This window comes from Ferrovibrio sp., assembly GCF_046297595.1.
Taxonomy (GTDB): Bacteria; Pseudomonadota; Alphaproteobacteria; order Ferrovibrionales; family Ferrovibrionaceae; genus Ferrovibrio.
Window position 1 is genome coordinate 1 of the sequence record NZ_JBKBHT010000001.1, and the last position, 52893, is coordinate 52893.

Annotated in this window: 62 protein-coding genes and 3 tRNA genes (1 of these 65 only partly in view); 15 read left to right on the forward strand and 50 right to left on the reverse strand. The window is 64.2% G+C overall.

What is annotated here, in order from left to right:
• Positions 1 to 180 precede the first annotated feature (180 nt).
• From rlmB to ACK4FJ_RS00015, 3 genes are read left to right on the forward strand one after another with little or no spacing between them, the layout of a single operon-like run.
• Complete coding sequence (gene rlmB, locus ACK4FJ_RS00005; RefSeq protein ID WP_409762104.1) at positions 181 to 1308, forward strand: 23S rRNA (guanosine(2251)-2'-O)-methyltransferase RlmB; 1128 nt, start codon at positions 181 to 183, stop codon at positions 1306 to 1308.
• Between the two features lie 56 nt (positions 1309 to 1364).
• Positions 1365 to 2129: an FkbM family methyltransferase gene (locus tag ACK4FJ_RS00010; RefSeq protein ID WP_409762107.1), complete on the forward strand. Its 765-nt coding sequence runs from the start codon at positions 1365 to 1367 to the stop codon at positions 2127 to 2129.
• 25 nt (positions 2130 to 2154) lie between these two features.
• Entirely contained in the window at positions 2155 to 2868 is a 714-nt protein-coding gene (locus ACK4FJ_RS00015; RefSeq protein ID WP_409762110.1) for a hypothetical protein, read from the forward strand.
• 75 nt (positions 2869 to 2943) lie between these two features.
• On the opposite strand, the gene bfr is transcribed toward ACK4FJ_RS00015, so the two are convergent.
• The 4 genes from bfr to ACK4FJ_RS00035 all read right to left on the reverse strand — a co-directional run bounded on the left by bfr (position 2944) and on the right by ACK4FJ_RS00035 (position 4433).
• Positions 2944 to 3426 carry a bacterioferritin gene (gene bfr, locus ACK4FJ_RS00020; protein WP_409762113.1) on the reverse strand — a complete coding sequence of 161 codons (483 nt, stop codon included), beginning with the start codon at positions 3424 to 3426 and terminating at the stop codon, positions 2944 to 2946.
• Positions 3427 to 3552: 126 nt separating this feature from the next.
• Positions 3553 to 3681: a hypothetical protein gene (locus tag ACK4FJ_RS00025; protein WP_409762115.1), complete on the reverse strand. Its 129-nt coding sequence runs from the start codon at positions 3679 to 3681 to the stop codon at positions 3553 to 3555.
• The gene (locus ACK4FJ_RS00030) at positions 3678 to 3905 is read right to left on the reverse strand and encodes a bacterioferritin-associated ferredoxin (RefSeq protein ID WP_409762118.1); all 228 of its coding nucleotides are present in this window, start codon (positions 3903 to 3905) and stop codon (positions 3678 to 3680) included. Before ACK4FJ_RS00030 ends, ACK4FJ_RS00025 begins: the two co-directional genes overlap by 4 nt.
• 12 nt (positions 3906 to 3917) lie before the next feature.
• Positions 3918 to 4433 (reverse strand): hypothetical protein, encoded by a 516-nt coding sequence (locus tag ACK4FJ_RS00035; RefSeq protein ID WP_409762121.1) that lies wholly within the window; start codon positions 4431 to 4433, stop codon positions 3918 to 3920.
• 191 nt (positions 4434 to 4624) lie between these two features.
• Here ACK4FJ_RS00035 and ACK4FJ_RS00040 point away from each other — a divergent pair.
• A tRNA-Thr gene (locus tag ACK4FJ_RS00040) sits at positions 4625 to 4699 on the forward strand.
• A gap of 10 nt (positions 4700 to 4709) precedes the next feature.
• On the opposite strand, the gene ACK4FJ_RS00045 is transcribed toward ACK4FJ_RS00040, so the two are convergent.
• The 5 genes from ACK4FJ_RS00045 to ACK4FJ_RS00065 all read right to left on the reverse strand — a co-directional run bounded on the left by ACK4FJ_RS00045 (position 4710) and on the right by ACK4FJ_RS00065 (position 8169).
• Positions 4710 to 5273: a hypothetical protein gene (locus tag ACK4FJ_RS00045; protein WP_409762124.1), complete on the reverse strand. Its 564-nt coding sequence runs from the start codon at positions 5271 to 5273 to the stop codon at positions 4710 to 4712.
• A 136-nt stretch (positions 5274 to 5409) separates the two neighbouring features.
• Positions 5410 to 5787, reverse strand: a complete 378-nt coding sequence (locus tag ACK4FJ_RS00050) for a nuclear transport factor 2 family protein (protein ID WP_409762127.1) — start codon at positions 5785 to 5787, stop codon at positions 5410 to 5412.
• A gap of 94 nt (positions 5788 to 5881) precedes the next feature.
• A complete protein-coding gene (locus ACK4FJ_RS00055; protein ID WP_409762130.1) occupies positions 5882 to 6508 on the reverse strand; it encodes an HD-GYP domain-containing protein in 627 nt (208 codons plus the stop codon).
• A 151-nt stretch (positions 6509 to 6659) separates the two neighbouring features.
• Positions 6660 to 7439 carry a hypothetical protein gene (locus ACK4FJ_RS00060; protein ID WP_409762133.1) on the reverse strand — a complete coding sequence of 260 codons (780 nt, stop codon included), beginning with the start codon at positions 7437 to 7439 and terminating at the stop codon, positions 6660 to 6662.
• A gap of 4 nt (positions 7440 to 7443) precedes the next feature.
• Entirely contained in the window at positions 7444 to 8169 is a 726-nt protein-coding gene (locus tag ACK4FJ_RS00065) for a VWA domain-containing protein (RefSeq protein ID WP_409762136.1), read from the reverse strand.
• A 199-nt stretch (positions 8170 to 8368) separates the two neighbouring features.
• On the opposite strand from ACK4FJ_RS00065, the gene ACK4FJ_RS00070 reads away from it, so the two are divergent.
• Together ACK4FJ_RS00070 and ACK4FJ_RS00075 are read left to right on the forward strand one after the other, a co-directional pair.
• Positions 8369 to 9334, forward strand: coding sequence for a TAXI family TRAP transporter solute-binding subunit (locus ACK4FJ_RS00070; protein ID WP_409762139.1), 966 nt, complete (start codon positions 8369 to 8371; stop codon positions 9332 to 9334).
• Positions 9335 to 9464: 130 nt separating this feature from the next.
• A complete protein-coding gene (locus ACK4FJ_RS00075; protein WP_409762142.1) occupies positions 9465 to 11393 on the forward strand; it encodes a TRAP transporter permease in 1929 nt (642 codons plus the stop codon).
• A 66-nt stretch (positions 11394 to 11459) separates the two neighbouring features.
• On the opposite strand, the gene ACK4FJ_RS00080 is transcribed toward ACK4FJ_RS00075, so the two are convergent.
• From ACK4FJ_RS00080 to ACK4FJ_RS00105, 6 genes are read right to left on the reverse strand one after another with little or no spacing between them, the layout of a single operon-like run.
• Positions 11460 to 12287, reverse strand: a complete 828-nt coding sequence (locus ACK4FJ_RS00080) for a division plane positioning ATPase MipZ (RefSeq protein WP_409762145.1) — start codon at positions 12285 to 12287, stop codon at positions 11460 to 11462.
• A 30-nt stretch (positions 12288 to 12317) separates the two neighbouring features.
• On the reverse strand, positions 12318 to 12755 hold the full coding sequence (locus tag ACK4FJ_RS00085; RefSeq protein ID WP_409762148.1) for a DUF1489 family protein: 438 nt from the start codon (positions 12753 to 12755) through the stop codon (positions 12318 to 12320).
• Positions 12746 to 13651, reverse strand: a complete 906-nt coding sequence (locus tag ACK4FJ_RS00090; RefSeq protein WP_409762151.1) for a hydroxymethylglutaryl-CoA lyase — start codon at positions 13649 to 13651, stop codon at positions 12746 to 12748. The genes ACK4FJ_RS00085 and ACK4FJ_RS00090 overlap by 10 nt, the downstream gene beginning before the upstream one ends.
• Positions 13652 to 13655: 4 nt before the next feature.
• On the reverse strand, positions 13656 to 15674 hold the full coding sequence (locus ACK4FJ_RS00095) for an acetyl/propionyl/methylcrotonyl-CoA carboxylase subunit alpha (protein ID WP_409762154.1): 2019 nt from the start codon (positions 15672 to 15674) through the stop codon (positions 13656 to 13658).
• Between the two features lie 14 nt (positions 15675 to 15688).
• Positions 15689 to 16486 (reverse strand): enoyl-CoA hydratase-related protein, encoded by a 798-nt coding sequence (locus tag ACK4FJ_RS00100; protein ID WP_409762157.1) that lies wholly within the window; start codon positions 16484 to 16486, stop codon positions 15689 to 15691.
• A gap of 16 nt (positions 16487 to 16502) precedes the next feature.
• Positions 16503 to 18110 (reverse strand): carboxyl transferase domain-containing protein, encoded by a 1608-nt coding sequence (locus ACK4FJ_RS00105; RefSeq protein WP_409762159.1) that lies wholly within the window; start codon positions 18108 to 18110, stop codon positions 16503 to 16505.
• A 173-nt stretch (positions 18111 to 18283) separates the two neighbouring features.
• On the opposite strand from ACK4FJ_RS00105, the gene ACK4FJ_RS00110 reads away from it, so the two are divergent.
• Positions 18284 to 19069 carry an SDR family NAD(P)-dependent oxidoreductase gene (locus ACK4FJ_RS00110; protein ID WP_409762162.1) on the forward strand — a complete coding sequence of 262 codons (786 nt, stop codon included), beginning with the start codon at positions 18284 to 18286 and terminating at the stop codon, positions 19067 to 19069.
• Here the strand turns inward: ACK4FJ_RS00110 and ACK4FJ_RS00115 are convergent.
• The 9 genes from ACK4FJ_RS00115 to ACK4FJ_RS00155 are packed head-to-tail and all read right to left on the reverse strand — an operon-like array spanning position 19054 to position 27025.
• A complete protein-coding gene (locus ACK4FJ_RS00115) occupies positions 19054 to 20007 on the reverse strand; it encodes a DMT family transporter (protein WP_409762165.1) in 954 nt (317 codons plus the stop codon). The genes ACK4FJ_RS00110 and ACK4FJ_RS00115 overlap by 16 nt on opposite strands.
• A gap of 4 nt (positions 20008 to 20011) precedes the next feature.
• Positions 20012 to 20611, reverse strand: a complete 600-nt coding sequence (locus ACK4FJ_RS00120) for a 2-hydroxychromene-2-carboxylate isomerase (RefSeq protein WP_409762168.1) — start codon at positions 20609 to 20611, stop codon at positions 20012 to 20014.
• 31 nt (positions 20612 to 20642) lie between these two features.
• Positions 20643 to 21248: a 2-hydroxychromene-2-carboxylate isomerase gene (locus tag ACK4FJ_RS00125; RefSeq protein WP_409762171.1), complete on the reverse strand. Its 606-nt coding sequence runs from the start codon at positions 21246 to 21248 to the stop codon at positions 20643 to 20645.
• A 32-nt stretch (positions 21249 to 21280) separates the two neighbouring features.
• Positions 21281 to 23062, reverse strand: coding sequence for a potassium/proton antiporter (locus ACK4FJ_RS00130; RefSeq protein WP_409762174.1), 1782 nt, complete (start codon positions 23060 to 23062; stop codon positions 21281 to 21283).
• Between the two features lie 39 nt (positions 23063 to 23101).
• Positions 23102 to 24235, reverse strand: a complete 1134-nt coding sequence (locus tag ACK4FJ_RS00135; RefSeq protein ID WP_409762177.1) for an acyl-CoA dehydrogenase family protein — start codon at positions 24233 to 24235, stop codon at positions 23102 to 23104.
• 23 nt (positions 24236 to 24258) lie between these two features.
• Positions 24259 to 24870, reverse strand: coding sequence for a hypothetical protein (locus ACK4FJ_RS00140; RefSeq protein ID WP_409762180.1), 612 nt, complete (start codon positions 24868 to 24870; stop codon positions 24259 to 24261).
• Complete coding sequence (locus tag ACK4FJ_RS00145; protein WP_409762183.1) at positions 24867 to 26039, reverse strand: isovaleryl-CoA dehydrogenase; 1173 nt, start codon at positions 26037 to 26039, stop codon at positions 24867 to 24869. Before ACK4FJ_RS00145 ends, ACK4FJ_RS00140 begins: the two co-directional genes overlap by 4 nt.
• A 48-nt stretch (positions 26040 to 26087) precedes the next feature.
• On the reverse strand, positions 26088 to 26576 hold the full coding sequence (locus tag ACK4FJ_RS00150) for a PaaI family thioesterase (protein WP_409762186.1): 489 nt from the start codon (positions 26574 to 26576) through the stop codon (positions 26088 to 26090).
• Positions 26573 to 27025, reverse strand: a complete 453-nt coding sequence (locus ACK4FJ_RS00155) for an acyl-CoA thioesterase (RefSeq protein ID WP_409762189.1) — start codon at positions 27023 to 27025, stop codon at positions 26573 to 26575. The genes ACK4FJ_RS00150 and ACK4FJ_RS00155 overlap by 4 nt, the downstream gene beginning before the upstream one ends.
• A 104-nt stretch (positions 27026 to 27129) precedes the next feature.
• Between ACK4FJ_RS00155 and ACK4FJ_RS00160 the strand changes: the two genes are divergently transcribed.
• On the forward strand, positions 27130 to 28017 hold the full coding sequence (locus ACK4FJ_RS00160) for a LysR family transcriptional regulator (protein WP_409762192.1): 888 nt from the start codon (positions 27130 to 27132) through the stop codon (positions 28015 to 28017).
• On the opposite strand, the gene ACK4FJ_RS00165 is transcribed toward ACK4FJ_RS00160, so the two are convergent.
• The 3 genes from ACK4FJ_RS00165 to ACK4FJ_RS00175 form a co-directional block, all read right to left on the reverse strand.
• Positions 28014 to 30308: an NADP-dependent malic enzyme gene (locus ACK4FJ_RS00165; protein ID WP_409764856.1), complete on the reverse strand. Its 2295-nt coding sequence runs from the start codon at positions 30306 to 30308 to the stop codon at positions 28014 to 28016. The genes ACK4FJ_RS00160 and ACK4FJ_RS00165 overlap by 4 nt on opposite strands.
• A 143-nt stretch (positions 30309 to 30451) precedes the next feature.
• A tRNA-Leu gene (locus ACK4FJ_RS00170) sits at positions 30452 to 30538 on the reverse strand.
• A gap of 86 nt (positions 30539 to 30624) precedes the next feature.
• A complete protein-coding gene (locus ACK4FJ_RS00175; protein ID WP_341895870.1) occupies positions 30625 to 30864 on the reverse strand; it encodes a FliM/FliN family flagellar motor switch protein in 240 nt (79 codons plus the stop codon).
• A gap of 132 nt (positions 30865 to 30996) precedes the next feature.
• Here ACK4FJ_RS00175 and lipB point away from each other — a divergent pair, with 132 nt between their 5' ends.
• Positions 30997 to 31665, forward strand: coding sequence for a lipoyl(octanoyl) transferase LipB (gene lipB, locus ACK4FJ_RS00180; protein WP_409764857.1), 669 nt, complete (start codon positions 30997 to 30999; stop codon positions 31663 to 31665).
• A gap of 32 nt (positions 31666 to 31697) precedes the next feature.
• Here lipB and ACK4FJ_RS00185 read toward each other — a convergent pair whose 3' ends face one another.
• The 10 genes from ACK4FJ_RS00185 to ACK4FJ_RS00230 all read right to left on the reverse strand — a co-directional run bounded on the left by ACK4FJ_RS00185 (position 31698) and on the right by ACK4FJ_RS00230 (position 38653).
• Entirely contained in the window at positions 31698 to 31949 is a 252-nt protein-coding gene (locus ACK4FJ_RS00185; protein ID WP_409762195.1) for a hypothetical protein, read from the reverse strand.
• 53 nt (positions 31950 to 32002) lie between these two features.
• Positions 32003 to 32302, reverse strand: coding sequence for an acylphosphatase (locus ACK4FJ_RS00190; protein WP_409762198.1), 300 nt, complete (start codon positions 32300 to 32302; stop codon positions 32003 to 32005).
• A gap of 75 nt (positions 32303 to 32377) precedes the next feature.
• Complete coding sequence (locus tag ACK4FJ_RS00195; RefSeq protein WP_409762200.1) at positions 32378 to 32581, reverse strand: DUF2892 domain-containing protein; 204 nt, start codon at positions 32579 to 32581, stop codon at positions 32378 to 32380.
• A gap of 21 nt (positions 32582 to 32602) precedes the next feature.
• The gene (locus ACK4FJ_RS00200) at positions 32603 to 33217 is read right to left on the reverse strand and encodes a DUF6691 family protein (RefSeq protein ID WP_409762203.1); all 615 of its coding nucleotides are present in this window, start codon (positions 33215 to 33217) and stop codon (positions 32603 to 32605) included.
• A 15-nt stretch (positions 33218 to 33232) separates the two neighbouring features.
• Positions 33233 to 33748 (reverse strand): YeeE/YedE thiosulfate transporter family protein, encoded by a 516-nt coding sequence (locus tag ACK4FJ_RS00205; protein ID WP_409762206.1) that lies wholly within the window; start codon positions 33746 to 33748, stop codon positions 33233 to 33235.
• A 52-nt stretch (positions 33749 to 33800) separates the two neighbouring features.
• Complete coding sequence (locus tag ACK4FJ_RS00210) at positions 33801 to 34961, reverse strand: aromatic ring-hydroxylating oxygenase subunit alpha (protein WP_409762209.1); 1161 nt, start codon at positions 34959 to 34961, stop codon at positions 33801 to 33803.
• Between the two features lie 10 nt (positions 34962 to 34971).
• The gene (locus ACK4FJ_RS00215; protein ID WP_409762212.1) at positions 34972 to 35634 is read right to left on the reverse strand and encodes a TetR/AcrR family transcriptional regulator; all 663 of its coding nucleotides are present in this window, start codon (positions 35632 to 35634) and stop codon (positions 34972 to 34974) included.
• Between the two features lie 70 nt (positions 35635 to 35704).
• Positions 35705 to 37024, reverse strand: coding sequence for a cytochrome P450 (locus ACK4FJ_RS00220; RefSeq protein ID WP_409762215.1), 1320 nt, complete (start codon positions 37022 to 37024; stop codon positions 35705 to 35707).
• The gene (locus ACK4FJ_RS00225) at positions 36984 to 37769 is read right to left on the reverse strand and encodes a DUF502 domain-containing protein (protein ID WP_409762218.1); all 786 of its coding nucleotides are present in this window, start codon (positions 37767 to 37769) and stop codon (positions 36984 to 36986) included. The genes ACK4FJ_RS00220 and ACK4FJ_RS00225 overlap by 41 nt, the downstream gene beginning before the upstream one ends.
• A 5-nt stretch (positions 37770 to 37774) precedes the next feature.
• Positions 37775 to 38653 carry an alpha/beta fold hydrolase gene (locus ACK4FJ_RS00230; RefSeq protein WP_409762221.1) on the reverse strand — a complete coding sequence of 293 codons (879 nt, stop codon included), beginning with the start codon at positions 38651 to 38653 and terminating at the stop codon, positions 37775 to 37777.
• A gap of 260 nt (positions 38654 to 38913) precedes the next feature.
• Between ACK4FJ_RS00230 and ACK4FJ_RS00235 the strand changes: the two genes are divergently transcribed.
• Both ACK4FJ_RS00235 and ACK4FJ_RS00240 read left to right on the forward strand, forming a co-directional pair.
• Positions 38914 to 39672, forward strand: coding sequence for a glucose 1-dehydrogenase (locus tag ACK4FJ_RS00235; protein ID WP_409762224.1), 759 nt, complete (start codon positions 38914 to 38916; stop codon positions 39670 to 39672).
• A gap of 17 nt (positions 39673 to 39689) precedes the next feature.
• A complete protein-coding gene (locus ACK4FJ_RS00240; RefSeq protein WP_409762227.1) occupies positions 39690 to 40244 on the forward strand; it encodes a hypothetical protein in 555 nt (184 codons plus the stop codon).
• 1 nt (position 40245) lies between these two features.
• On the opposite strand, the gene ACK4FJ_RS00245 is transcribed toward ACK4FJ_RS00240, so the two are convergent.
• The 6 genes from ACK4FJ_RS00245 to ACK4FJ_RS00270 form a co-directional block, all read right to left on the reverse strand.
• Positions 40246 to 40659 (reverse strand): hypothetical protein, encoded by a 414-nt coding sequence (locus ACK4FJ_RS00245; protein WP_409762230.1) that lies wholly within the window; start codon positions 40657 to 40659, stop codon positions 40246 to 40248.
• A gap of 128 nt (positions 40660 to 40787) precedes the next feature.
• A complete protein-coding gene (locus ACK4FJ_RS00250; protein ID WP_409762232.1) occupies positions 40788 to 40991 on the reverse strand; it encodes a hypothetical protein in 204 nt (67 codons plus the stop codon).
• Between the two features lie 4 nt (positions 40992 to 40995).
• Positions 40996 to 41328 carry a hypothetical protein gene (locus ACK4FJ_RS00255; protein ID WP_409762235.1) on the reverse strand — a complete coding sequence of 111 codons (333 nt, stop codon included), beginning with the start codon at positions 41326 to 41328 and terminating at the stop codon, positions 40996 to 40998.
• 26 nt (positions 41329 to 41354) lie between these two features.
• Positions 41355 to 41999, reverse strand: coding sequence for a hypothetical protein (locus tag ACK4FJ_RS00260; protein WP_409762238.1), 645 nt, complete (start codon positions 41997 to 41999; stop codon positions 41355 to 41357).
• 119 nt (positions 42000 to 42118) lie between these two features.
• Positions 42119 to 42307, reverse strand: a complete 189-nt coding sequence (locus ACK4FJ_RS00265) for a hypothetical protein (protein WP_374304582.1) — start codon at positions 42305 to 42307, stop codon at positions 42119 to 42121.
• 98 nt (positions 42308 to 42405) lie between these two features.
• Entirely contained in the window at positions 42406 to 42936 is a 531-nt protein-coding gene (locus ACK4FJ_RS00270) for a hypothetical protein (protein WP_409762241.1), read from the reverse strand.
• A 107-nt stretch (positions 42937 to 43043) separates the two neighbouring features.
• Between ACK4FJ_RS00270 and ACK4FJ_RS00275 the strand changes: the two genes are divergently transcribed.
• The 4 genes from ACK4FJ_RS00275 (at position 43044) to ACK4FJ_RS00290 (ending at position 45272) form a co-directional block, all read left to right on the forward strand.
• Positions 43044 to 43919, forward strand: a complete 876-nt coding sequence (locus ACK4FJ_RS00275) for a tetratricopeptide repeat protein (protein WP_409762244.1) — start codon at positions 43044 to 43046, stop codon at positions 43917 to 43919.
• Between the two features lie 72 nt (positions 43920 to 43991).
• Positions 43992 to 44531, forward strand: coding sequence for a DUF3833 family protein (locus tag ACK4FJ_RS00280; protein WP_409762247.1), 540 nt, complete (start codon positions 43992 to 43994; stop codon positions 44529 to 44531).
• 91 nt (positions 44532 to 44622) lie between these two features.
• Positions 44623 to 44698, forward strand: a tRNA-Lys gene (locus tag ACK4FJ_RS00285).
• Between the two features lie 82 nt (positions 44699 to 44780).
• The gene (locus ACK4FJ_RS00290; protein WP_409762250.1) at positions 44781 to 45272 is read left to right on the forward strand and encodes a PAS domain-containing protein; all 492 of its coding nucleotides are present in this window, start codon (positions 44781 to 44783) and stop codon (positions 45270 to 45272) included.
• 103 nt (positions 45273 to 45375) lie between these two features.
• On the opposite strand, the gene tgt is transcribed toward ACK4FJ_RS00290, so the two are convergent.
• The 7 genes from tgt to ACK4FJ_RS00325 all read right to left on the reverse strand — a co-directional run.
• Positions 45376 to 46500 (reverse strand): tRNA guanosine(34) transglycosylase Tgt, encoded by a 1125-nt coding sequence (tgt, locus tag ACK4FJ_RS00295; protein WP_409762253.1) that lies wholly within the window; start codon positions 46498 to 46500, stop codon positions 45376 to 45378.
• Positions 46497 to 47552, reverse strand: coding sequence for a tRNA preQ1(34) S-adenosylmethionine ribosyltransferase-isomerase QueA (gene queA / locus ACK4FJ_RS00300; protein WP_409762256.1), 1056 nt, complete (start codon positions 47550 to 47552; stop codon positions 46497 to 46499). The genes tgt and queA overlap by 4 nt, the downstream gene beginning before the upstream one ends.
• A 31-nt stretch (positions 47553 to 47583) precedes the next feature.
• Entirely contained in the window at positions 47584 to 48066 is a 483-nt protein-coding gene (locus ACK4FJ_RS00305; protein ID WP_409762259.1) for a peptidylprolyl isomerase, read from the reverse strand.
• 15 nt (positions 48067 to 48081) lie between these two features.
• Complete coding sequence (locus ACK4FJ_RS00310; protein ID WP_409762262.1) at positions 48082 to 48642, reverse strand: peptidylprolyl isomerase; 561 nt, start codon at positions 48640 to 48642, stop codon at positions 48082 to 48084.
• Between the two features lies 1 nt (position 48643).
• Positions 48644 to 49165, reverse strand: coding sequence for a pantetheine-phosphate adenylyltransferase (coaD, locus tag ACK4FJ_RS00315; RefSeq protein ID WP_409762265.1), 522 nt, complete (start codon positions 49163 to 49165; stop codon positions 48644 to 48646).
• The gene (gyrA, locus tag ACK4FJ_RS00320; protein WP_409762268.1) at positions 49165 to 51900 is read right to left on the reverse strand and encodes a DNA gyrase subunit A; all 2736 of its coding nucleotides are present in this window, start codon (positions 51898 to 51900) and stop codon (positions 49165 to 49167) included. Before gyrA ends, coaD begins: the two co-directional genes overlap by 1 nt.
• 143 nt (positions 51901 to 52043) lie before the next feature.
• Positions 52044 to 52893 carry the 3' portion of an inositol monophosphatase family protein gene (locus tag ACK4FJ_RS00325; protein ID WP_409762271.1) on the reverse strand. It continues 5 nt past the right edge of the window, so only the last 850 of its 855 coding nucleotides appear in the window; its start codon lies off the right edge, out of view; it ends in the stop codon at positions 52044 to 52046.

Genomic DNA, 52893 nt, shown 5'->3' on the forward strand with positions numbered 1-52893 from the left:
CAGTCCGTCCCCTTTAGCCACTCGGGCACCCCTCCGACCGGCCCCCCGATTACCGAAGGGATATCCGTCCGTCAATGGATAAACGCGACAAAAGCACCATCATCGCCCCCCTGCCCTCAAAACTTTAGAGTTCGGGCGGCAATGTTGTTGCTTTTACCAACCGGCAGTATAAGACCCGCCATGTCCAGACGCAAGCCGGATGCCCGGAACCCCAAACGCCCCTCGTCCCACTCCAGCGCCTCCCATGGCGGCAAAGGGGGCGGCAAACCCAGCCGGGGCCCGCGCCGTGATGGCGGAGCGGAAGGGCATGGCCGCCCAGAGAAGCCCATCAAGGCCGGGAAACAGGGCAAATTCGCCCCTGGTCAGGCCTATGGTCAGTCTCGCGGTCAACGCGCCCATGACCGCAATGCCGGCGGCAAGGGCCCGAATCGTCCGGAACGGACCGGTCGGGATGATCACCGGCCGGACCCGCGCCATGAAAGGCACGATCGGGACCCGGACCGGAGCTTTGACCGCCCCCGGCATGGCCCCCGTTCCCAGAGCCAGGGCAATCGCGAGCTGCCGACCTGGCTGTACGGCAGCCATGCCTGCCTGGCCGCCCTGCACAATCCGGAACGCTATCATCGCCGCCTGCTGTTGACCCGCGAGGCGCGCGAGACCCTGGCCGGCGACCTGCCGGCCAATCCCCAGCCCGAAACGGTCGACCGCGCGCGGCTGGATGCCCTGCTGCCCCCCGGTGCCGTACACCAGGGCATCGCCCTGCTGACCGACCCCTTGGAAGACCCAGGCGTGGAATCCCTGAAAGAGCCTCTGGACGAGGCCGGGGACGACGCCCGGGAAACCGTGCTGCTGCTGGACCATGTGACGGACCCCCGCAATGTCGGCGCCATTCTTCGTTCAGCCGCCGCGTTCGGCGCGCGGGCAGTGATTGTCACCGACCGCCATGCCCCCGAAGCCACCGGGGCCCTGGCCAAGGCGGCCTCGGGCGGGCTGGAGGTCGTGCCGCTGATCCGGGTGACCAATCTGTCGCGGGCCCTGGATCTGCTGGCCGAATACGGCTTCTGGCGCGTGGGCCTGGAGATGGAAACCGAAAAATCCCTGGCCCAGGCCGTAAGCGGCATCCGCCGCCTGGCCCTGGTGCTGGGCGCGGAGGACGAAGGCTTGCGTCGGCTGACCCGCGAGAAATGCGACTTCCTCGCGAAGCTGCCGATGAGCGGCGCCGTGGAAAGCCTGAATGTTTCAGCCGCTGCGGCCGTCGCCCTGTACGAGGCCGCTCGGGGCAGCGCCGGCACCAAGGATTCCCTTTAAAGACTTGGTAAGTATTGTAGCCTGAGACTGCCCAGAATTTCAGGATAGGCGGTTTCATGTCCATCACATTGCAGGAATATGAAAAGCTGTTCCCCGCCGCCAAGGTGATGCGGGACGGGCGCAAGCTGACATACATGACGCCCAATTCGGGTTGCCTGTGGCGCGTGCAGTCGCTGCTTACCAAGGAACCGAGCACCATCGAATGGCTCGACAGTTTTCCGATGGGCAGCAGGATGCTGGATGTCGGCGCCAATGTGGGCATGTATTCGATCTACGCAGGCGTGATGCGCGACGCCGCCGTCTACGCCTTCGAGCCGGAATCCCAGAACTATGCCACGCTGTGCCGGAATATCGTCGCCAATAATCTGAGCGATCGGGTCATCGCCTGGAGCGCCGCACTGTCCGATGTCGAGGCCTTCGACCGGCTGCATCTGTCGCAATTCCAGGCTGGCTCATCCTGTCATTCCTTCGGGCAATCGCTTGATCCCTATCTGAAGGAAAAGAAGAACCCCTTCATCCAGGGCTGCTATTCCACCACGGTCGACAGGCTGATCGACACCGGCGCAATCCCTGTGCCGAACTTCATCAAGATCGATGTCGACGGAATCGAGCACAAGATCGTCAAAGGCGCGGAAAAAACGCTCCAGAACCCCGAAGTTGCCTCTCTTTTGATCGAGATCAATCCACATCTCGCCGAACACCGCTGGATTCTGGACCACCTGGCAACGCTGGGCTTCCGCTACGATCCCGAACAGGTGGCCAAAGCCTCCCGGACGGATGGCTATTTCGAGGGTGTGGGTGAATATGTCTTCCGTCGATAAATTTTCTGCCGCCAAACTCCATGCGATGTATCAGATCCTGAATGCTCCGCTCAGGACCTGGCCCTTCCCGCATATCTGCGTTCACAACATCCTGCCGGCGGATTTTTATGCCGAATTGATGCGCAACCGCCTGGACGACGACTGCTTCACTCGACTGGTGGATACTGGCCGGGTCGGCATGGGTTACAGCGGCGCGCGCGCATGCGTGTTCCCCAAGGAAGTAGATAGCCTGCCAACATCGGAAGAGAAGCGCAGCTTCTGGAAACAGCTGTTCGAAACCTTCCGCGATGCGGAATTCAGCAGCATCTGGCTTTCAGTCTTCAAGCAGGGCATGGCCGAGAAGCTGGCCGACAACAAGATGACGGTTGCCGACCTTAAGCTTTACAATGAAATGTTCCTGATGCGGGACACCACGACCTATTCCCTGGGGCCGCATACCGACACGCCGCGCAAGATGGTCTCGGTGCTGTTCTATATGCCACCAGACGACAGCAACAGCCATCTGGGCACATCTGCTTATATTCCGAAGGACCGCAAATTCACATGCATGGGGGGGCCGCACCATCCGTTCGAAAATTTCGAACTGGTGGCAAGCATGCCCTATGTGCCGAACACGTTGGTCGCCTTCCCGCAGACCAAGCGCAGCTTCCACGGCGTGGAGCCGGTTGCCCGCGAAGGCGATGTGCGCGACCTGATTCTGTTCGATCTCAAGACTAGGCTGCCCGGCGACGACGCCTGAATTATAGGCCCGGATACAGCTGCGGCGGCCCGGCTTTCACGCCGACAGGCCGCCGCAATTTTTTGACGTATCGGCTTACGAGGGCGAGCCGTCGCCCATCTGGCTCTGCAGGTAATTCTGCAGGCCCACCTTCTCTACCAGGTCGAGCTGGGTTTCCAGATGGTCGATATGTTCCTCGGTGTCGTCGAGGATCTCGGTGAGAATTTCGCGGCTGACGTAATCCTGCACGCTTTCGCAATGGGCGATCGCTGCGATCAGGTCGGCGCGGCCCTTGCGTTCAAGGTCGAGATTGGCCTGCAAGCCTTCGGGCACGGTTTCGCCGATCTTCAGCTTGCCGAGATCCTGCAGGTTGGGCACGCCTTCGAGCAGCAGCACGCGCTCGATGATCTTGTCGGCGTGCTTCATCTCCTCGATCGATTCTTTGTATTCGTGATGGCCGAGGCGCTCGAAGCCCCAGCTCTTCCACATGCGGGCATGCAGGAAATACTGGTTGATGGCGGTGAGTTCGTTCTTCAGCACACCGTTGAGATGCTGAATCACCTTCTTGTCGCCCTTCATCCCTGAACCTCCTCTGCTGCTGGCGCTGCGCCGGAATCGGTATCGACGCGCTGAGAGGAGGCTTACGCCGCGTTACACGCGGGCTCAAGAGAAATGCGTGTGATTACAAATCACTCGCAAAGAAAATCAGTCTTTTCGCCCTGATTTCCGCGAGTGAGTTTCATGATCGGTGAGGTTGCGCATCACTCGCAGCTTGCAGGCCAGAACCACCATGCCGCCGCAACAGGCGGCCACGATCAGGGCCGTGCCGATCACGCCGCGCTTTCGGCCTGCGCCATCGCCGCACAGGGCATGGCATGGCCGCCATTGGCATTGCCGGCGCGATGTTCGTTCACCATGCAGCGCACGTCGGGCACGCATTTGCCGCATTGCGGCCGGTCGGCGAGTTGGCGGTAGACCCCCGCCACCGAGCGGCAGCCGCCATCCAGCGCCTTGCGCACATCGCCGTCGGTGAAGCCGTGGCAGAGACAGACATACATCGCCGTCCCCCCTTAATGCACCAGCAGCGACAGCGGCTGCGCCGTCGTCGTGCGGGCCGGGTTGCGCTGCCGCGTGCGATACGGCAGGTCATGGCCGCTGCCGCTCAGGCATTCGGCCAGATCGTCCAGTGCGGCCACGAAATCCTGCACGCCCTCGCGACGCACCAGCCATTGCGCCATGGCGCTGGCGGCCTGATGCGCCCCGCTCTGCAGGGCGGCGACGATGGACAGGAAACAGACCTCGTCGGCGCCCAGGCAGGCGCAACAGGGCTGGTGGTAGACGATGGTGCGGCGGGCATGGCGGGTCAGCCCGCTCAGCGCGCTGTCCAGGGCCTGCAGCGCCAGCCGCGCCTCGGCGCGACGGAACTGGCGGTCGAATTCGCGCGCCAGCAAGGGCAGATGCTGCGGGCCGGATACCCAGCGGCGGAAGGCCCAGACGACCAGGCGCTCGCCCTCGCTCAGGTCCTGCACATGGGTCGGCCAGGAGCCGCCCGCTCCGTCGACCGACTGGGAAATCTGCGCTGTCACTGCGTCTGCCCCGTCTCGATAATCTGAACTGCAACTCATTCGCAGGATCAAAGCTAGAGAAGTTGCGAGTGATTATCAAGTGCCTATTTGTCGCAGGCCATGGGCTGGGCGACCGACTTACGGCCGGGACCGGGCGGCCGCCCTTGCCCCCGGCCGCCGGGTCACGTAAATAGCCGCGGAACGACGCGTTTGCCGGATTAGCTCAGCGGTAGAGCAGCGGTTTTGTAAACCGAAGGTCGGGGGTTCAATCCCCTCATCCGGCACCATTCCCCTAGATTATCTGAATTTCAGGGCTCCCATGATCGCGGCACTGTCCTGCGGCCCAAGGGGCCGGCCAGACGACGTGCTGCAGTAATAGCCGCGCACAGAGGTATCTCCGGAAGCCATGCCCTCGCCGTAGAGCAACTGCGACGACACACCGCCATTGGTCAGCCCGCCGAAAGCAAGGCAGGCACGACCCTCCGATTGGAATGGCCGGGTCTGCAGGCTGCCCAGACCATCCGTCTTCGCCAGCGCCGGAGAATCGGCCACGAACTCCGTCTTGCGAGTGGCGAATTCAGTCAAACCCTGTATGGCCTGCCATTGCGGCTGGGTGGAGAAGTAGATGTTGGAATCCCGAATTTGGGAGAGTGCGATCCAGGCGAAAGCGCCCTCGCCGGCAAACGGATTGCCCCAGCGATACTGGAAGCTGCGTACCTTATTGTTGTTCGAGGAATTGCCCTTCAGTTCCCAGCCGCGACTGGGCTTTCCACTCAGGCCCGGGGCAGAGAATTCCAGCCGGCTTTGACTGACCGGGAACTGCTCCCAGGATGTCTGGGCCGCTGCCGGCGACGACAGCATAAGAACCGCCCCGTAGATACAGAGATACGTCCCGCGCATGACTCCCCCTAAGTTCCCTGCTCACACACATTACGCTAGCTTACAGAAAAAATAACCACCATAGGTATGCTGCGCGCACTTGATAAAATATACCCATTCAGTCGGCCTGCTGCGGTTCTCCCAAGACCGGGCTGCCCATGATGAACCAGGCCCGGGCAATCCTTTTTCCGGCCAGTTCGTAGATCCCGATCACGTCGATCTGCCCTTTCCCCTCCGGGAAATTACGCGTCACCACTTCGCGGTCCACCACGCGGTTGCCGACCGACATGCGGTTGACCAGCCGGCCGAACAGGTCGGGCTCCTGGAACCGCACGAGGTGCCGTGTCCGGATTTCCGATGCGCCATCGGCCAGCAGACGGTTGGGGAATTCGTATATCCGCGCCTCTTCGGCCCAGCAGGCCATGAAGGCCTCGATGTCGCGGGCGTTATAGGCATCGAGCTGTTTCTGCACGACGGCTTCGGCACTGGAATCCATGACTGCGCTCTCCGTTGGGGACGCGCACTATAGCCAGCCGGCAGACAACACAGAATCGCGGAATTGTCCCGATGCAATCGGCAGACGCCGCCGCTCAGTTGCCCGCTACGGGTTCGTCGTAAAGCTGGCGGATCGCGGGTGCGCCATGCTCGAAGGCCGCCAGGACGGCAGGATCGAAATGCGACGGGCTGGTGCGGTCGTCGCCGCGCAGGATCAGGTTCACGGCCTTCTCATGGTTCAGGGCCGGCTTGTAGGGGCGTTCGGAGCGCAGCGCGTCATACACATCGGCCACCGCGATGACGCGTGCCGGCAGCGGAATGGCGAGGCCGGCGATGCCATGGGGATAGCCGCCGCCATCGAAACGTTCATGATGATGCAGGGCGGCATCGGCGGCGCAGTCGAGCCAGGGATGGCCGAAATCGCGCAACATGCCATGGCCGTTGGAGGTATGCTCCATCATCTGGCGGTATTCGTCGGGCGTGAGCCGGCCGGGCTTGAACAGCACGGTCTCGGGCAGCGTGCTTTTCCCGATATCGTGCAGCAGCGCGCAGACGCCGATCCGACCCACCTCCTCGCCACCCAGCCCCAGGCGGGTTGCCAGCAGATCGCAGACCGGGCGCATCCGGCAGCCATGCTCGAAAGTATCGCCGTCATTGGCATGGGCCTGGCGGGCAAGGCCGTTGGCTATGGAAAAAATATCGAGCGACCGCTCCACGGCCATGGAATGCCTCTTTATCGATCAGAGGACGTCCCGCAGCGTGACACTACCGGGACGGATCAGGACTACTGGTACGGATCAGGAGCGCCTGCTTTTAGAGTGAAACGCCCATCGGAAATTGATCAGGATCAACAGAGGTCGGAATACTGCGGGCCTATTCCCCCAGCAGGAAATCCTTGGCCCGGTTGATCTGCGCCGCCAGGAACGTCGATCCGCCCTGATCCGGATGGAATTTCTTCATCAGCCGGCGATGCGCGGCGCGGATATCATCGGGGCCGGCACCCGGCTGCAGTCCGAGGATATCCAGGGCCTGTTCGTGGGTCATCGTCGCGCCGGCACCGGCCGTGCCGGCCGCATCACCCGGATCACCGCGCGCCGCCTTTTCGCGCCAGTCCTCGCCGACCGTGCGGTCGAGATAGGCTTCCAGCAGAGCGGCGGCCTGGTTGTCGGCCGCCCGACAATCGCGCAGCAGCAGGATCAGGTCTTCGAAAGCCAGCGACGCCAGCGTGCGACCGGCGAACCGCCCCTGCAGCACTTCGCCATGCATGCGTCCGGTGGCGTGGTCGAGCTGCATGCGCAGCCAGGATGTCTCGACCTGCGACTGCTGGCCACCACCAGCGCCGCCTTCGGTTTGTTCATAGCCCGTGCGCGCCTTCTGCCAGCCTGACGCGGCGCCACGCCCGCCGAACAACCCGCCAAACGGCCGCAGGCCGCGCGGCAGATAACCTAGCGCGGCAGCACCCGCGGCGCCCAGCATCATCGCCACGTCGATGCGGCCACGAACCAGGAAGAACACCGCCAGCCCGCCGCAGAGGATCGCGCCGGCATATCGGATGCCTCGTGCCAGCAGGCGCGGATCGGCATTGACGAAGGCCTTGCCGCCCAGCCAGAGCAGAATGACGCCCACAACACCAAGCGCGAACCACGCCACCATCACATCACCGCATCTGGCCGATCAGCAACTGCGCGCTGCCGCCGGACCGTTTGGCATAATCCTCCAGCGCCCTGATGCCGCCCGCCGCATAAACGGCCACCGCCGAAAGCAGGTCGCGCAGCGTAGCCGCGCTGGAGCGGTCGAAGGCGCAATAGGCACCGCGGGTCAGGCGCGCCATGTCGCGGAAACAGGCCTGCGCCAGCGGTTCCTGCCCTTCCTGGAAGGCGAAGATCGGCACGCCCATCAGGCCCAGCTCGCCGGCGCGCCGGGCAACCTCGTCGGAATCTTCCTCCATGCAGTCGCCCACATAGACCAGCGCGTTTATCCTGCCTTCCCGCGCCTCGGCGATGGTGTGGCGCAGCACACGCTCGATCTGCGTGTAACCTCCCACGCATTCGACCTGCCGCATCAGGCGCAGCAGCGTGCCTGTGTCGGAGACCCAACCCGAAGCACGGCATTCGCCCTGGCCACGAAAAAAGACCAACTGGATATCGAGCCCGCCGATACCGGCCGTGGCGCGGAACATATCGGCCTGGATATCCTGCGCCTCATCCCAGGTTGGCCTGCGGCTGGCCGTGGCATCCATGGCGAAAACCAGCCGGCCGCGACCGCCGGACGGCACATCGACGCGGGGACTGAGCGCCACCTGCCGCAGGAAGGCGTCAACCTCCTGACTGGAGGATTTGGTCGGGACATGCCCCGAATCAGATGCCTTGCGATGACCGTTCACGCGTTGATCTCTCTGAGACTACACGTCAAAATATAGGCAGATCGCGGCCTAATGCCAGAAGGGCTCAATAAAGATCGCCAGCCCCGCATGGCGGGCCGACGATAACGCTGGTCTTGTTGGTCGCAATCGTTATCCTATCTTGGCAGAAGCGGCAGCAAACCGCCGTTGCGAGGAAACGTTAATAACCGGGAGGACACGCATGATCGCGTCAACATTCAAAGCCCTTGGTCTGGCAGCCGTGGCGGCCGTCGCTTTTGCGGGCGCGGCTCAGGCCCAGTCGAAATCGCTGACCCTGGGCACCGCCTCGGTGGGCGGCACGTATTTCATCTATGGCGGCGTGGTGGCCACCCTGGTGACAGAGAAAACCGGGATCAACGTCTCGACCCAGCAGACCCAGGGCCCGAACCAGAACCTGCTGCTGGTCGACAGCAAGGCGATCGAACTCGGCATGGTGACTATGGGCGTCGCCCTGCACGGCTGGAACGGCACCGGCTGGGCCAACGGCAAGAAATACCAGAATGCCCGTGCGCTCTTCCCGATGTACGACACGCCTTTCCATTTCATCACCACCGAGAAGTCCGGGATCAAGTCGGTGGCCGAGATGAACGGCAAGAATGTGGGCGTGGGTCCCCGCGCCGGCACGCCCGGCACCTACTTCCCGCTGATGTTCGAGGCATTGGGCATCAAGGCCACCATCCGTAACGGCGGCGCTTCCGACATGTCGAGCCAGCTCGGCGACGGCCTGCTCGATGTCTTCGCCTTCGCGGCGGGCGTGCCGATCTCGGCCTTCTCCGAACTGGAAGCCCAGCGTCCGGTGAAGTTCATCACCTTCACCGACGCCCAGCTCAAGACCCTGCAGGAGAAGATTCCGGAGCTGTCCCCGTCGGTGATTCCGAAGGGCACCTACCGGACCCTGACCGAGGACCACAAGACCCTCGGCCTGTACAACTTCGCGATTGCACACAAGGACCTGTCGGATGACGATGCCTACAAGATCGTCAAGGCGGTGATGGACAACAACGACGCCATGGTGAAGGGCCACTCGGCCGCCAAGGAAACCATTGCCAAGAATGCCGACAAGAACACCTTCCTGCCCTTCCATCCGGGTGCGGTGAAGTACTTCAAGGAAAAGGGCATCGCCCTCAACCCGAAGACCATGATGTAAGCGCCAGTCGCGCTATCGGCTGATATTTGCCGGCCATCCCCTGCCCGCCTATCGACGGGCAGGGGATTTTGTTATGAATGGCGTGTCGTACCGGACACAGAGCCGGATGCCGCGCCGGGGAGGCTAAGAAATGACCGTCAAGACCAACGCCCAGGATCCGGGCGCCAAGACTGCCGAGAAAATTCAGGAACAGGCCGAAATCGGCGGCAATGTTCGCATCCTGCGAGGCTGGGAAACCCAGCTTCTATTCTGGAGTTGCGTGGTCTTCACTGTTTTCCATCTGGCGGTCCTCAACCTTTACCCGATCGACCCCTGGCTGTTCCGCAGCGTCCACGTCTCCTTCGGGTCGGCCATCGGTTTTCTGATGTTCTCGGCGGCGTCGCGCCCGCGTCGTGCCGGCGTGCCCTGGTATGACTGGATCCTGATCGCGGTCAGCATCGCCTGCTTCGTCTATATCTACGACAATCTCGACGGCCTGCTGTTTCGCGCCGGTGCCGCGCCTACCCAGTGGGACATGGTGATCGGCATCGCCGGCACGCTGCTAATCCTCGAGATCACCCGCCGCAGCGCCGGTCTGGCCCTGCCGATCATCGCGGGCATCTTCCTGCTCTATTGCGTGGTCGGCCCCTGGATGCCCGGCGTGCTTTATCACAAGGGTATCCGGATCGATCACCTGTTCTCGTTCATCTATTCGATGGAAGGTGTGTTCGGCCCCACGACAGCGGTTTCCTCCACCTACATCATCCTGTTCATCGCTTTTGCCGGTTTCCTGCAGGTCTCAAAGATCGGCGACTATTTCGTCAACTTCTCCTTCTCGCTCGCCGGCCAGGCGCGCGGCGGCCCGGCCAAGGTGGCGGTACTGTCCAGCGCGCTGATGGGCACGATCAATGGCACCTCGGCCGGCAACGTGGCCGCCACGGGCACCTTCACCATCCCGATGATGAAGAAGGTCGGGTACCCGCCGCGCAGCGCGGGCGCCATCGAGGCGGCGGCTTCCACCGGCGGCCAAATCATGCCGCCGGTGATGGGGGCTGGCGCCTTCATCATGGCCGAGATCACGGGCATCCCCTACACGGAGCTGATGATCGCGGCCGTGTTGCCGGCCATCCTGTATTTCCTCGCGGTCTATTTCATGGTCGACAACGAGGCCAAGCGCATGAACATGCGCGGACTGCCGCGCTCCGAGTTGCCGCAGTTCAACGTGATGATCCGCCGGGTATTCCTGTTCATCCCGCTGGTGGTTCTGATCACGGGTCTGGTTTCGGGCTATTCGGTGATTCGCTCCGGCACGCTTGGCATGGTCACCGCGCTGGTGGTCAGCTGGATACTGCCCGACACCCGGATGGGGCCGCGCGCGGTTCTTGAAGCTTTGCATCTGGGTGCAAAAGGCACCATTCAGCTGATCGCGGTGTGCGCCTGTGCCGGCATCATCGTCGGGGTGATTGGCCTGACCGGCATTGGCCTGCGTTTCTCATCCATGATCCTGGCGATTGCCGGCGAGAGCCAGCTTTTTGCCCTGATCTTTGCCATGATCATCGCGATCATCCTGGGCATGGGCATGCCAACCACGGCGGCCTATGCCGTGGCGGCATCGGTGGTGGCACCAGGCCTGATCAAGCTGGGCATCTCACCCCTGGTAGCCCACATGTTCGTGTTCTACTACGCGGTGATCTCGGCCATCACACCGCCGGTGGCGCTGGCCGGTTATGCCGGCGCGGCGATTGCCGGCAGCGACCCGATGAAAACCTCCGTCACGTCGTTCGTCTATGGCATGGCGGCGTTCATCGTGCCGTTCATGTTCTTCTACAGCCCGGCCCTGCTCGCCCAGGGCGACTGGACCCAGGTGGCGCATTACGGCGCCACCGCCTGTATCGGCGTCTACCTGCTGGCCGGCGCGTTGCAGGCCTGGTATTTCGGCCCGATCAGTGTGCCGCTCCGGATCGTGCTGTTCGCCGGTTCGTTGCTACTCATCTATGGCGGCCTCGCCACCGACGTGGCCGGCCTGGCCATCGCCATGCTGCTGGCGATCTGGCAATACAGCCGCCGCAAGGTCCGCTAGTTCAGCAGCCCTTAGCCATGAAACGCCGCCGGCAAAACCGGCGGCGTTTTTCTTGGCGCGGATTACTCAGTCTTCCGTGATCAGGTTCAGCCCCAGCAGCAGGTTACGAACCTCCTGCCGTGCAGCCGCCTGCGCCATGTTCAGGCCGCCGGTACCGCCCGAAAGTCCAGTGCGGTCGAGGTCCATCAGGGTGAGGCCCGAGAGGAACAATTCGCGGAAGATCACCCGCTCCGATAATCCCGGCAGGAAGCGGAATCCGATCCGCTTCTGCAGGGCTTCAAGTACCTGCCCGACATTGCGCTTGTTGCGTGCATCGAGATGCGACAGGCGATTGCGGATCACCACCCAGTCCACGGTCTGGCGGTCGCGGGCGAAACGCTGCTTGCGCTGTTCCCACACCATGACGGCGTAGCGGCTGGGCTTGAGCACTTTCAGCGTATCCGGATCGACGCTGGCCAGCAGGTCGAGATCGATGAAGCTGTCATTCACCGGCGTGACCAGCAGATCGGCATAGGAGTGGCCGACGCGCGACAGGTTGGTGTCGCTACCCGGGCAGTCGATCAGAATGAAATCGTGTCGCTGCGACAGGTCGGCGATGGCCGCTGCAAGTCGCGTGGCCTCGTCGGCCTCGGCCTCGGGTTTCAGCGGGTTGTCGCTTTCGCCAACAACCACATGCTCGGGCATGGCGAGATTCAGGCCGTGACGGGCAACGAAAGCCGCGCGATTCTCCAGATAACGGCTCAGCGTGCGTTGCTTGGCATCCAGATCGATGGCCGCGATCCGCCCGCCCTCCAGCAGCAGGGCGATAAGAATGTGCATCGCCGTGGTGAATTTTCCCGAACCGCCTTTTTCGTTGCCGACAACGATGATGCGCGCCCGCGCCTGAGCGTCCATGATACCCCCGGAATCAGATGACGCTTGGTATTACAGCAGGCCGAGGTCGCGCAACTGCGCCGCCATCTCGGGCGGCATCTCGGCCGCGCCCTTGCCCAGATCGGCCAGGTCGGGCGGGGCATCCTCGGCTTCCAGATAGCGCCAGCCCTGATGCGGCCGGCGCGGCTGCGGCACCACCGGAATCAGCTCGCACTTCATCACGATGCCGCAATGCGGGCCTTTGTTCTCCAGCACGGCTTCTTCCAGCCGCACGATGGGGCAGCGCACCGCGATATAGCCCTTCACGATCCAGTAAAGCGAACCGCCGGCCAGAACTTCCTCTGACCGCTTGGGCATGTGCCGGGTGTAATGCGTGAAGGTCTTGCCCTGTTTGCGGCGGATTTTGATGCGCTCGCGGAAATGCTCGACGCTTTCGATGCCGACCGCGATCTTGAGCAGGTGTACCGGCTGGGGCCGTTTCACAGGCATTTCGATTTCAGCGCGCGGGCCACGCGCGAGACCGGCGGCCGGCCGAGCCGGTCAGAGATCCACCACGCGGTCTGCACCAGCTTCTTCAGGTCAACGCCGGTCTCTATGCCCATGCCATCCAGCATGTAGACCAGATCCTCGGTCGCCACGTTGCCGGTGGCGCCCGGCGCATAGGGACAGCCGCCCAGTCCCGCCACCGAGGCATCGTGCCGCGCCACGCCGCATTCCAGTGCTGCCAGCGTATTGGCCAGGGCCTGGCCGTAGGTATCGTGGAAATGGCCGCCCAGCACCTCAAGCGGCACCTGCGCGGCACAGGCCTCGATCATGGCCTTCACCTTGCCGGGTGTTCCCACACCGATGGTGTCGCCCAGGCCGATATCGTCGCAGCCCAGATCGTGCATCATCTTCACGACCTTGGCGGTCTGCTGCGGCGCGATGGCACCCTCGAAGGGGCAGCCGACCACCACCGAAACGAAGCCGCGCACCTTAACGCCGTCGCGTTTGGCGGCTTCCACCACCGGCCGGAAACGCTCGATGCTTTCGGCAACGCTGCAATTGATGTTCTTCTGCGAAAAGCTTTCGCTGGCGGCCGCGAAAATGCCCACCGCCTCGGCGCCGGCCGCCCGCGCGCCTTCATAGCCCTTCATGTTGGGCGTCAGCACCTGATAAGTGACGCCCGGGCGGCGCTTCAGTTGCGCCATCACCTCGTTATGGTCACCCATCTGCGGCACCCATTTGGGCGAGACGAAGCTGGTGGCCTCGATATGGGTCAGGCCGCAATCGGCCAGACGGTCGATCAGTTCGACCTTCACCTCGGTCGGCACCACGCCCGGTTCGTTCTGCAGGCCATCGCGCGGCCCGGCTTCCCAAAGCGTGATCCGCTGCGGCATTGCCATGGCTTCAGTCCTCGGTTTCCAGATGCAGCAGCACGGCGCCCTCGGGCACCTGATCGCCGGCCCGGAAGGGCAACTTGGCAACCGTGCCGCGCGCGGGTGCGCTGATCGTGTGTTCCATCTTCATGGCTTCCAGGATCAGCAGCGGCTGGCCCTTATCTACCTTCGCGCCCTCGGCCACCAACACCTGCACGATCTTGCCCGGCATCGGCGCGGTGAGCTGGCCACCGCCGCCCTCCTCCGCGTCGCCGGCGGCGCGCGGATCGACGATGGTCAGGCGGTGACTCTCGCCCGGCAGCAGCACGACGACATCATCGTTCTGCCGCACAATCCCGACACGGATACGACGCCCTTCGATCACGGCATCCAGCCCGCCGTCACCATCCAGGCTGCCCTGCACGACCAGGGCGCTTTCCGGCCCATGCACGCGCAGATCGCCATCGGCCAGATACTCGATGCGGCAATGAATGTCGGACTCGCGTTCACGCAGAATCAGTTCGTCCCAGCCCTGGTCGTTCATGCGCCAGCCATTCACGGCAGACCAGGGCGACCAGGGGTCGCCGCTCTGGGCCGATTGCCGCGCTACCGCCTCGCGACGTTCCAGCGTCACGGCCAGGGCGACCAGCGCCAGGATCATGGTGCTGGCCGGCTGCGGCGTCGGGATCAGGTCGGCGCGGAAACGCTCGATGAAGCCGGTATCGAGGTCGCCAGCCATGAAGGCCGGGTGGCCGGCCAGGGCGATCAGGAAAGCGGTATTGGTGGCCACACCGGCCACCTGGTACTCCGCCAGCGCCTGGCGCATGCGGCGCAGGGCAGAAAGTCGATCTCGATCCCACACGATCAGCTTGGCGATCATCGGGTCGTAATAGGGTGTGACGGCATCTCCTTCGCGCACGCCGGTATCGACGCGGACATGCGCGTCTTCCGCCGGCGGCCGCAGGCGATGCAGCGTACCGACTGAGGGCAGGAAGTTCTTCTGCGGATCTTCGGCGTAGATGCGCGCCTCGACGGCATGACCGTCGATGGCGAGATCCTTCTGGGTCAGCGGCAGGCGCTCGCCGGAGGCCACGCGCAGCTGCCATTCCACCAGGTCCTGCCCGGTGATCATTTCGGTGACCGGATGCTCCACCTGCAGGCGGGTATTCATTTCCATGAAATAGAAACGGTCCGGCTTCAGGCCCTCGGAAACATCGGCGATGAATTCCACCGTGCCGGCGCCGACATAGCCGATTGCCTTGGCGGCCGCCACCGCCGCCTCGCCCATCGCGGCGCGCATGGCCGGCGGCATGTCGGGGGCCGGGGCTTCCTCCAGCACCTTCTGGTGGCGACGCTGCACCGAGCAGTCGCGTTCGAACAGATGCACGGCATTGCCATGGCCGTCGGCAAAGACCTGGATTTCGATGTGCCGCGGCTTAACCAGATATTTTTCCAGCAGCACCTTGTCGTCGCCGAAGGCATTGGCGGCTTCGCGCTGCGCGCCGGCCAGGGCGGCCGCAAAATCCTTGGGCGTATCCACGCGGCGCATGCCCTTGCCGCCGCCACCGGCCACAGCCTTGATCAGCACGGGATAGCCGATGCGCTCGGCTTCCTTAGCCAGCAGGTCGGGCGACTGGTCGTCGCCGTGATACCCCGGCACCACCGGCACCCTGGCCTTTTCCATCAGCGCCTTCGCCGCGCCTTTCAGCCCCATGGCCTCGATAGCGGCGGGCGGCGGGCCGATGAAGACCAGCCCGGCTTCGGCACAGGCCCTGGCAAAGCCGGCATTCTCAGACAGGAAACCATAACCGGGATGGATCGCCTGGGCACCGGTGAGCTTTGCCGCATTGATGACGCGCTCGGCCACCAGATAGCTGTCGCGCACGGCAGCGCCGCCGATATGCACGGCCTCATCGGCCATGGCGACATGGCGTGCCCTGGCATCGGCATCGGAATAGACGGCCACGGTGGCCACGCCCAGCCGCTTGGCGGTGCGGATGACCCGGCAGGCGATCTCGCCGCGATTGGCGATCAGGATCTTGCGGAACACGCGCTCAACTCCACTCAGGATGCCCAGCTTGGCTTGCGCTTCTCGAAGAAGGCGGCAAGTCCTTCCTGTCCCTCCGCGCTGGCGCGGCGGTCGGCAATGTTGCGGGCGGTGAATTCCATGATCTCGTCGTCGACGCTGCGGTTGGCGACGCGCCCGATCAGCAACTTGCTGTCGCGGATCGCGCCCGGCGCGCCCTGCAACAGCGCCGCCACCAGTTCGAGCCCGCGGGTTTCCAGCGCGCCTTCGTCGGCCACCACGTCATGCACCAGACCGATGCGACAGGCTTCCTCGGCGCCGAACCGTTCGCCGGTGAGGAAATAGCGCCGCGCCTGCCGCGCGCCCATCGCTGCCACCACATAGGGCGATATGGTGGCGGGCGTCAGGCCCAGCCGCACTTCCGTCAGCGCAAACTGCGCCGCTTTGGTGGCCACCACGATATCGGCGCCCGAGGCTAGGCCGGTGCCGCCGGCCATGCAGTTGCCCTGCACCAGCGCCAGCACGGCCTGCGGCAGGTCGTTCAGCTGCTTCAACATGCGCGCCATGTTCAGGGTGCTGGCACGGTTCTGTTCCGGCGTCGCCTGGCCGGACTTGCGCATCCAGTCGAGGTCGCCGCCGGCGGAAAAGCTCTTGCCCGCGCCGCGCAGCACCACCACGCGCACATCCTTGCGGCTGGCCAGATCGCCCCAGATCGCGCCCAGGCGCTGCACCACGTCGTCGTTGAAGGCATTATGGATATGCGGCCGGTTCAGCGTCACCGTGGCGACACCGCGCGGATCGATTTCCAGCAGAACCAGTTCCTGCGTCTCGCTCATGGCGCTTTCCCTGCCCTTACATTCTGAACACGCCGAACTTCGTCGGCTCGATCGGTGCGTTATGGGCCATGCTGAGGCCAAGGCCAAGCACGGTGCGGGTATCGGCCGGATCGATGATGCCGTCGTCCCACAGGCGCGCCGAGGCGTAATACGGATGCCCCTGGCGGTCGTATTGCGCACGGATCGGGTTCTTGAAGGCCTCTTCCTCGTCCTTGCTCCAGGCGCCGCCTGAGGCCTCGATGCCGTCGCGCTTCACCGTCGCCAGCACGCTGGCGGCCTGCTCGCCACCCATCACCGAGATACGGGCATTCGGCCACATGATCAGCAGGCGTGGCGAATAGGCGCGGCCGCACATGCCGTAATTGCCGGCACCATAGGAACCGCCGATGATCACCGTGAATTTCGGCACTTTCGCGCAGGACACCGCCGTTACCAGTTTGGCGCCGTCGCGGGCGATGCCGCCGGACTCGTATTTCTTGCCGACCATGAAGCCGGTGATGTTCTGCAGGAACAGCAGCGGAATGTTGCGCTGGCAGCAAAGCTCGATGAAATGCGCCCCCTTCAGGGCACTTTCCGAGAACAGGATGCCATTGTTGGCGATGATGCCGACCGGATAGCCGTGGATGCGGGCGAAACCGCAGACCAGCGTCGTGCCATACAGCTTCTTGAATTCATCCAGTTCGGAATCGTCCACGATGCGGGCGATGATCTCGCGCACGTCGAAGGGGACTCGGCCATCCTTCGGGATCACGCCATAAAGCTCGGCCGGATCATAGCGCGGCGGCAGCGGCGGGCGGATATCCCCCGTGACCTGCTTCACGCCATTGAGATTGCCGACAATGCGACGGGCCAGCCCCAGGGCATGGGTATCGTTCATGGCATAATGGTCGCTGACGCCGGAAACGCGCGCATGCACGTCGGCACCGCCCAATTCCTCGGCCGAGACGATCTCGCCCGTTGCGGCTTTCACCAGCGGCGGGCCACCGAGGAAAATGGTGCCCTGGTTGCGCACGATGATCGATTCATCCGACATCGCCGGTACATAGGCACCGCCTGCCGTGCAGGACCCCATCACCACGGCGATCTGCGGGATGCCGTCGGCCGACATGTTGGCCTGATTGTAGAAGATGCGGCCGAAATGCTCGCGGTCGGGAAACACGTCGTCCCAAGTCGGCAGGTTGGCGCCGCCGGAATCGACCAGATACAGACAGGGCAGCCGATTCTGCCAGGCGATTTCCTGCGCCCGCAGATGTTTCTTCACCGTCATCGGGAAGTAGGTGCCGCCCTTCACAGTGGCATCGTTGCAGACGATGACACATTCGCGGCCCATCACCCGGCCGACACCGGTGATCACGCCAGCCGCATGGATGTCGCCGCCATACATGTCCCAGGCGGCGAACTGGCTGAGTTCCAGGAACGGCGAGCCCGGATCCAGCAGGGTGCGGACGCGGTCGCGCGGCAGCAGCTTGCCGCGGGACAGATGTTTCTCGCGGGCCTTGTCACCGCCGCCCTGCTTGATCAGCTGGACCTTGGCTTTGAGATCGTCGACCAGCGCCTGCATCTGGGCCGCGTTATCGCGGAAGGCTGCCGAACGGGTATCGAGTTGGCTGGTTAGCGCGCTCATGACCTTGCGTTCTGCTTTATCTTTCTCGGGCAATACCGGGCGAACATGCCAGCGCCCCCCGCCCACCGCAAGGGGTGCGAGCCCCGTCTTGACGCGAAAAGCATGGGTGCCGGATAGTGGGCGGTGAATTTGCTCTATCTATTGGCAACATCGACAAAATCTATGGAGGGAACATGGCCGGCAAAGGCTTCGATCTGAACGGCAAGGTGGCCCTGGTGACCGGCGGCAACGGCGGCATCGGACTGGGTATGGCCGAGGGCCTGGCGCAGGCCGGCTGCGATCTCGTGATCTGGGGCGGCAACCCAAACAAGAATGCCGCCGCGGAAGCGAAACTGAAGGCCCATGGCCGTCGCGTGCTGGTACAGAAGGTGGATGTTGCCGATGAAGCCCAGGTCGAGGCCGGCTTTGCCGAAGCCCTGAAGGTGATGGGCCGGATCGATGGCTGCTTTGCGAATGCCGGTGTCAGCCAGGCCCGCGCCGCTTTCCACGAATTGAGCACGGCGGAATGGCGCCGGGTGCTGTCGGTCAATCTCGATGGTGCTTTCTTCACCCTGCGTGCCGCCGCCCGTCACATGGTGGAGCGCGGCAAGAATGGCGACACGTCGGGTGGTCGCCTGGTCGGCATGGCCAGCACCGCTTCGGTGCATGGCGCCGCCCGCGCCCAGTCCTATGCCGCCAGCAAGGGCGCCATGGTATCGGTGATCCGGGCGCTCGCCGTCGAGATGGCGCGTTATAACGTGACGGCGAATTCGATCCTGCCCGGCTGGATCGAGACCGAGATGACGGCTGCCGGCGTGGCCGATCCGAAATTCAGCGGCAACGTGCTGCCGCGCATCCCGGCCCGCCGCTGGGGGCAGGGTTCGGATTTCGCCGGCATCGCGGTCTACCTGATGAGCGACGCCAGCAGCTATCACACCGGCGATAGCTTCGTGATCGACGGCGCCTATACCATCTTCTGAGGCCGGATCGACCGGGCCTGCAGCCATTGCATGCGCACGACGCCGGCGAGGATCAACATCCCGCCGGCGATCTGCTGCAGCGTGACCGTACTGCCGAAGAAGGCCGCCGCCACGCCGACGGAAAAGACCGGCGCCAGGCTGGTATAAAGCGTGGCGACCGGCACGCCGACATGGCTGACGCCGAAATTCCAGAACAGGATCGCCAGCCCCGCCCCGCCGATGCCGACCCAGGCCAGCATGCCCAGCACCGTGGCCGAGGGCATTTCTACCGGCAGACGCGTTGGCTGCAATGACGCGAGCGCGGCGAACAGCGCGCAGATCAGGATGCCGCCCGCCAGCGAGGTCAGACAGGTGATGCGCATCTGGCTCCAGCCAAGCGGCCCAAGCCAGGCCTGCACCTTGATCGAGTACCAGCTCCAGCTCACCATCGCGAGCACCAGCAGCGCCTCGCCGGCATAGCCGGTGTCGCCCGCGCTGCCCGCCCGCGGCCGCACGGCATCCAGGGCCACGAGGCTCGCGCCGATCACGGCGCTGACCGCCGCCGGCCAGAAGCCGCGCGCCAGCGGCACACGCAGCATCAGTTTGGTGAGCAGGGCCGCAACGAGCGGCCCACAACTCATCGCAATCGCGGCCCGCACCGGATCGGACAGCATGATGCCGATGGTGTAGAAGATCGAAAAACAGGCCATGCCGCCCCCCAGCTTGAACACCGTGGGCCAGGGCAGCGGCGCGCGAAATGGCGAACGCCGGTCGAACAGGAACACCATGCCTATCAGCAGCGGCGCGGGAATCAGGTAGCGGATCGCCGAGACGAAGAACGGATCGAGATGCTTCGTCGCCAGCGCATGGGTCATCGGGATCATCGCGCCCCAAAGGAGCGCGGTGGCCACGAGGCCGGCCGAGGCTAGCAGACTGCCGCCGGCGGGTTTACCGGTCATCGGATCAGGCCTTGCGGGCCAGCCATCTGTCGATCTGGTCGATACGGTCCGAGCCCCAGAACATCTCGCCATCGACCATGAAGGTCGGCGTGCCGAAGGCCTTCAGCGCGATCGCCTCGGCGGTGGAGTCCAGCACGGCCTGCCGGGCAGCGGGATCTTCAGCTGCAGCAGCGATTTCGGCTTCGGGGATACCGAGAAATTTGACGATGCCCGCCAGATGCTCCGGCCTGGCGATATCCTTCCCCTCGCCCCAGTATTGCCGATAGGCCGCCAGGGCAAAGGCCCTGGCCTTGGCAACATCCTGCGCCTTGAGGCGATAGAACAGCAGGCGAGGCAGCTTGGCGTCGGTGGGGAACGGATCGGGCGTCGTGACGATGGGCAGGCCGGCCAGCTGGGCCGAGCGCGTCCAGTCGTGCATCATGTAATCCATCTTGATCTTCGGAAACGGCGTACGGTCCGGGATCGCCTTCCACAGATGGCCGATGGAAACCGGCCGCCAGTCGACGCTGCGGCCATGTTTCGCCGCCACAGCCTCGATCTGGTTGGCGCCGATATAGGCATAGGGTGACGGGAAATCCCAGTAAAACACAATCGGGTCGGCCATCGGTCGTTTCCTTGTTGTTATGTACTGAAATTCACCAGCCGCCGCGCTGCAGCCAGCGGTCGATCTGGTCCAGCCGGTCGGCGCCCCAGAAGGGTTCGCCGTCGACAAACACATAGGGTGAGCCGAATACGCCGCGATTATGGATCGCGTCTTCCGTCACCTCGCGCAGCTTCGCCTTGATCTCCGGATTTTCGATGCCCTCCAGAAAGGCTTTCCGGTCGACGCCGAGGCCGGCTGCGATATCAGCCACAACCTCCGGCGACGAGATATCCTTCCCATCGACGAAATAGGCGGCATAGACAGCCTTGATGAATGGCACTGCTTTTTCCGGCAATACCTGCTTCAACCAATACGCGCCGCGGGCCGCACCCTGAGTCGGCAAAGGAAATGTCGCCGGCATATTGAAGGCGATGCCATGTTCGCGCGCCGAGCGCTGAAAGTCATGAGTGGAGTATTTGCCCTTCAACGGATACTCGGTCAGCGGCTTGCTGCCCGCCACCTTGAACACCGCCCCCAGCAGCATCGGCCGCCAGTCGACGCTACGGCCATGCCTGGCCGCGATCTGGTCGATCCGTTGGGCGGCGATATAGGCATAAGGCGAAGAAAAATCGAAATAGAATTCCACCGGGGCCGGCATGGTTTCCTCCATCGTTTCTTGTTCTGTGCAGTCTAGTCGAAGCCGAAGGCACGGCGGAAGCCGCGCAGGATCGGATGTTCCTCCGGTTCCAGTTCGATACCAACCGAGGTAATGCGGTCATTGCGGATTTCACGCACCACGAACTCCACCGGACCAGCCCGCACGCGGTCGCCCACCACGGCACGGTGTCTCAGTTTGCGGCGAACATAGGTCCCCACCGAATCCTTGCGATCTTTGTCATCGACCGGAATGCCATACAGCATCGAAACCTCGCCCATCAGGGTGTCGCCGGTCAGGATGAACTCGCCGAACACTTCCTCGCCGCGTTCGGCCCGCTTACGCTCACGCTTGCTCTGGCGACGCGCCGTGAACAGGCGATCGAGCTGGAAGAAATGCTCGGCCGGGGCCAGCACCAGCAGATAATCGCCCGGGGCCAGGTTCTCCAGCTTGGTGCGGTCCATCACGGCACCGTCACGTATCACGCTGATGATACGCGAACGGCGCGGCAGAGGCAGTTCGCTGTAGCGATATCCCAGTGCCGGGGCATCGGCCTCTACGCGATAGCTGGCCACATCGCGATCCAGCGTTGATCCAAGTTCCAGATCGGTACGACTGACCGCCTCGGGTTTGGGCGGCAACTCCAAGCCGAAGAAGCGCGCCACCGGTCCGATGGTCCAGCCCTGAACGGTGAGCGAGGCAAGCACGCAGACAAAGGCCGCAGTGACATACAGCTCGGAACCGGGCAAATCGGCCAGCACGGGAATGGTGGCGAGGAAAATCGGCACCGCGCCGCGCAGGCCCACCCACGACACGAAGCCGATCTCGCGCCAAGTATAGCGGAACGGCAGCAGGCAGAGCAGCACGGCCGCCGGCCGCGCCACCAGGATCAGCATTGCCGCAACGATGCCGCTGCCCACCGCATAGGGCGTCATTTCCTCGGGCGTCATCAGCAGGCCCAGCAGCAGGAACATGACGATCTGGCCCAGCCAGCTTAAGCCATCGTAGAAGCGCAGGATCACCTGCGCGCCGCGATGGCGGCGGTTGCCGAGCACCAGACCGGCGACATAAACGGCGACAAAGCCCGAGGCCTGCAGAAAATTGGCGCCGGAAAAGATCAGCAGCGCCGCGGCCATGGCCACAATCGGGTACAAGCCGCCAGCCACCGGCACACGGTTGAACAGCGCGACCAGCAGGAACCCGCCAACCACGCCGACCACCAGGCCGCCCAGCATCTGGATGCTGAAGAGCAGGACCAGCTCAAGGCTGTCCGGCGGCTGGCCGAGCCGGAGCAGCTCGACGCAAACCATGGTGAGGAAAATCGCCATGGGATCGTTGATGCCGGACTCGACTTCCAGGGTGCCGCTGACGCGCTTCTGCAGCGCCATGCCCTTCATGTTGAGCAGGAAGAACACGGCCGCGGCGTCGGTCGAGCCGACGATGGCGCCGACCAGGAAGGATTCAAGCAGGCCCAGCCCCAGCGCGAAATGCGCCGCCACACCAACCAGGGCGGCGGTTCCGACCACGCCCACCGTGGCCAGCGCAAAGGCAGGCCCTGCCACCAGACGAACCGTGGCGAAATTGGTACGCAGGCCGCCGTCGAACAGGATGATGCCCAAAGCCGCCGAGCCGACGGCATAGGTGAGCTGATAGTCGCGGAACACGATGCCGCCCGGGCCGCCCTCGCCCGCGAAGATGCCCAGACCGAGGAAGACCAGCAGGAAGGGCACACCGAAACGGCTGGAGGCCGATCCGGCGAAGATGCTCACCAGGACCAACAGAGATGCGACAAAAAGTATCTCGTTGGCCTGGTTCAATCCTCGTTCCTTTGTCTACAGGCCTCCGCCTGCGGGCGGCTAGCTTCCCGTCAATGCCCGGCTGATGACCAGCCGCTGCACATCGCTGGTGCCCTCGTAGATCTGGCAGACCCGGACATCGCGATAGATGCGCTCGACCGGGAAGTCGGCGAGGTAGCCGTAACCGCCGTGAATCTGGATGGCATCCGAGCATACGCGTTCGGCCATTTCGGATGCAAACAATTTGGCCATGCTGGCCTCTTTCAGGCAGGGCTGGCCAGCATCTTTCAGCCGCGCGGCATTCAGCACCAGCTGGCGCGCCGCCTCGATGCGGGTGGCCATGTCGGCCAGCCGGAATCCCACCGCCTGGTGGTTGATGATGGCGGTGCCGAAGGCCTCACGCTGGCCGGCATAGGCCAGGGCGGCCTCGAAAGCCGCCCGCGCCATGCCAGTGGCCTGGGCGGCGATGCCGATGCGGCCGGATTCCAGGTTGGCCAGCGCGATGCGATAGCCCTCGCCCTCCTCGCCCAGCAGGGCGTCATTACCCACTTTCAGATTGTCGAACACGATCTGGCAGGTATCGGAACATTTCTGTCCCAGTTTCCTTTCCACGCTGGCCACCGTGTAGCCGGGCGTGTCGGTCGGCACCAGGAAACAGGAAATCCCCCGTTTGCCGGCCCCGGGATCGCTGACGGCAAAGACCAAAGCCAGTTTTCCGATGGAGCCAGAGGTGATGAACTGCTTCACGCCATTGATCACCCAGCCATCGCCTTCGCGCCGCGCCCGGGTCTTCAGCGCCGAGGCGTCGGAACCGGCCTGTGGTTCGGTCAGGCAGAAGGCGCCGATCCATTCGCCGCGCGCCAGCGGCTTGAGGAAGTGTTCTTTCTGGGCCGGCGTGCCGTAGCGCAGCAGGGCGGCGCATACAGGTGAATTATTGACGGACATGATGGTACTCACCGCGCCATCGGCGGCCGCGATTTCTTCCAGCGCCAGGACATAGGACACGAAATCGGCACCCGCCCCGTCCCATTCCTCGGGCACGCCCATGCCCATCAGGCCCAACGCCCCCATGTCGCGCAGCAGGTCGCGCGGGGGTTCGGCCGTGCGGTCGCGCTCGGCGGCACCCGGCGCCAGCTTCTCGCGGGCAAAATCGCGCGCCATGTCGCGCACCATCTGGTGTTCCTGGCTCAGCATCGCCGTCGCCCTCCCGGTTCTTTTCAGTTTTTCGCCGGCTGCAGCTTCATGCCGGCGGCATAAGCCAGCACCTGCTGCGGCGTCAGCGGCTGGCCGGCCGCCGCGCAGTAGACACCGTCCAGCCGCAGGCTGCCCTCGGCCAGCGGCTCTTCCCTGGCCGTCGTGGCGCCATTCGGCTTGTCCTGCGGTTCGGCATAGAATCCCAGCACCAGGCATTGCCGCAGCCCAAGCTCGAACCGCCGGGCCAGCACCGGGCCTTGGCCGGTGGCGACCATCTGGTCCGCGGCTTCCAGCGCCTTGGGCGTCGGCGCTTCCAGACCTTTGAGCATAGTGGTGGCGAATTTCATCAGGTCGACCGGGCCGCTGAGGTAATGATCGTCCTCGCTCAGGTCGCGCAGGATGGCCAGGGCGAACGCACCGGCCGGCTTCTGGGCCTTCCACAGATAACGTTCGACGCGATAGCCCATCGGCGCCGTGAAGGTCTCGGCGATCTGCGGCGCGGCGGTCAGCCCTTCGGCCGCCCAGCCGACACGCTGCTGGGACCCGCCCAGCGGTTCCCAGCGCATGTCAGGCTCGGCCGCTGCCGCGGAGCCAGCGAACAGCAGGCCGGCAAGAAAAAAGGGCAAACGCCTCACTTGGTCTCCTCGAAGATTTCGCGGCCGATCAACATGCGCCGGATTTCCGATGTGCCCGCACCGATTTCATACAGCTTGGCATCGCGCAGCAGGCGGCCAGTCGGATAATCGTTGATATAGCCGTTGCCGCCGAGAATCTGAATCGCATCCAGCGCAAGCTTGGTCGCCTTCTCGGCGGCGAACAGGATCGCACCGGCTGCATCCTTGCGTGTGGTCTGGCCGCGGTCGCAGGCGCGCGCCACGGCATAAACATAGGCGCGGGCCGCATTCATCTCGGTATACATGTCGGCAACCTTGCCTTGGATCAGCTGGAAGCTGCCGATGGGCTGGCCGAACTGCTGGCGCTCGTGGATGTATGGCAGCACGACGTCAAGCGCGGCCTGCATGATGCCGATCGGACCGGCCGCCAGCACGGCGCGTTCGTAATCCAGGCCGCTCATCAGCACGTTCACGCCACGCCCGACCTGGCCGAGCACGTTCTCCTCCGGTACCTCGCAATCCTCGAACACCAACTCGCCGGTATCCGAGCCACGCATGCCCAGCTTGTCGAGCTTCTGCGCGGTGGAGAAGCCCTTGAAGCTCTTCTCGATCAGGAAGGCGGTGATGCCGCGTGGACCGGCGGCGGGATCGGTCTTGGCATAGACCACCAGCACATCGGCCTGCGGGCCGTTGGTGATCCACATTTTGTTGCCGTTGAGGATATAGCGGTCGCCCTTCTTCTCCGCGCGCAACTTCATCGACACCACATCGGAACCGGCATTCGGCTCACTCATTGCCAGCGCGCCGAGGTGTTCGCCCGAGATCAGCTTGGGCAGATACCGCTTCTTCTGTTGCTCATTGCCATTGCGGCGCAGCTGGTTGACACACAGATTGGAATGCGCGCCATAGGACAGGCCCACCGAGGCCGAGCCGCGGCTGACTTCCTCCATGGCGATGCAGTGTTCGAGATAGCCCAGGCCCGAGCCGCCATATTCCTCTTCCACCGTGATGCCATGCAGACCCAGATCGCCGAACTTGGTCCACAGATCGCGCGGGAAATGGTTGCTCTTGTCGATCTCGTCGGCGCGTGGCGCCAGCTCGCTGTCGACAAAACCGCGCACGCTCTGGCGCAGCATGTCGGCGGTCTCGCCCAGACCGAAATCGAGCGTCGGATAGGAATTGGCGATCATGGTTGTACCCTTCTGTGACAGAAATGCTCTGAATCGGGTGGCGGGATATTAGCGGATCAAACCAGGCTGCGCATCCCGCGGGCCGTCATTGCGGCCCATGATGCACATCATGGTCGCGAGGCCCGTGGCACAATGCGTCATCTTGTCGTTTTTGTGGCCAAACACGTCGAGTGAACAGATCGTCAGCGTCCGGCCGTGGCGGGTGACGATGCTGCGGGCCACGAGACGGTCGGCATCGGCCGGGGCCATCAGGTTGAGTTTGTACTCCACCGTCAGCACCGTGGATTCCGCCGGAAACAGGCTATAGGCCGCATAACCGGCGGCGGAATCGGCGATCATGCCGACGATGCCGCCATGCACGAAACCGTGCTGCTGGGTCACTTTCGGTTCGCGCAGCAATTCGATTTCGCAATGGCCGGGTCGTGCCACGATCATGCGGGCCCCGATCAGGTGCATGGCCGGCTGGCGCTCGAAACTGTCGCGCACGCGGGCCTTGAAATCCGGATCCTGCGGCTTGTAATCCGGGATTGTTGTCATGCTGCTGCTCCCCTGGGCGCGACTGGCGTGATTCCGAACGTGGCCGCGATCCGTTCGACGAAATCGGACGGAAAAGCGCGCGAACGGCGCTGCACCAGATCGATGCAAACCCCGGTCAGCCGGGCCGACATGGCCAGTTTCTCGTCGCCGACGCGGATCAGGCGATGACGGAACACGATCTTGCGCTCGGCAATGCTTTCCACGTTGGTTTCCATCCGCACCATGTCGCCGCCGCGCAACTCGGCCTGATAGTCGATTTCCATGCGTACGGCAGCGGTGCCGACCTGCTCTGCCTCCGCCCGCTCGCGCGGCATGCCATGCATGGCGCCGATGGCAAAAGCGGCATCCCCCAGCCAGCCCACATAGAAGCTGACATTCACATGCCCCAAATGGTCGCATTGCCAGGCTTGGGTCATCAGCCGCAGGGTCTCGACGTAGCGTTCGGCCATCGTCCGCTCCTTTCCGGTGTTTCCTCGCCTGCTTCTATAGCGCCCACAACAAAATAGAGAAAATCAATTGTCTTTATGATCTGGATAGGGTTTTTCTATAATCCATGAACCTGACCCTGATCCGCTATTTCATGGCCGTGGCCGAAACCGGCAGTTTCACGCGTGGCGCCGAGCGCGCCAACGTAACCCAGCCGACGCTCTCAGCCGGTATCAAGCGGCTGGAGGAATCCCTGGGGGTCAGCCTGTTCGAGCGCGGTCGCGCCGCCCAGCTCACGCCGGCTGGCGCCCGCTTCCTGCCCCGCGCGCGGCTCTTGCTGCAGGAATGGACCGCCGCCCGGCGCGAATTGCGCCAGGAAGGCAGGCCGGCACGGCAGCGCCTGCGCCTGGGTTACGTATCCGGCCTGCCGCAGGCCCGGCTGGCCGCCCTGCTGGGCAGCTTCACCGCCGCGCATCCTGACACGGCAATGGAAACCCTGGAGGCGCCGGCCGCCACCCTGCATCGCCGGCTCGACATGGGCCGCATCGATGCCGCCATCCTGCCCCTGCCCGACGATGCCGACGACATGGCGCTCAGCCTGTTTCGGCAGCGCTACCTGCTGGCGGTGCCGCCGCAGCATGCGCTGGCGCATCGCAGCACGGCACGGATCGTCGACCTGCAGGACCAGCCTTTCGTGATCCGCCCGCAGGCCGAGATCATGCCGGCCGCCGAAAAACTGTTCGCCACATTGAACGTGCGGCCGCGCATCATCGGCCGTGCCGAAAGCGACCATGGCCTGCTGGCCCTGGTGGGCGCCGGGATCGGTGTCGCCATCCTGCCACACTGGCTGACCGACGATTCAGTCGCGACCCTCACGCTGCCGGAACTGCGGGACATTCATCGCATCGGACTGGTCTGGCGCAAAAGCAGCGAAGCGACCACGCGGCCGTTCCGCGATTTCGCTGCCGGCCACGACTGGGATGCCGCTGCGCGGCATCCCGTGATCGGTCACTAACCGCGGCCCATCACGCCATCGGCGTGGTCCTGCGCATCCACGACTGCCACCGCGCTCATGTTGACCAGGCCGCGCACCGTGACATTGCGCGACACGATATGGGCCGACTTGCCCATGCCCATCAGGATCGGGCCGACATAAAAGCCCTGCTCCATCTGGCGCACCAGATTGGCGGCGATATTCGCGGCATCCAGGTTCGGCATCACCAGCAGGTTGGCACTGCCCTTCAGGCTGCCATCGGGCATCAGCTTCTCGCGGATGGTTTCCGAGATCGCGGCATCGGCCTTCATCTCGCCCTCGATCTCGACATCCGGCATCAGTTCGTGCAGGCGGCGGGTCGCCTCGCGCATTTTCACCGCCGAGGCTGCCGAGGAGGTGCCGAAGTTGGAATGCGACAGCAGGGCGATCTTCGGCACCAGGCCGAAGCGGCGCACCTCGTCGGCCGCCATCTGCGTGATCGCCACGATCTCGTCGGCGTTTGGATCCAGGTTCACGTTGCTGTCGGTGATGAACAGCATGCCATGCGGCAGCACCAGCAGCTGCATCGCCGCCGGCAGCGCCGCGCCGCCGCGCAATCCGATCACATCACAGATATGCGGCAGATGCTGGTCATACTGCCCGACAGCGCCGCAGATCATCGCATCGGCTTCGCCGCGATGCACCGCCATGGCCGCGATCACCGTGGTATTGGTGCGGATCACGGTGCGGGCATCGTCGGGCGCCACGCCCTTGCGCTTCATCAGTCCCAGATAACCGGTCCAGTATTCGTGGTAGCGGTCGTCGCGTTCGGGATCGATCAGTTCGACATTCTGCCCGGGCTTCAGCCGCAGGCCCAGCTTCTCGATGCGCCGTTCCACCACTGCGCGGCGGCCGATCAGGATCGGCTGCGCCACCTTGTCGTCCAGCACGATCTGGGCGGCGCGCAACACCCGCTCGTCCTCGCCCTCGGCATAGATCAGGCGCATCGGCCGGCGCTTGGCGCGCTCGAAGGTCGGCCGCATCACAAAACCGGTGCGGTAGACGAAACGCTCCAGGCTGTGGCGATAGGCCTCCATGTCGGCAATCGGGCGGGTCGCCACGCCGCTGTCCATCGCCGCCTGCGCCACGGCCGGCGCGATCTGCAGGATCAGGCGCGGATCGAAGGGCTTGGGGATGAAATAATCCGGGCCGAAACTCAGTTCCTCGTCGTTGCCATAGGCGCGGGCGACAACGTCGGAAATTTCGGCCATTGCCAGATCGGCAATGGCACGCACGGCGGCCAGTTCCATCTGCGTGTTGATCGTGGTGGCCCCCACATCCAGCGCGCCGCGGAACAGGAACGGGAAGCACAGCACGTTGTTGACCTGGTTCGGGTAGTCCGAACGGCCGGTCGCGATCACCACATCGGGGCGGGCCTTCTTGGCCACTTCCGGCAGGATTTCCGGCGTCGGGTTCGCCAGCGCCAGGATCAGCGGCTTGGGTCCCATCTTCTCGACCATCTCGGCCTTCAGCACATTGGCCGCCGAAAGACCGAGGAACACGTCGGCGCCAACGATGGCGTCACCCAGGGTGCGATGGTTGGTCGGCCGCGCATACCGCGCCTTGAATTCGTCCATCTGCTCGGTGCGGCCCTCGTAGACCACGCCGACGATGTCGCTGACGACGATATTCTCTTTCTTCACGCCCAGTTCGACCAGCAGGTCGAGGCAGGCCAACGCGGCGGCACCGGCGCCCGAGGCCACCAGCCGCACATCACCGATCTTCTTGCCCACCACACGCAGGCCGTTCAGCACGGCGGCCGCCACGGTGATCGCCGTGCCATGCTGGTCGTCGTGGAAGACCGGAATCTTCATCTTCTGGCGCAGGGCGCGCTCGACCACAAAGCATTCCGGCGACTTGATGTCTTCCAGGTTGATGCCGCCGAAGGTCGGCTCGAGCGCCGCGATGATATCGATCAGCCTGGCCGGGTCGGTCTCGTTGATTTCGATGTCGAAAACGTCGATGCCGGCGAATTTCTTGAACAGGACGGCCTTGCCCTCCATCACCGGCTTGGAGGCCAGCGGGCCGATATTGCCAAGGCCGAGCACGGCGGTGCCGTTGGAGATGACGCCGATCAGGTTGCCCCGGCCGGTCAGTTCAGCCGCCTGGGCCGGATCGGCCACGATGGCGTTGCAGGCCGCCGCAACACCCGGGCTGTAGGCCAGCGCCAGGTCGCGCTGGGTGCCGAGCGGTTTGGTGGGGGTGATTTCCAGCTTACCGGGCTTGGGCAACCGGTGGTATTCCAGCGCCGCACGGTCGAGATCGGAGGTCATCGAAGCACTCGTGAGATCGACATGATCAATATCGCCCGGCATCGGCAGAATTGCCGCCGGGGAAAGCAGGCTTACAACAGCCGTATCCGGGATGAAAGTGGGAAGGCCGCCATTAGGGGGATAATACCCCTGCCTTCAGAGAATGGTGCGGTCGAAAAGACTCGAACTTTCACGGCCTTTCGGCCACAGCGACCTCAACGCTGCGCGTCTACCAATTCCGCCACGACCGCATTTTTCGGGCGACGCGGGGGAATAGCAAATCCGGCCGGGGTATTCAAGGCCGGGCGGGCCTATTCCTGAGCGGGCCAGCCGGCCCTCAATCGTCCGACATGGTGTCGGTGATCGAGACCGCGACCTTCTCGCCGGAAATGACGATTTCACCCCGGGCGATCAGCTTGTTGTTGGCGAAGATCCAGGCATGGTCGTCGACGCTGGCATCCAGTTCGATCACGGCGCCGCGGCCTACCTTCAGCACCTGGTGGATCGGCATGGTGGCCTTGCCCAGGACGACCGAGATTTCGACCGAGACGTCGTTGACAGCGGTATTGATGGCCATGCCGCACCTTCCTTCGGGGCTCTGCAGACGCTAAGTAACCCGGGCAAGGTTAGCACAGCGTTAAGGTTCGCGTTACCCCGCATGGCCCTCCTTCCCCCGTCTTCCGATCTGATCGACACCCCCGCCGGCCCGGTGGAATGGGTCATCAGCGACAGCCCGGTTCCCTATGAGGATGCCCTGGCCGCCATGGAAGCCCGCGTGGCCGCCATCCGCGCCGGCGAGGCCCGCGAGGCCGTCTGGCTGCTGGAGCACCCGGCACTCTACACCGCAGGTACCTCGGCCAGGCCGGCCGACCTGCTGAACCCGCGTTTCCCGGTCTACACCGCCGGCCGCGGCGGCCAGTACACCTATCACGGCCCGGGCCAGCGGGTGGTTTATCTGATGCTCAACCTCAACCTGCGCGGGAAGGACGTGCGCGCCTTCGTCTGCCGGATGGAGGACTGGGTGATCGCCACCCTGGCCCGTTTCAACATCAAGGGTGAAATCCGCGATGGCCGCGTGGGCGTCTGGGTCGCCCGGCCGGACCAGGGCCCGGGCCGGGAGGACAAGATCGCCGCCATCGGGGTCCGGGTCCGCCACTGGGTGACCTTCCATGGCCTGAGCCTGAATGTCGACCCCGCCCTCGACCATTACGACGGCATCGTGGCCTGCGGAATCCAGAATACCGAGGCCGAGCCTTTCGGCGTCACCTCGCTGGCCGATCTGGGCCATACCGCCAGCCTGCCGGAAGTGGACCTGGTCCTGCGCGATACGCTCCGCACGGCCCTGCTGGAACGGCTCGGGTCGGAATGTAAGGTTTAAAGTAAATTTATAATTATAATATATTGAAATAATTAAATTTTACTCTTTCTTTTAAGCGCCCGCTTTTGCTGCCGCGACATCCCTTCGGCAGGGACCTGCTTGGGCTGCTTCGTCGCCTGGCCCGCCAGATAGAACACGTAAGCAGCCGTAAAGGCGACCAAAACACCGCCGCCAATCCAGGGATTGTCAGTGCCCCACCATGTGATGCCACCGAACCCGATGGAACCCGTGTAGCAGATTAGCCATTGCCGCCAAGTCAATTTGAATTTCTTATTATTTTCCATTTATATAAATCTCATTTATGAAGTTACAGGTGAGATAAAGACGCATTCCCGGATTACAGGGTGGGTGTCTGCTCGAAGGCAGTAGCGCCCGCAGCCAGTTCGGCCTCCTCTGGGCTCACCGGGCCAGGCTCGACGCCCTGGACCAGGGCAGCCGGTGGTCCATCCGCAAGCTCGCGCTCCAGATTGCTCAGGGCTTCGGTTTCGCCATAGGCGAGGATTTCGACCCGGCCGTCCCTGCGGTTTCGCACCCAGCCAACCAGGCCATAATGCTTCGCTCGGCCGGCGGCCCAGTATCGGAAGCCGACACCCTGAACCCGTCCGGTCACGAAATAGCGGCGCGCCATCTTGCTCATGGCGCGAGTTTAAACCGGCGGCGCCCGACCCTTCCAGAGGGTCGGACGCCAGCCCGGCCTATGCCTTGGTCTTACTTAGTCGGCCGATTTCATTGGGCAGGTATTGATCCCCAGCAGGCTGTAGGCCGGGCAGAACCGGAACAGGCCGGTCGCCAGGGGCACCAGCCCGATCAGCCCGAACCAGCGGGCCTCGCCCGGATACCAGACCAGCAGGGAGATCAGGCCCAGCCCGACGAGGATACGGACGGCGCGGTCGATGCCGCCGACATTGCTTTTCATGGGAGGCTTCCTTTTCTGCTTTCAGGATTGCGGGGCAATGCGGGGGCTGCCCGAAGGCATGGAGCGGTCGGCATCGCCATCGACATTGCGGCCAAGTTCGCTCCGCCAGGGACGCCAGCGTTCCATGATCACCAGCAGCACGACCAGCAAAGCCGCCAAAGCCAGCGCGACCAGCCAGAACGGCAGGCCCATCGTCTGGTCGAGGGTCAGCTTGCCCGGCCCGCCGGAAATCCATGGCTTCAGGGTCGGTTCCAGATAGCCGAAGGCCATGGCGCCGCAGATGCCGCCGGCCAGGGTGACCCAGGCATCGCGGTAGCCGGCGCCAACCTGCGCCAGAACGGTGCCCGGACAGGCACCGGCCAGGGTGATGCCGGCGCCCAGGATCAGGCCGCCGACGATATCGGCGGTATACAGCGTGGCCTTGGGGGCCAGCTTGATGATCCCGAAGCCATTCATGACTGCCAGCACCACGAGGCCGGTGGCGACGGCGGTGAGGAACACCTTCAGCATGGTGAAATTGCGCAGCTGCATCTGGCCGACGATCACGCCGGGCTCAAAAACCCGCGATTTCTCAAGCGCCAGACCGAAGACCAGACCCATGGCCAGACCAACAAGGATGGCGGATAGCACGCTCATGATCCCCTCCTCCTCTTACACGCGCCGCAGGAACAGGGCGGTGGCGATGCCGCCGGCGAACATCGCCGCCACGGCGATGAACGAACCGATGGAAAGCTGGGCGATGCCGGAAAGGCCATGGCCGCTGGTGCAGCCATCGGCGATGCGGGCGCCGAACAGCATGATGAAGCCGGCCACGAAGGCGAGCGGCAAGCGGCCCGACAGGCTGGTGATGCCCAGGCCACGTTCCCAGACATAGGACATGGCGGGACGCTTCGCCCCGGACAGGCGCGAAGACAGTAAGGCACCAAGGGCCACGCCGATCACCAGCGCGACCTGCCACCAGTTCTTGGCACCGGCCAGGTGTTTGGCGAAGTAGTCGATCTTGGCCACGGCCGGATCGACGAAACCGGCGAGATGGCCGGCGACCGTGACGTAGGACGATGAGGCGCCGAGCGCCGTGTTGATCAGCAGGAATGCCGGAATTTGCAGCAGCCCGATCAGGATGCCGGCCGCATAAGGCGACCAGGCTTTTTCGCGTAGCGAATACATGTCCACCTCCCCGGCCGAATCATGAGGACCAGCCGACGAGGCTATTTATACACTAATTTTGTGTTTTAGATTGACCTGAATCAAGCACGCGATCCATTTCCTCGTGGAACCAGATGCAGCCCTGCTCGAAGCGGCCGAAGGTGACATGGCTGTTGGCGCCGGAGCGGAAGCCGGGCTGGATCGCCTGCGCCATCTGGAAATCCTCATCCAGCGCATCCCAGAAGATTTTCACGTTCCTGTCCCAGTGCAGGCGGGCCTTGTCATTTTGCGGCGGTTCGGGGATCAGCGCCCCGCCCTGCACGATGCAGGTATCGGTGCCCTGCGGAAACACCGCCATCACCGTGGCATGATCCGGCTGCACAAGGATCACCAGATTGGGGAAGATATAATAAAGAGGATTGCCATAGTCGCGTACCGACTTGCCTTCCAGCGGCTGGCCCTGCAGCTCGGCGGCGTTGCGCTTGGTGAAATAGAGCCGCGCATGGCGGCCGAGCCGGTCGGCCACCGCGACATTGTCCGCGAACATCGGCGCGATGGTGGCGCGATGGGCCTGGCGGACGTGATAGGTTTCCAGCCCGCCTTCCACCACCAGCTTCCAGTTGCCGGCAATGCCGATCTCGCGTTCGTCGTAGAGCACATGGCTGCCCAGGCCAAAACTGTCGAGATCATCCCGCAGCGTGGTGAAGAACCCGTCGAAGTCGTAATCCTCGCCCGGCTGCGGCACCACGAAGACAATGCCGAAGGCCTCGGCCACCTGCAGGCGTGCCAGACCATGCGTCGCCCTGTCGAGCTGGGTGAAACCTTCCTCGTGCGGGATGCCGCGTAAGCGGCCGACCAGATCGTAGGTCCAGGCGTGATAGGGACAGACCAGCGACCGCTGGCCGCATTGCTCGCGCTGCCAGACCAGCTTGGCGCCGCGATGGCGGCAGACATTGAGGAAGGCGTTCAGCCGCCCCTCGCGGTCGCGCGTCAGCAGGATCGGGATCCCGAGCAGATCGTGGGTCACCACATCGCCCGGATGCGCCAGCTTGGATGAAAAACTCACCGCCATGGGATGGCGGCGGAAAATCAGGTCCTGTTCGCGCGCCAGTCGCGCCGGATCGGTATACCGCGCCACGTCGATGCGGGCGATGCTGTCCACCATGTCGCTGGCGCCGGCCGCCATGTTGCGGCGGGTCCGCTCCAGCCAGTCGATCTGCTGCGCCGCCTGCATGGCCTGCTCCCTATCGCTGTTTCTTTCTGGCCTGCGACGGATTGAACCGGGCCGTGCCGGCGATGAACTGCCAGAGCTGTTCGGTCACTTTCGCCTGCGCCGGCCGCTTCGCTGCCGCCAGTGCCTGGCCGATGGCCTGCCGCAGGCCGCCCAGGATCATGGCGCCAAGCAGGCTGGCATCGAGGTCGGCCGGAATTTCACCGCGCTCCTGCGCGATCTCGATATTGCGCGCGGCCAGGTCGATATGCCGGGCCAGACGGGTCGCCTCCACTGCCGCCACGTCTGGGGTGCGGCTGAGCCGCGTGAGGATCAGCGGCGCCAGCGGTTCGGCATAGTGAAACGCCACCATGCGTTCCAGCCGCAACCTTTCGCGTTCGCCCCAGGTCGCGCCGGGCTTGGGATTCACGTCCATCACGGCGGCTTCGAAACGGTCGTAGAAGGCCTCGACCACGGCAGCGATCAAGCCGGCCTTGGAAGTGAAATAGTGATAGCTCAACCCCGCCGACACGCCGGCCGCACGCGCCACATCGGCGATCTCGCATTGTCCGTCGCCGGCCACCAGCACTTTGGCCGCCGCCTTCAGGATGCGCTCGCGCGTCTCGCCGCCGCGCGCAGAGGCAGGCAGTTCGGGCGGCAGGAGCTGGGCGGCGGAGGCACGGAGACGCGGGGGCATGGCACTACCTTAATTGAATTCAATTCAATGTCGAGGACAAAGATGCGGTATGGCTCTTTCCCCGCCTGCTTCAGAATTCGACCGGATAGCTCAGATAGCCCCTGAACCGCGCCCTGCCCCCGCGCACCGGCTCGCCGCTGCGACGATAGTTGGGGAAGCGCGCCAGCAGTCGGCCGATGGCGATCTGGCCTTCGATGCGCGCCAGCGACATGCCGGCACAGGCATGGATGCCGGCGCCGAAAGCCAGGTGCCGGTTCGGCTGGCGGCCGACATCGAGGCGGTCGGGCTCGGGGAACTGCGCCGGGTCGCGGTTGGCCGCGCCGATGCACAGCGTCACCAGCGTGCCGGGTGCAAACGTCACGCCGCCGATCTCGACCTCCTCGACCACGCGTCGGTTGCCGAGCTGGTTGGAGGATTCAAAGCGCAGTAATTCCTCCACCGCCGTTTTCATCAGCCCGGGATCGTCGATCAGGCGCTGCTTCTGGTCGGGCCAGTCCAGCAGGGCCGCCGCGCCGTTGCCGATCAGGTTGGCAGTGGTCTCATGACCGGCATTGAGCAGGAAGATGCAGTTCTGGACGAGTTCGTCGGCGGTCAGGCGCTCGCCATTCTCGCCGCGGATCAGGCCGGCCAGCACATCGCCGAAACCGTCGCTGCCGGCATCCCCATCCTGCTCGACGCGCCGGTGCCATTCGCCCAGGTGGCCATCGAGATAGGCCTCGAATTCCAGCATGGCCCGGTTGCCGGCCTCGGCCCGTTCCGGTGTCAGCACCGGTTCCAGCGCGCCGAGGATGGCCAGCGACCAGTCGCGCAGCAGATGGCGGTCGGCCGGCGGCACGGCCAGCATGTCGCCGATGATTTCCACCGGCAGTGCGGCCGCGTAATCGGTGACGACATCCATGCCGCCCTGCTTGGCGGCGCGATCCAGCAGCCGATCAACCAGGGCGACGAAGCGCGCCTCCAGCAGTTTCAGCGCACGCGGCGTGAAGGCCGGCGCCAGCAGGCGCCGCACGCGGGTATGCAGCGGCGGGTCGTTGAACACCAGGCTGGTGGTGTGATGCCGATAGAGCGGCGTATCGCCGAATTTCGGTTTGAACTCGATCTTCTTGTCGGAGCTGAAGCGTTTGCTGTCGCGATAGACCGCCTGCAGGTCGTCGTAGCGGGTCAGGAAATAGCTGCCATCCGGCATCTGCCGCACCGGATCGTAATGGCGCAGCAGGTGATACATCGGATAGGGATCGTCAAGAAAGCCCCGATCCAGCGCGCGCAGGTCGAAAGTCGCCACGGCCGCGCGCTGTTGCGCCTCGCCGATGCCGGCGAAACGCCCGAGATTCAGGCCGCCAAGGCCCGCCTCAGGGGGTGAAACCGCCGTCGCCATTCCCGGGTTGGGCATTGCCATTTCCTCCGCCGGCCTTCTTTGAAGCCGTTATGGATGCCGCCAGTTCGGGCGGCACGATCACGCCGCAGGAAATGATCAGCTTCATCGCCTGGTCGACCGAGGTCGACAGGATTTTGATGTCCCTGCGCCGGTAATACACCATGTAGCCGCCGGTGGGGTTCGGTGTGGTCGGCACATAGACCGTCACGAGGTCGTCGCCCAGATGATCCGACACCTCGTTACCCTGCACGTAATTGGTGACAAAGGCGATGGTCCACGAACCCGAGGATGGCCAAGGCACCAGCGCGACCTGGCGGAACGACTGGCCCGACTGGCTGAACACGGTTTCGAAAATCTGCTTCAGCGCGGAGTAGAGCCCGCGGATGACCGGCATGCGGGCCACCAGCCGCTCGCTCACCCGCAGCAGCGTACGCCCCAGCAGGTTGGTGGCGAGAAAACCGATCAATGTCAGAATGACCAGCGCGGCCAGCACGCCGAGGCCCGGAATACCGAAGGGAAGCTGATAGGGGATCAGCCGCTCGGGCTCGTAACCGGTGGGCACCAGGCCGCGCACGTTGCGGTCGATCGCCTGGATGGTGATGACGACAAGGTAGATCGTCAGGCCGATCGGCGCGGTGACGATGATGCCGGCCAGGAAATAGTTACGCAGGCGGGCCAGGAAACTCAGCTTCGGAGCCGGCGCGATGATCTGCGGCGCTTCAGATTCGGGAGGATGCCCCGACGGTGGTGTCTCGCTCATCTCGGTCAGCTCGCAAAGAAACGGCGCAGGGCCGCATAGGTTTCATCGGGCGCTTCCTCGGGCAGGAAATGCCCGCTCGGCACAGCATGGCCCTCGACACTGCCAGCCGCCTTCTCGCGCCAGGTGCCCAGCACGTCATAGGCCTTGTGCATCAGTCCCTTCTCGCCCCACAGCACCAGCAGCGGGCAACGGATGCGACTGTCCCCGTCGGCGCGGTCATGCTCCAGGTCGATGGAGGCCGCCGCGCGGTAATCCTCGCAGGAGGCATGGATGGTGGCCGGATCGCGGAAGCAGAGCAGGTATTCCGCCATCGCCTCGTCATCGAACTGATGCCCGGCACCCGACCACTGGCCGGTCTTCTTGCGGAAATAATATTCCGGGTCGGCACCGATCATGCGTTCCGGCATGTCGAAGGGCTGGATCAGGAAGAACCAGTGGTAATAGCCGGTGGCGACCTGCTGGTTCACGGTCTCGAACAGCGTACGCGTCGGAATGATATCCAGCACCGCCAGCTTCTCGACCCGTTCCGGGAAATCCAGCGCCAGGCGATGCGCCACCCGCCCGCCGCGGTCATGGCCGGCCAGCCGGAAGGTCTCGAAACCCAGTGTCGTCATCACGGCGGCCATATCGGCGGCAGTGGCCCGCTTGGAATAGGAGGAATGATCGGGCTGCGTCGCCGGCTTGGAACTGTCGCCATAGCCGCGCAGGTCGGCGCAGATCACGGTGTAGTCCTCGGCCAGTTTCGGCGCGATCCTGTGCCACATGGCATGCGTCTGCGGATAGCCGTGCAGCAGCAGAAGCGCCGGCCCCTTGCCGCCAATCCGCAGGTTGATTTCGGCGCCCGCGCCATTCACCCGCTTTTGATCGAAACCCGGAAACAGCACGTCTCGTCTCCCTATTGCCGGCCATGGCCGGCTGCCGGAAAAACCCGGCCGACCGGCGGCGGCGACGCGTTTCGGATAGCCGCCCTGCGACCACGCTTGTGTTGTGCCTATACCGGTTTGGGGTCGCTGTCGAGATGCGCCTCCCGACAGCGCCCTCCAGCCCCGAAAACCGGCCATCCCGGGCGAATCACTTGCACGGGCCGGATGACGGGCTAGAGTGGCCATGGAGTTTTACAAAGGGATTTCCGGGAGGATTCAGGATGCGTCTGGCGAACAAGGTGGCAATCGTGACCGGTGGCGGCTCGGGGTTTGGCGAGGGCATCGCCAAGCGGTATGCCCTGGAAGGCGCCGCAGTGGTGATCGGCGACCTGAACGTCGCCGCCGCCGAAAAGGTTGCCGGCGACATCAACAAGGCCGGCCACCGGGCCCTGCCCGTCGCCGTCGACGTCTCCCAGAACAAGCAGATGAAGAGCCTGGTCGAGAAGACGGTGGAGGCCTTCGGCGGCCTCGACATCATGGTGAACAATGCCGGCATGCCCCAGCGCAATGCCTCGCTGCTGGACACCGACGAAGCCACCTTCGACAAGATATTCGCCGTCAACGTCAAGAGCATCTACAATTCGGCGATGCATGCCGTGCCCATGATGCGCAAGCGCGGCGGTGGCGCCTTCATCAACATTGCCTCCACCGCCGGCGTGCGCCCCCGCCCCGGCCTGGTCTGGTATAACGGCAGCAAGGGCGCCGTGATCACGCTGACCAAAGCCATGGCCGTGGAACTGGCGCCCGAGCAGATCCGCGTCAATGCACTGAACCCCGTGGCCGGCCTGACGCCGATGCTGAAGGAATTCATGGGCGGCGAGGAAACCGAGGAGATGAAGGCCAAGTTCGTGAGCACAATCCCGATCGGCCGCTTCTCGACGCCGCAGGACATCGCCAACGCGGCCCTCTATTTCGCCTCCGACGAGGCGAATTTCATCACCGGCGTCTGCATGGAGGTCGATGGCGGCCGATGCATATAGGCAAATCCCTGTCGTTCATGGCGGCCCTGCTTGTGGCAGGGCCCGCCGCCGCGCAGACCCAGGCGCCGGCAACTCAGGCACCGGCAACTCAGGCACCGGCAGCTCAGGCCCCCGCGACTCAAACGCCCGCCCAGATGCAGGGCACCACGCCGCCCACGCCCAGCACCACCGATCCCCGCGCGGCAGCCGAACCGCAGACCCAGCCTATCAAACCCCAAACTGCCCCCAAGGCAGCACCAAAGCCCGCGCCAAAAAATGCCAACGCGCCGCCGCGCAACCAGACCATGGCCTTCACCCTGCCCGACCTGGTGCCCATCGCGGAAATCCCGCGCGGCAAGGCGGTGATGCTGCAGGGCGTGGTGATGTCGCCGCAGGCCACCACCTTCGTGCTGAACGACGGCAATGCCAGCCAGGTGATCAACCTGGGCCCGAGCTGGCGCGATCTGACCAAGGTGAAAGCCGGCGACCGCGTGCGCGTGATCGGCCAGATGGACCCCTACGGCGCGCCGGTCTTCCGCGCCGGCAGCGTGGTGCTGGAAAACAACAGGATCGTGGTGGTGCCGAACGGCTGACCTACTGGCCCGCTGCACCGCCGCGCCGGCGCGGGCATTGCTTGAACGTGGTCTTCACCTGCCCCAGCACGGTCATGCGTACGTGCCGCATGTAGGCGTCCCAGTCGTTGAACGAGCCGACCAGATCAAGCAGGGCGGAACATTCCTCGGCTGGAATCTCGGTCAGCTGCCGCGAGGCCACCACGGCATTGGTGGCGCGCTGCTCGGCATAGGGATCATCGGGATAATTGCGTTTGTACGAGTCCGAGCGCAGCTGCACGGCATCGCGGAACTGCTGCGCATTAGCCTGGTCGAACGCGGCCCACAAGGGCAGGATCGAGCCGTCATGGCCCAGCCGGGCGCAGTCGCGGGCATAGCCGCGGATGATCATGCCGGTGCGCACGACGGCTTCGGCTTCCATCTCGGGCGCGGTCATGCATATGTCCGGACTTTTCGGCCGGCGGCCGGGCCCAAGTCCTTCCTGGGCCAGTCCTGCCTGGGCCAGTGCCGGCAGCGCGATGCCGGCCACAAGGCACACGGCAATACCGCGTTGTAGCAGCCTGCTCACCGCTTGTTGTGCGTGATCGCCGCGACGAAGGTGGCGGCGGCATCGGCGGCCTGATCGACCTGCTTAGAGGGAATGGCCGGCATCTGGTCCAGCGCCTGGCGCACGGCCAGCGCTTCCTGCGGCGGCAGACGCTTGAGGATTTCCGCCGTGCGCTCAGGCCCGGCGACGCGCAGGAAAGCCACCAGCTTTTCCCGGCTCATTGCCCTAGCCCTTGGCCTTGGGCGCCGATTTCATCATCGCCAGATACATCGGCATCACCACGTTGGTGAATTTGTTCTGGCCGTATTGCAGTTCATCCATCGCCGCCTTCACCATCTCGACGGTGGGATAATACGGCACGATCACGTAACCATGCTTGCGCAATTCCGTCACCACGGCATTGGCCTGCTTGGTGTAGTTTTCGAAGAAATAGCTGGTATCGGCCTTCTTGATGGCTTCCGAAATCACTTCCACCGCCGGGATCGGCTTGATCGCCTGCGGCCGCCAGGTATAGCCCTCGGGCGGCTGGTTGGCGTTGCGGTCATCGGACGAGGCCATGGCAAAAATCCAGTACAGGCAACGGCTCAGTTGGCCGGCAGGCGCACGCCGTTCGGCCACTGCCGGGCGGTCTGCTTCAGGTCGGGGTTCTGCACCGACGGCGCGCGCTTGCTGTCGAGTTGACGCACGGCCGTCGCCACCTTGTGCTCGACCGCCACTTCCGACGGCGAGCGCAGACGCATCTTCACATAGGCTTCGCGCAGCGCCTCGGCTACCCGGCGCTCCAGCACGCTGCCCGGCCCGGTGATGCGCCGGCGCACGATGATGTTCAGCGCGTCGATATTCAGGCCGATGATGGCATGCAACCTTGTCGACGGCTGGGTCAGGCCGCCGCACAGGTTCTTGAGGTTGTCGGCATAGAGCGTGACCAGCGGATAGCCAAACAGGCTGCCCTGCCCCTTCAGTTCCAGCGCGAGGTCGTGGATCCATTCGTAATAGCGGCCACGGCCGATGGAGTTGAAGGCGGCCGAACCCCAGGCTTCCTTCATGGTCTGCATGGTGTCGCGCGCGCTGCGTTCGAAGTCCGCCTGGTTTTCCACGATCACCTTCTCGATCTGGCCACGCAGTTCGGGCGTCAGACGCATATCCTGCCCCCGCTTGTAATTCACGGCCTTACGCTTCAGGTCGCCGCGGTTGGCGACCAGCCGGCCGGCGGCGTGGGGATCGAACATTGCTAGTCCTCGCTCCAGGCGGGCCGAATCGGGCCGTCCCGCCATGAAATCATCATGGCAGGCGAAGCAGTTAGCAACTGGGAAAGCAGGCCCCGCCCGGCTGGCGGGGCAATCGCGCCTCAGGCGTCGCGCTGGATGACGCGCAGGCGGTGATTGCAGATATCGATCTTGTCGGCCATGCGGGCACGCCAGACCTGGTCGGCCTCGCGCTCGGTCTGGAACGGACCATAGCGTTCCTCGGTGCCGGCCATCGGCGCCGGATCGGCCAAGTCCTTGAAAATACCGCCTTCAACGTAAAACACGGGCATCGTCCTCATCCTCCGGCCTGTCTTCCGGATACAGGATATTATTCCGCAACTGCGAAGAAAAATACAGGCCCTCGAAGGTTGTAAGTTGGTAACGGACCCTACGGTTTTGGCCCGAATTGGACCCTGAGTGCATCCACGACCTCGGTCAGCGGGGCATTCCAGTCCCCGGGATGCGGCTGCCGGAAACACCGCATGGCCGGATAGAACGGGCTGTCAGCACGATCCAGGAACCAATACCAGAGCAGGCCGTAGCCCGGAGCGGACAGCAGCAGCCAGACAGGCAGGCCCAGGGCCCCGGCCAGATGGGCGACCGTATTGCTGACAGTGATGACCAGATCGAGTCCCGCATACTGGGCCGCCGCCCCGTCCAGTTCCTGCAGCGGGTCGACGGTGCTGTCGCGCCAAAGTGAGACGCCCTGCCCCGTCTCGAGAGCAGCCCTTTCCGCCGTGGTCTCGCCATACTGCAAATCGACCCAGAAGGCATCGACGGCGGCAAAGATCGGCGCGAAATCGCCGAGCCGCAGGGACTTCTGCGGGCCGAAATCGGCATTGGCACTGCGCCAGGACAGGCCGATGCGGGGCCGCCCGCCGGCCATGTCGGCGAGGCGCCGGCGTTGGGCGCCCGCCATGACTGGGTCGGGTAACAGGAAACCGGAAACCATTGCAGCAGCTTAAGCATCCCCGCATGCTGGCGCCAGAGATGTCGAAGAACCCCAAAACATCCCCCGCCGCGCTCATGCAGGCCGCTCTCCGGGCCCTGAAGGACGGAAACACGGCCGCCGCCATCCAGCATTTCGCCACGGCACGTCGGTTCCTGCCAACCGATGCAGGTCTGCTGCACAGCCTTGCCATACTGTATCGGCAGGAACGCCGCTGGGCCGAATCCTGGTCGGCGGCAGAAACCGGTCTGCGCCTGCAACCCGATAGTGCGGATTGCGGCGCCGCACGCGCGGCCGCGCTGGGTTGTCTGCTGCTGGATCAGGGCGCGGCAAGCGAGGCCCTCTTCTGGCTGCGGCAGGCGCTGGCCGCGCAGCCGGAATGGCCCGAGATTCTAAGCCAAGCGGCAGAAGCAGCCTATCGCAGTGGTGAAATGACTTCGGCCCGCAGCTATCTGGATCGCGCCGTCGCGCTGGAGCCGGACAATCGGACCCTGCGCATGGCCCGCGCCACCATTCTGCTGAGCCAGCAGATATGGATGCCGGGCCTGCAGGATTACGAATACCGCCTGCGCCCCACGCCGGGGCTTGAAGTGTTGCGCGACGGACTGCACTCGCCGCGCTGGCAGGGAGAGGATATGGCGGGGCGTTGTCTGCTGGTGGTGGCGGAACAGGGTATCGGCGACCAGATCCGTTTCGCCGGCGATCTGCGCGACCTCGTGTCACTATGTGGCCGGCTTATCGTCGAATGCGAATCCCGGCTAGTCCCGCTGCTGGCACGCAGCCTACCCGCCATAACGGTGGCGCCGAGCCGTCAGCGGCGCAACGGCAACCGGTATGTCTTCGATTACGGCTGGCTTGCCGAACTGGGGCCGGTGGACGCCTGGATCGAAATCGGCAGCCTGGCCCTGCGATTGTTCGAACGGAACCTGCCACCGGACCGCCTCCGGCGATAAAACTGGGCTCTTGCCGCCCGGCCGCATCGTTCTAGCTCTCTTTTCAAAGAGTTAGACTGGAATGAATATCCCATGCGCCATCGCCTGCTCCTCCTGCTGCTGCCTTTCGCCCTCCTGTCGCTTGCCGCCTGCGGAACCGACCGCCCGGACCCAGCCGGCCAGGCCGCCTATGGGTCTTTCGAGCTGGAACGGTATTTCACGGGCCGGGTGAAGGCTTGGGGCCTGTTCGAACCCCGCTTCGGGGGGGCGGTACGCCAGTTCACGGTCGATATCCGGGGCAGCCGGGATGGCAATGCCATCGTGCTGGACGAGGATTTCCGTTTCAGCGACGGGGAGATCCAGAAACGCGTCTGGCGCATCCAGCCCGATGGCGCCGGCAACTACTCCGGCACAGCCGACGATGTGCTGGGCGTCGCCCAAGGCCAGACGCGGGGCAGCGCGCTGGCTTGGGCCTATGATCTGCGGCTGAAGACCCAGTCCGGCGGCATCGATGTCGGCTTCGACGACTGGCTCTACCGCTTCGACGACGAGATCGTGCTGAATCGCGCCACGGTGACGAAATGGGGCCTGCCGGTGGGCAGCGTGACCCTGGCTTTTCGCAAGATCGAGTAGGTTGACGGGGCCGGGCGACCGACCTATGGTCGCCGCGCTTTTGGGGCCCGGCGGTAAGGTTAACTGTCTGGCCAATCAAGCAGACCTCTGTGAGCCCGTAGCTCAGCTGGTAGAGCAAGCGACTTTTAATCGAGAGGTCCCGGGTTCGAATCCCGGCGGGCTCACCACCTCTGCCTCCCCACACGCCCATTTTATTCGTGATCTGGTTGCTTCATCGGCTATGCTGCTGATGAACAGGGGGGAAACTCCGTGAACAGGCAGATCGTCGAGAGCAGGTTCCGCCTCGATCCGAGCCTGCGTTTCGACCGCCCCGAGCTGCGAGAACTGGCGGCCTTGTGGGAGGAGAAACGCGCCGGACGGATTGCGCCTGACCGGGCCGATTTCTCCCCTTTTGTCCTGCGCCCCTACCTGCCCCGCATCCTGATCTACGAAGTCGCGCGCAGCGAAGCCGGACGGCGCTTCCGTATCCGCCTGTATGGCACGCTGATCAGCCAGTATTCCGGCCGCGATCCGACCGGCAAATACGTTGACGAGATCATGAACGAACAGGCCTATGCCGATTTCAATCGCGGCCTGTCATGGGTGGTGGATGAAGCAAAACCGCTGCGCGCCGCTGGCAGTTACTATTTCGTCGACCGCAGCTTCGTGACGTTTGAATCGATCACCATGCCCCTCATTGTCGACAACAGCGAGCAGATCGATCAATTGCTGAATGTCACGTATTACGACGACGAGGCTTAAAACCAGTCGCGGGTCAGCCGGAACACAAGGCTGACAAGCCCATAGGCAATCGCGGCGAACACGGCGGCAATGGCAAAAACCCGCAGGTGCCGCAGCAGCATCGCTAAAGCGGTTCTATGTCGCCGAGTGCCTGGCCGGCGTGGAAATCGGCGGCAAAGGCCTGCAGCCGGCCTTCGGCAATGGCGCCGCGCATGCCGACCATCAGATCCTGGTAATAGGTCAGGTTATGCTGGGTCATCAGCATGGCACCGAGGATTTCGTCAGAGCGCACCAGGTGATGCAGATAGGCCCGGCTGTAGTCGCGGCAAGCGGGGCAGCGGCAATGCTCGTCCAGCGGCCGCGGGTCTTCGGCATGGCGCGCATTGCGGATGTTGATGCTGCCGCGCCGCGTGAAAGCCTGGCCGGTGCGGCCCGAGCGGGTCGGCATCACGCAGTCGAACATGTCGATGCCGCGCATAACGGCACCCACCAGATCAGAAGGCTTGCCCACACCCATCAGATAGCGCGGGCGGTCGGCGGGCAGATGCGGCACGGTCACATCCAGCGTAGCGAACATCTCCTCCTGCGTCTCGCCCACCGCAAGGCCGCCCACGGCATAGCCGTCGAAACCGATGCCGAGCAGGCCTTTGGCGGATTCCTCACGCAACGCGGCATTGGTGCCGCCCTGCACGATGCCGAACAGGCCATAGCCGTCGCGCTGTCGGAAAGCCGTCTTGCAGCGTTCGGCCCAGCGGATGGACAGCCGCATCGCCTCGGCGGCGCGCTTCTCGGTGGCGGGCAGCTTGACGCATTCGTCCAGCTGCATGGTGATGGTGGCGTCCAGCAGATGCTGGATCTCGATGGACCGTTCGGGCGTCAGTTCATGGCGCGCGCCATCGATATGCGACTGGAAAGTGACGCCCTGTTCGGTCACTTTGTTGAGCTGCGACAGCGACATCACCTGGAAACCGCCGGAATCGGTGAGAATCGGCCCCGGCCAGTTCATGAACTTGTGCAGGCCGCCCAGCTTCGCCACGCGCTCGGCCGTCGGCCGCAGCATCAGGTGATAGGTGTTGCCCAGGATGATCTGCGCGCCGGTTTCGCGCACCGCCTCGGGCGTCATGGCCTTGACAGTTGCCGCAGTGCCAACCGGCATGAAGGTCGGCGTCTCGATCACGCCATGGGCGGTTTCGAGTCTGGCCCGGCGGGCGGCGCCATCGGTGGCGCTGACGGAAAAATGGAGGGTCATTTCGGAGCCTGTCTGAACAGCAGGCTTGTATCGCCGTAGGAATAGAAACGGAAGCCCTTCTCCACCGCATGGTGGTAGATCGCGCGCTGGCCATCCAGCCCGACAAAGGCCGCCACCAGCATCAGCAGGGTGGATTTGGGCAGGTGGAAATTGGTCATCAGGCCATTGGCGACGCGGAAATCGAAACCGGGCGTGATGAAGATGTCGGTCTCCCCAGCAAATGGCTGCAGATCGCCGGTGGCGCGCGCGGCAGTTTCCAGTAGGCGCAGCGAGGTGGTGCCGATGGCGATCACCCGCCCGCCTGCGGCTTTGGCCTCCTGCACGGCTGTCACGGTCTCGGGCGTCACCTCGCCCCATTCGGCATGCATTTTATGTTCTTCGACCCGCTCGGCCTTCACCGGCAGGAAGGTGCCGGCACCGACATGCAGGGTGACGCGGGCAAAGCGAATGCCGATGCTTTTCAGTTGTCCGATCAGGTCCGGGGTGAAATGCAGGCCGGCGGTGGGCGCGGCCACGGCACCGGCCTTTTCGGCGAACACGGTCTGGTAGTCGCTGCGGTCACGCGCATCGGCCGGGCGCTGGGCCGCGATGTATGGCGGCAGCGGCATGGCGCCAGCAGTTTCCAGCGCCATCAGCAGTTCGCCATCGTCGCGGTCAAAGGCCAGAACGATCTGCTCGCCCTCGCGCCCCACGGTTTCGGCACGGATGCCGCCATCGAAAACAATCATGTCGCCCGGCTTCAGCCGCCGGGCGGGCTTGGCCATCGCCGTCCAGCGACGGTTGCCAAGGCTTTTCAGCAGCAGGGCCTCGACCTTTACCTCGGCGGGGCCGCGGTCGCGCCGGCCGAACAGCCGCGCCGGGATCACCTTGGTATCGTTGAAAACAAGCAGGTCGCGTGGCCGTAGCAGCAGAGGCAGGTCGCGCACCACCCAGTCCTTCGGGTCGATCCTGCCGTCATGAAAATGCAGCAGCCGGGCGGCCTCACGCGGCACTGCCGGCCGCTCGGCGATCAGCGCGGGCGGCAGGGTGAAGTCAAAGTCAGATACCAGCATGGCTCAGCCTCCCGGATGGGAGGCGCAGGCGTCAGGCGACGTCGGCGGCGACGCGCAGCGAGACGATCTTGTCGGGATCCGTAACGCTGCCATTGCGGGCCTGGTCACCGCGCTTGATGGCGTCGACATGCTCCATACCCTCCACCACCTCACCCCAGACGGTATACTGGCGGTCAAGGAAACGGGCATCGGCGAAGCAGATGAAGAACTGGCTGTCGGCGCTGTTCGGGTTCTGGGCACGGGCCATCGAGCAGGTGCCACGCTTGTGCGGGGCGTCGTTGAACTCGGCATCCAGCTTCTGGCCCGAACCGCCGCTGCCATCGCCGCGCGGATCGCCGGTCTGGGCCATGAAGCCCTCGATCACGCGATGAAATTTCAGGCCGTCATAGAAATTCTGCCGCGCCAGCTCCTTGATGCGGGCGACATGATTGGGCGCCAGATCGGGACGCAGCGCGATGGTTACGCGGCCATCCTTCAGTTCCAGATACAGGGTGTTTTCGAGATCGGCGCTCATCGGAATTCCTCGACGTTACTTGATGTCAGCCGCGACGCGCAGCCGGATGATCTTGTCAGGGTCGGTGACCTGGCCACTGCCGGGTGCACCCTTCTTGATGCGGTCCACCGCCTCCATGCCCGAGATCACCTTGCCCCAGACGGTATACTGGCCATCCAGGAAAGAGGCATCCTCGAAGCAGATGAAGAACTGGCTGTCGGCGCTGTTCGGGCTTTGGGCGCGGGCCATCGACACGGTACCGCGCTTATGCGGTTCGCGGCTGAATTCGGCATTCAGCTTCTGACCCGAGCCGCCGGTCCCGGTGCCGGTGGGATCCCCGGTCTGGGCCATGAAACCGCGAATGACACGATGGAACACGATGCCGTCATAGAAGCCTTTGCGCACCAGCTCCTTGATGCGGGCGACATGCTTGGGCGCCAGGTCCGGACGCATGGCGATCACCACCTTGCCGCCGTCCTTCAGTTCCATGACCAGGGTGTTTTCGGGATCGTCGATGCGCTGGGCGTGGGCGGCCACCGGCCAGGCCAGCGCGGCAGCCAGCGCGAGGGTCAGCAGGTGGCGACGGAGGATCGGCATGTCAGGCATCGCCATTGGCTTTCAGGGCCGCGACGCGGGCGCGCATGCGCTCGGCCACGCGGGGCGAGACGAAGGGATTGATGTCGCCGCCCAGCATGGCGATTTCCTTCACCAGGCGCGAGGCGATGAACTGATGATTGTCGGAGGCCATCAGGAAAACGGTCTCGATCTCGGCATTCAGGCGGGCATTCATGCCGACCATCTGGAATTCGTATTCGAAATCCGACACGGCGCGCAGGCCGCGGATGATCATGACCGCGCCGATGTCCATGGCGAAATGCATCAGCAGGTTGGAGAACGGCTTGACCTCGAACTCGGTGGCACCCGGCATCAGCGGGCCGATTTCCTCGCGGACCATCTCGACACGTTCTTCCAGCGAGAAGAATGGCCCCTTGCCTATATTCACGGCAACGCCCACCACCAGCTTGTCGACCAGTTTGCCGGCCCGCTTGATGATGTCGTAATGACCCTTGGTTACCGGATCGAACGTGCCCGGGTACAACCCGATGCGCTGCTTGGTCATCACTCCTCCCCAGAGTCACCTGCATCGTCATTCGCGGACGAGCCGTCATCCTGGCCCTCGTCCTGCGCGGGGCCACTTTCCGGCAAATGGGCGACCGACGCAACCTTCTCGCCCTCGCCGAGCTTGAAGATGATGACGCCCTGGGTATTGCGGCCGGCGATACGGATGCCGTCCACGGGGCAACGGATCACCTGGCCGCCATCGGTAACCAGCATGATCTGATCGTCATGCTCGACCGGGAAAGCGGCCGTGACGTTGCCGTTCTTGGGGGTAGTCTCGATATTGATGATGCCCGAGCCGCCGCGGCTGGTGATGCGGTATTCATAGGCCGAGCTGCGTTTGCCGAATCCCTTTTCCGTAGCGGTCAGGATGAACTGCTCTGCCGCCTGCAGCTCGGTGATCCGCTCCATCGGCAATTCCGAGGCCAGCTCCACGCCGGTCTCGCCCTCGCGGATGCGCCGCTGGGCCGTGGCGTATTTGAGGTAGGCCTCGCGTTCCTCGGCCGAGGTCTCGATATGGCGCAGCACCGACATCGAGATCACGCGGTCGCCCTCGGCCAGCTTCATGCCGCGCACGCCGGTGGAGGCCCGGCTCTGGAAGGTTCGCACATCGGCCACGGGGAAGCGCACGCACTTGCCCTCGTAGGAGGCCAGCAGGATGTCGTCCTGCTCGGTGCAGGGCAACACGCCGACCAGGCTGTCATCGGCATCCTCGCCCTCGAACTTCATGGCGATCTTGCCATTGGCATTGATGGTGACGAAGTCGCTCAGGTCGTTGCGGCGGACATAGCCCTTGGCGGTGGCGAACATGACATGCAGCTCGCCCCACTTCGCCTCGTCCTCGGGCAGCGGCAGCACCTGGGTGATCTTCTCGCCCTCGGCCAGCGGCAGCAGATTGACGAAGGCCTTGCCGCGCGACTGCGGCGTGCCTTCGGGCAGGCGATAGACCTTGAGCTTGTAGACGCGGCCGATATTGGAGAAGAACAGCACCGGCGTATGAGTGCTGGCCACCAGCACGCGGGTGACGAAATCCTCGTTCTTGGTGCTCATGCCGGTGCGGCCCTTGCCGCCGCGCTTCTGCAGGCGGTAGGTCGACAGCGGCGTGCGCTTCACATAGCCGCCGAAACTGACGGTCACGACCATGTCCTCGCGCTGGATCAGGTCTTCGTCATCCTGCTCGAATTCCATCTCGGCGATCTGGGTCCGGCGCGGCACGGCGAAGCGCTCGCGCATCGAAACCAGCTCGGCGCGCAGAATGCCCATCAGCTTCTCGCGGCTGCCGAGGATGGAGAGATATTCGTTGATCTCGCTGGCGAGCGTCTTCATCTCGTCGCCGATCTCGTCGCGGCCCAGCGCGGTCAGGCGCTGCAGGCGCAGGTCGAGGATGGCGCGCGCCTGGGTTTCCGACAGCTTGTACTTGCCGTCGATCACCTTGTGGCTCAGGTCGTCGATCAGGCCGATCATGTCGGCCACATCGGCGGCCGGCCATTCGCGGGTCATCAACTGCTCGCGCGCCGTCTGCGGGTCGGGCGCGCTGCGGATCAGCTTGATCACCTCGTCGATATTCGCCACCGCGATGGCCAGGCCGACCAACACATGGGCGCGGTCGCGCGCCTTGCCGAGCAGGAAGCGGGTGCGGCGGAGGATCACCTCCTCGCGGAAATTGATGAAGGCGCCGATCAGCTGCTTGATGTTGAGCAGCTCGGGCTTGCCGGCATTGAGCGCCAGCATGTTGACGCCGAAGGAAGTCTGCAGCGGCGTGAAGCGGTAAAGCTGGTTCAGCACCACGTCGGCCATGGCGTCGCGCTTGATCTCGACCACCACGCGCACGCCGTCGCGGTCGGATTCATCGCGCAGATCGGAAATGCCCTCGATCTTCTTGGCGCGCACCAGCTCGGCGATCTTCTCGATCATCGAAGCCTTGTTCACCTGATAGGGAATTTCGGTGACGATGATGGCTTCGCGATCCTTGCGGATTTCCTCCACATGCACCTTGCCGCGCATGATGACCGAGCCACGCCCGGTCCACATCGCCGCCTTGGCACCGGCGCGGCCGAGGATGATGCCGCCGGTGGGGAAATCCGGTGCCGGCAGGATTTCCAGCAGCTGCTCCAGCGTCACATCCGGATTGTCGACATAGGCGCAGCAGGCATCGATCACCTCGCCCATGTTATGCGGCGGGATGTTCGTGGCCATGCCGACGGCGATGCCGTTGGCGCCGTTGACCAGCAGGTTCGGGAACTGCGCCGGCAGCACCGAAGGTTCCTTCGTGCTGTCGTCGTAGTTGGACTGGAAATCGATGGTGTCCTTGTCGATATCCGTCAGCAGGGCTTCCGCCGCCTTTTCCAGGCGGATTTCGGTGTAACGCATCGCCGCGGCCTTATCGCCGTCCATCGAACCGAAATTGCCCTGGCCATCGAGCAGAAGCTGGCTCATGGAGAATGGCTGCGCCATGCGCACCATGGCGTCGTAGATCGACTGGTCGCCATGGGGGTGGTATTTACCCATCACGTCACCGACCACGCGGGCCGACTTGCGGTAGGGTTTGTCGGACAGATAGCCGTTCTCGTGCATCGAATAGAGGATGCGGCGATGCACGGGCTTCAGGCCGTCGCGCGCATCGGGTAAGGCGCGCGACACGATCACGCTCATGGCGTAACCGAGATACGAACGCTGCATCTCCTCTTCGATGGAGATGGGCTGGATGTCGTGCGGAAGCTGCGGCTGATCGGTCACGAAACGGGCGTCCGGAATAAGGGTTTTTATGGGTCGAATCGGGTGCCCGAACAGGCCCTCTGCGGCCCTGGAATCAGGCCCCGGAAACTACCATGGCGAGGGTGGCCGCAGCAATGCCGGGAGCCCCTCTAACAGGGGGGAAATCAGGGGTCAAAAAGACCGGTTTTCAGCCAGTTCCACTGGTCTTCGCCGCAGGCCGCCAGCATGGGGCTGCCCCACGGCTTGTCGGCGGCGCGATGCAGGGCGCCAGCCGGAGGATCGGAGGCCCGATAAGGCGTGCCGTCGAGCCGGCGCACCACCCCGCCGGCCTCGGTCAGCAGCAATGCGCCGGGCGCGTGGTCCCACGGGATACAGCGGCCGTAAATGCCATAATGGATCTGCCCCAGCGCCATCGCCGGATATTCCTGACCCGAGCAGCGCATGTTCAGCACGCCGGCAGTGCGGTCGAGCCGATAGGCAATCCGCGCGGCCAGGTCGCGGTCCTTCATGCGGAAATTGGCCACGCCGGCAATATGCGCCAGCGATGGCGGATTGGCGGTGCGCAGCCGTTGCAGGCTGCCATCCGGTTCACGCAGGAAAGCCCCGGCGCCCTTCTCCGCCATGTGCAGGCGACCGGTGGGAGGATCGAGAATCCAGCCCGCCACGGCATCGCCGTCCTTCACCAGGGCGACCATGCAGGCAAAAAGTGCAGAGCCGGCGGCAAAACTGGCGGTACCGTCGATCGGATCGATCACCCAGTGATAGCCGGGTTCGCCCAGCAGGCCGATCAGGGCGGGATTGGCGCTGACGGCCTCCTCGCCCACGGTACGCGAGCCAGGCAGCAGGGCTTCCAGCCGTGGCGTCAGGAAAGCTTCCGCCTCCTCATCGGCGATGGTGACCAGATCAGCCTGGGCTTTTTCGCGGATGTCATCAACACGCAACCGGCGGAACCGCGGCATGATGATCTCGCGCCCGACCTGCCGCAGCAGATCGCCCACGGCTTCCATGTCGATG

Excerpts from the sequence above, each read along its gene's own strand:
- rlmB (WP_409762104.1), top strand. The coding sequence starts at position 181 with ATGTCCAGACGCAAGCCGGATGCCCGGAACCCCAAACGCCCCTCGTCC.
- ACK4FJ_RS00010 (WP_409762107.1), top strand. The coding sequence starts at position 1,365 with ATGTCCATCACATTGCAGGAATATGAAAAGCTGTTCCCCGCCGCCAAG.
- ACK4FJ_RS00015 (WP_409762110.1), top strand. The coding sequence starts at position 2,155 with ATGTATCAGATCCTGAATGCTCCGCTCAGGACCTGGCCCTTCCCGCAT.
- bfr (WP_409762113.1), bottom strand. The coding sequence starts at position 3,426 with ATGAAGGGCGACAAGAAGGTGATTCAGCATCTCAACGGTGTGCTGAAG.
- ACK4FJ_RS00030 (WP_409762118.1), bottom strand. The coding sequence starts at position 3,905 with ATGTATGTCTGTCTCTGCCACGGCTTCACCGACGGCGATGTGCGCAAG.
- ACK4FJ_RS00045 (WP_409762124.1), bottom strand. The coding sequence starts at position 5,273 with ATGCTGTCGTCGCCGGCAGCGGCCCAGACATCCTGGGAGCAGTTCCCG.
- ACK4FJ_RS00050 (WP_409762127.1), bottom strand. The coding sequence starts at position 5,787 with ATGGATTCCAGTGCCGAAGCCGTCGTGCAGAAACAGCTCGATGCCTAT.
- ACK4FJ_RS00055 (WP_409762130.1), bottom strand. The coding sequence starts at position 6,508 with ATGGCCGTGGAGCGGTCGCTCGATATTTTTTCCATAGCCAACGGCCTT.
- ACK4FJ_RS00060 (WP_409762133.1), bottom strand. The coding sequence starts at position 7,439 with ATGGTGGCGTGGTTCGCGCTTGGTGTTGTGGGCGTCATTCTGCTCTGG.
- ACK4FJ_RS00070 (WP_409762139.1), top strand. The coding sequence starts at position 8,369 with ATGATCGCGTCAACATTCAAAGCCCTTGGTCTGGCAGCCGTGGCGGCC.
- ACK4FJ_RS00075 (WP_409762142.1), top strand. The coding sequence starts at position 9,465 with ATGACCGTCAAGACCAACGCCCAGGATCCGGGCGCCAAGACTGCCGAG.
- ACK4FJ_RS00080 (WP_409762145.1), bottom strand. The coding sequence starts at position 12,287 with ATGGACGCTCAGGCGCGGGCGCGCATCATCGTTGTCGGCAACGAAAAA.
- ACK4FJ_RS00085 (WP_409762148.1), bottom strand. The coding sequence starts at position 12,755 with ATGCCTGTGAAACGGCCCCAGCCGGTACACCTGCTCAAGATCGCGGTC.
- ACK4FJ_RS00090 (WP_409762151.1), bottom strand. The coding sequence starts at position 13,651 with ATGGCAATGCCGCAGCGGATCACGCTTTGGGAAGCCGGGCCGCGCGAT.
- ACK4FJ_RS00100 (WP_409762157.1), bottom strand. The coding sequence starts at position 16,486 with ATGAGCGAGACGCAGGAACTGGTTCTGCTGGAAATCGATCCGCGCGGT.
- ACK4FJ_RS00105 (WP_409762159.1), bottom strand. The coding sequence starts at position 18,110 with ATGAGCGCGCTAACCAGCCAACTCGATACCCGTTCGGCAGCCTTCCGC.
- ACK4FJ_RS00110 (WP_409762162.1), top strand. The coding sequence starts at position 18,284 with ATGGCCGGCAAAGGCTTCGATCTGAACGGCAAGGTGGCCCTGGTGACC.
- ACK4FJ_RS00115 (WP_409762165.1), bottom strand. The coding sequence starts at position 20,007 with ATGACCGGTAAACCCGCCGGCGGCAGTCTGCTAGCCTCGGCCGGCCTC.
- ACK4FJ_RS00120 (WP_409762168.1), bottom strand. The coding sequence starts at position 20,611 with ATGGCCGACCCGATTGTGTTTTACTGGGATTTCCCGTCACCCTATGCC.
- ACK4FJ_RS00125 (WP_409762171.1), bottom strand. The coding sequence starts at position 21,248 with ATGCCGGCCCCGGTGGAATTCTATTTCGATTTTTCTTCGCCTTATGCC.
- ACK4FJ_RS00135 (WP_409762177.1), bottom strand. The coding sequence starts at position 24,235 with ATGCTGAGCCAGGAACACCAGATGGTGCGCGACATGGCGCGCGATTTT.
- ACK4FJ_RS00145 (WP_409762183.1), bottom strand. The coding sequence starts at position 26,039 with ATGATCGCCAATTCCTATCCGACGCTCGATTTCGGTCTGGGCGAGACC.
- ACK4FJ_RS00150 (WP_409762186.1), bottom strand. The coding sequence starts at position 26,576 with ATGACAACAATCCCGGATTACAAGCCGCAGGATCCGGATTTCAAGGCC.
- ACK4FJ_RS00155 (WP_409762189.1), bottom strand. The coding sequence starts at position 27,025 with ATGGCCGAACGCTACGTCGAGACCCTGCGGCTGATGACCCAAGCCTGG.
- ACK4FJ_RS00160 (WP_409762192.1), top strand. The coding sequence starts at position 27,130 with ATGAACCTGACCCTGATCCGCTATTTCATGGCCGTGGCCGAAACCGGC.
- ACK4FJ_RS00165 (WP_409764856.1), bottom strand. The coding sequence starts at position 30,308 with ATGACCTCCGATCTCGACCGTGCGGCGCTGGAATACCACCGGTTGCCC.
- ACK4FJ_RS00175 (WP_341895870.1), bottom strand. The coding sequence starts at position 30,864 with ATGGCCATCAATACCGCTGTCAACGACGTCTCGGTCGAAATCTCGGTC.
- ACK4FJ_RS00185 (WP_409762195.1), bottom strand. The coding sequence starts at position 31,949 with ATGGAAAATAATAAGAAATTCAAATTGACTTGGCGGCAATGGCTAATC.
- ACK4FJ_RS00190 (WP_409762198.1), bottom strand. The coding sequence starts at position 32,302 with ATGAGCAAGATGGCGCGCCGCTATTTCGTGACCGGACGGGTTCAGGGT.
- ACK4FJ_RS00195 (WP_409762200.1), bottom strand. The coding sequence starts at position 32,581 with ATGAAAAGCAATGTCGGCGGCATCGACCGCGCCGTCCGTATCCTCGTC.
- ACK4FJ_RS00200 (WP_409762203.1), bottom strand. The coding sequence starts at position 33,217 with ATGAGCGTGCTATCCGCCATCCTTGTTGGTCTGGCCATGGGTCTGGTC.
- ACK4FJ_RS00205 (WP_409762206.1), bottom strand. The coding sequence starts at position 33,748 with ATGTATTCGCTACGCGAAAAAGCCTGGTCGCCTTATGCGGCCGGCATC.
- ACK4FJ_RS00210 (WP_409762209.1), bottom strand. The coding sequence starts at position 34,961 with ATGCAGGCGGCGCAGCAGATCGACTGGCTGGAGCGGACCCGCCGCAAC.
- ACK4FJ_RS00215 (WP_409762212.1), bottom strand. The coding sequence starts at position 35,634 with ATGCCCCCGCGTCTCCGTGCCTCCGCCGCCCAGCTCCTGCCGCCCGAA.
- ACK4FJ_RS00220 (WP_409762215.1), bottom strand. The coding sequence starts at position 37,024 with ATGCCCAACCCGGGAATGGCGACGGCGGTTTCACCCCCTGAGGCGGGC.
- ACK4FJ_RS00225 (WP_409762218.1), bottom strand. The coding sequence starts at position 37,769 with ATGAGCGAGACACCACCGTCGGGGCATCCTCCCGAATCTGAAGCGCCG.
- ACK4FJ_RS00235 (WP_409762224.1), top strand. The coding sequence starts at position 38,914 with ATGCGTCTGGCGAACAAGGTGGCAATCGTGACCGGTGGCGGCTCGGGG.
- ACK4FJ_RS00240 (WP_409762227.1), top strand. The coding sequence starts at position 39,690 with ATGGCGGCCCTGCTTGTGGCAGGGCCCGCCGCCGCGCAGACCCAGGCG.
- ACK4FJ_RS00245 (WP_409762230.1), bottom strand. The coding sequence starts at position 40,659 with ATGACCGCGCCCGAGATGGAAGCCGAAGCCGTCGTGCGCACCGGCATG.
- ACK4FJ_RS00250 (WP_409762232.1), bottom strand. The coding sequence starts at position 40,991 with ATGAGCCGGGAAAAGCTGGTGGCTTTCCTGCGCGTCGCCGGGCCTGAG.
- ACK4FJ_RS00255 (WP_409762235.1), bottom strand. The coding sequence starts at position 41,328 with ATGGCCTCGTCCGATGACCGCAACGCCAACCAGCCGCCCGAGGGCTAT.
- ACK4FJ_RS00260 (WP_409762238.1), bottom strand. The coding sequence starts at position 41,999 with ATGTTCGATCCCCACGCCGCCGGCCGGCTGGTCGCCAACCGCGGCGAC.
- ACK4FJ_RS00265 (WP_374304582.1), bottom strand. The coding sequence starts at position 42,307 with ATGCCCGTGTTTTACGTTGAAGGCGGTATTTTCAAGGACTTGGCCGAT.
- ACK4FJ_RS00270 (WP_409762241.1), bottom strand. The coding sequence starts at position 42,936 with ATGGCGGGCGCCCAACGCCGGCGCCTCGCCGACATGGCCGGCGGGCGG.
- ACK4FJ_RS00275 (WP_409762244.1), top strand. The coding sequence starts at position 43,044 with ATGCAGGCCGCTCTCCGGGCCCTGAAGGACGGAAACACGGCCGCCGCC.
- ACK4FJ_RS00280 (WP_409762247.1), top strand. The coding sequence starts at position 43,992 with ATGCGCCATCGCCTGCTCCTCCTGCTGCTGCCTTTCGCCCTCCTGTCG.
- tgt (WP_409762253.1), bottom strand. The coding sequence starts at position 46,500 with ATGACCCTCCATTTTTCCGTCAGCGCCACCGATGGCGCCGCCCGCCGG.
- queA (WP_409762256.1), bottom strand. The coding sequence starts at position 47,552 with ATGCTGGTATCTGACTTTGACTTCACCCTGCCGCCCGCGCTGATCGCC.
- ACK4FJ_RS00305 (WP_409762259.1), bottom strand. The coding sequence starts at position 48,066 with ATGAGCGCCGATCTCGAAAACACCCTGTATCTGGAACTGAAGGATGGC.
- ACK4FJ_RS00310 (WP_409762262.1), bottom strand. The coding sequence starts at position 48,642 with ATGCCGATCCTCCGTCGCCACCTGCTGACCCTCGCGCTGGCTGCCGCG.
- coaD (WP_409762265.1), bottom strand. The coding sequence starts at position 49,165 with ATGACCAAGCAGCGCATCGGGTTGTACCCGGGCACGTTCGATCCGGTA.